Origin of the sequence: Streptomyces sp. NBC_01515, from assembly GCF_045040345.1 — a bacterium.
GTDB lineage: Bacteria > Actinomycetota > Actinomycetes > Streptomycetales > Streptomycetaceae > Streptomyces.
Genome location: NZ_CP109416.1, coordinates 10,162,539 through 10,218,939 on the forward strand (window position 1 = coordinate 10,162,539; position 56,401 = coordinate 10,218,939).

A 56,401-nucleotide genomic window follows, 5' to 3' on the forward strand; every position below is an offset into this window, starting at 1 on the left:
GCACGCCCAGTTCCAGCAGGTGGCCGACGTAGCGGCGGACCGTGCGTTCGTCGACGCCGAGGCGGGCGGCCAGGGCGGGGACGGTGCGGAGGCCGCCGCCCTGGAGGATCTCCAGCAGGGCGAGCACGCGGGCGGTCGATGTGGTCACTCCGGAAGTCTGCCTCGGATACCGGGCGGAAGCTGTCCGGTATCGGTCCTAGCGTGAGGGACGCCGGTTCATCCGGAACCGTCTCCGACCTCTGGCAGGAAGACCCTCATGAACTTCGTCTCGATCCGCGTCATCACCGACGACGTCACCCGTCTCGTCGGGTTCTACGAACAGGTCACCGGCGTCACGGCCACGTGGTCGACCCCCGACTTCGCCGAACTCGTCACGCCCGCCTGCACGTTGGCGATCGCGAGCACTCGCACCGTGGCCCTTTTCGGTACCGGCTCCGCTCGCCCCGCCGCCAACCGATCGGTGATCACCGAGTTCCGCGTGGCGGATGTCGACGCCGAGTTCGAGCGCCTGGCACCCCTCGACTGCGAGATCGTCCAGAAGCCGACGACGATGCCGTGGGGCAACCGCTCCCTCCTCTTCCGGGACCCCGACGGCAATCTGATCAACTTCTTCACGCCGGTCACCCCCGAGGCCGTGGCGCGGCAGGAGCGCTAGGCCAGGCTGTCCAGGGCGGCCAGCACGGGCGCGAAGCCGTCCTCGGCGCGCACCCGGGCGCCGAGGGCTCGCGCGCGCTCGGCGACGGCAGGTTCACCCGTGGCCCGTACGAGTGCGGCGGACAGGGAGTCGGCGGTCAGGCCGCGCAGCGGTACGGCGGCCGGAGCCACGCCCAGGGTGACCAGGCGCGCGGCCCAGAAGCCCTCGTCGAACTGGATCGGCACCGGTACCGCCGGTACCCCGGCGCGCAGGCCGGCCGCCGTCGTGCCCGCGCCGCAGTGGTGGACCACGGCCGCCATCCTCGGGAACAGCGCCGAGTGCGGGACCTCGCCGACGGTCAGGATGTCGTCACCGGCCGCTGCGAGACCGCCCCAGCCGCGCTGGATCACCCCGCGCAACCCCGCCCGGCGCAGCGCTCGCACGATCTCGGCGCTGAGCCGCTCCGGATCGGGCACGGTGGCACTGCCCAGTCCCACGAAGACCGGGGCCGGACCGGAGTCGAGGAAGTCCCTCAGCTGAGGCGGGAGTTGGGCTTCGGCGTCGTACGGCCACCAGTAGCCCGCCACTGTCAGTCCGGGGCGCCAGTCGGCCGGGCGGGGCACGATCAGAGGGCTGAAGCCGTGGTGGACGGGCCAGTTCTGGCGTTCCCGGGACCGGAGCGCGGCGCCGGGGCGGATGCGGGGCAGGCCCAGCCGGGAGCGGACCTCCGGTACGGCGGTGGTGAATACGTGCTCCACGGCCCGGTTCACCCCGCGCCCGGCGACCCGGTTGCCGACCGCGCCCCAGGAGCCGCCCCCGAGCACCGGCGGCGCGAACTCCCTTGTCGCTGCGAGGGGTTGGAGATACACGCCCATGCTCGGCAACGACAGCCCCTCGGCGACGGCATGCCCCAGCGGCCCCAACGAGCTGGACAGCAAAAGCACTTCACTCGTCCGGGCGGCCGTCAGCAGCTCGTCGGTCATCCGCCCGACCAGCGTCCGCGCCATCGTGACCACCCGCAGCAACTTGCCACCGCCCGAGGCGCTGCGGTGCAGCCCGCGCCCCCGTGAGGACTCCAACTCGGCCCGGGGGTCCACCGGAAGAGGATGGAAGCCGACGCCCGAGCCCGCCACCAGGGGCGCGAAACTCTCGTGGGTGACGAGGGTGACCTCGTGGCCCGCGCGGGCCAGGGCATGCCCGAGGCCGGTGTAGGGGGCCACGTCGCCCCGGGATCCCGCTGTCATGATCGCTACGCGCACGAGGGTCAGTATCGCGCCCGGTGGCCGACGAGTGGGGGATTCCCACGGGGATTCCAACTGCCCCTCGTGTCACAGCCGTTGACTTCACCCTCCGGTGGCTCTACTTTCAGCGCGCCGTTTCGTTCGGTTGCCCGATCCATGTTCGAAATATCGGCAAAGGAGCCGCATGTTCCGCACCCCCATCCTGCGCGCCCTCGCGATGGCCGCAGCGGTGTTCACCCTGCTTCTCGTCACGAGACCCGACCCCGCGGACCCCCTTCAAGCGGCCCCGGTCGCCTCGACGACCCGTCAGATTGCCGTGCCGACCGCCCCGATGGGCTGGGCCTCCTGGAACAGCTTCGCCTCGAAGATCGACTACAGCGTCATCAAGGCGCAGGTCGACGCGTTCGTCGCCGCGGGCCTCCCGGCCGCCGGCTACAACTACATCAACATCGACGAGGGCTGGTGGCAGGGCACCCGCGACAGCGCGGGCAACATCACCGTCGACACCAGCGAGTGGCCCGGCGGGATGAGCGCCATCGCCGACTACATCCACAGCAAGGGCCTCAAGGCCGGCATCTACACGGACGCCGGCGCGAACGGCTGCGGCTACTACTACCCGACGGGCCGCCCCGCCGCCGCGAACACCGGCAGCGAGGGCCACTACGACCAGGACATGCTCCAATTCTCCCAGTGGGGCTTCGACTTCGTGAAGGTCGACTGGTGCGGCGGCAACGCCGAGGGCCTCGACGCGGCGACGGCGTACAAGGCGATCAGCGCCTCGGTCACCAAGGCCACCGCCAGCACCGGCCGCGCGCTGACCCTCTCGATCTGCAACTGGGGCTACCAGAACACCTGGAACTGGGCCACGGGCCTCGCCCCCATGTGGCGGACCAGCACGGACATCTACTACTACGGCGGCACGGCGTCCCAGGCGAGCGTGCTCTCCAACTTCGACCAGACCCTGCACCCGGCCGCCCAGCACACCGGCTACTACAACGACCCCGACATGCTCACCGTCGGCATGTCCGGCCTCACGGCGGCCCAGAACCGCACCCACATGGCCCTGTGGGCGATCTCCGGCGCCCCGCTGCTGGCCGGCAACGACCTCACCACGATGACCAGTGAGACCGCCGCGATCCTCAAGAACTCGGACGTCGTCGCCGTCGACCAGGACGCGCGCGGACTCCAGGGCGTCAAGGTCGCCGAGGACACCACCGGCCTCCAGGTCTACGGCAGGGTCCTCTCCGGCACCGGCAACCGCGCGGTCGTACTGCTCAACCGCACCTCCTCCGCCCAGAACATCACCGTCCGCTGGTCCGACCTCGGCCTGACCGGCGCCTCCGCCACGGTCCGCGACCTCTGGGCGCAGACCAACCTCGGCTCGTACAACACGAGTTACACCGCCAGCGTCCCGGCGGGCGGCTCGGTGATGCTGAAGGTGAGCGGCGGCACCGAGGCGGCGAGCACCAACTACACCGCCACCTCGACCGGCAAGTACACCGCCGTCAGCGCGGCCAGTACCGGCCTGAACGTCGTCGACGTCACCTACACCAACACCGGCTCGACGGCCGTCACCGGCACTCTCCAGGTCAACAGCCAGACCGCGACGACGGTCTCCTTCCCGCCGACCGGCTCCACGGCGGGCACGATCTCGGTGCAGGCCAACCTGTCCAAGGGATCGGCCAACTCCCTTACCCTGACAGGCAGTTCACTCCCGACCCTGGGCACGGTCAACGTCCAGCCGATCCCGGGCGCGAACGGCAACCTGGTCGTCGGCACCGGGTCCGGCCGCTGCGTCGACGTCTACAACAACACCATCACCAACGGCACCCAGGCCGAGATCTGGGACTGCAACGGCGGCCAGAACCAGGCCTGGACGTACACCTCCCGCAAGGAACTAGTGGTCTACGGCAACAAGTGCCTGGACGCCTACAACAGCGGTACCACCAACGGCACGAAGGTCATCATCTGGGACTGCAACGGCCAGAACAACCAGAAGTGGACCGCCAACTCCGACGGCACCCTGACCAACGTCAACGCGGGCCTCTGCCTGGACGCGTCCGGCGCCGCCACGGCCAACGGCACTCTGCTGATCCTGTACACCTGCGGCACGGCGACCAACCAGAAGTGGACGCTGACCTAGCCCTACCGGCCCCGCCACAGCACATCGTCCCGCCGGTCGTCAGGACCGGCGGGACCCGCGTCCCTAGGCGAGCGCTACGGTCACCAGACCCGTCGCCGCGAGCAGGGCGCACGTCAACAGGCAGCAGGCGAGGGCGCGTTGGCGCAGTCGCCGGTACGTCTCCCCGTACTCGTCCCGCAGTTGACGGCCCCGCTCGGCCGTGCGCTGCCACGACAGCCGGGTGAGGGCGAGGTACTCCGCCTCGAACTGCCGCTCCACCTCGCTCCGTTGGCCGTCGGTGAGCCAGTCGAGCCGTGCCGTGAAACGGGCGGCGGCGGTACGGCCCTCCGCGTGGGCGGCGGCGATCAGCAGGTGGCCCTCGACGTCGTTGAGGAAGGCACCGGTGTCGACGGGGTGTTCGTCCATGGCGGTCACCGGGCCGTCAACTCCCGTTCCAGGGCGGGGATGTCGGCGTGGTGGAGGTCGAACGCCGGGGACTCGCTGCGGATGCGGGGGAGCGAGACGAAGTTGTGCCGCGGCGGCGGGCAGGACGTCGCCCACTCCAGTGAACGGCCGTAGCCCCACGGGTCGTCGACCTCGACCTTCTTGCCGTACTTGGCCGTCTTCCACACGTTGTAGAAGAACGGCAGCAGTGACAGGCCCAGCAGGAACGAGGAGATCGTCGACACCGTGTTGAGTGTCGTCAGGCCCTCCACCGCCAGGTAGTCGGGGATCCGGCGCTGCATCCCGTTCACGCCCAGCCAGTGCTGGACGAGGAAGGTGCCGTGGAAGCCGATGAACAGCGTCCAGAAGGTGATCTTGCCGAGGCGCTCGTCGAGCATCTTGCCGGTCATCTTCGGCCACCAGAAGTGGAAGCCGGAGAACATCGCGAACACGACCGTGCCGAAGACCACGTAGTGGAAGTGGGCGACGACGAAGTACGAGTCGGAGGTCGAGAAGTCGATGGGCGGGGCGGCGAGCATGACGCCGGTCAGGCCGCCGAAGACGAAGGTGATGAGGAAGCCGGTGGCCCAGAGCATCGGGGTCTCGAAGGACAGGGAGCCCTTCCACATCGTTCCGATCCAGTTGAAGAACTTCACGCCTGTTGGCACGGCGATGAGGAACGTCATGAAGGAGAAGAACGGGAGGAGGACTCCGCCGGTGACGTACATGTGGTGGGCCCACACGGTCACGGACAGGCCGGCGATGGAGATCGTGGCCGCGACCAGTCCCATGTAGCCGAACATCGGCTTGCGGGAGAAGACCGGGATGACCTCGGAGATGATGCCGAAGAACGGCAGCGCGATGATGTACACCTCTGGATGCCCGAAGAACCAGAAGAGGTGCTGCCACAGCAACGCCCCGCCGTTGGCGGCATCGAAGACGTGTGCCCCGAATTTCCGATCCGCCTCCAGCGCGAAGAGCGCGGCGGCGAGAACGGGGAAGGCCAGCAGAACGAGTACGGCGGTCAGCAGCACGTTCCACACGAAGATCGGCATGCGGAACATCGTCATGCCCGGTGCGCGCATGCAGATGATCGTGGTGATGAAGTTGACCGCGCCGAGGATCGTGCCGAAGCCGGAGAAGGCCAGACCCATGATCCACATGTCGGCCCCGATGCCCGGCGAACGGACCGCGTCCGACAGCGGGCTGTACGCGAACCAGCCGAAGTCGGCCGCGCCCTGCGGGGTGAGGAAGCCCCCGACCGCGATCGTCGAGCCGAAGAGATACAGCCAGTAGGCGAACATGTTCAGGCGAGGGAAGGCGACGTCCGGGGCGCCGATCTGGAGCGGCATGATCCAGTTGGCGAAGCCCGCGAACAGCGGCGTCGCGAACATCAGCAGCATGATCGTGCCGTGCATCGTGAACGCCTGGTTGAACTGCTCGTTGGACATGATCTGCAGGCCGGGTCTGGCGAGTTCGGCGCGCATGAGGAGCGCCATCACACCGCCGATGCAGAAGAACCCGAACGCCGTGACCAGATACAGCGTGCCGATCGTCTTGTGGTCCGTGGTCGTCAGCCACTTGATGCTCTTGAGGTCTCTCACGCCCCGCCTGTGTCCGCGCGCCGCCCGCACGTCACACTCGACGGACGCGAGGAGAATCACGAAATCGGGTGTGACGATCGCCCCGGTGCCGGACACGAACGGAACATGAGCAACGACGAGAACTTCGCCGCTGCCTATCGCGAGCACTACTGGGCGGTCAGCCGCTATGTTGCGCGGCGACTGGACGGGCGGAGCAGCGAGGTCGAGGAAGTGGTGGCGGAGGTCTTCACCGTCGCCTGGCGCCGCCGTGCGGATCTGCCGCCGGCCCCGTTGCCCTGGCTGTACGGCGTGGCCCGTAACTGCCTGGCCAATGCGGTGCGCGGGTACGGGCGGCGGCGTCGGCTCGTCGACCGGCTGGGCAACGACGAGAGCGCGCATGGGCGGCAGGTCGCTGTTGGTCCCGACGCGGAGGCGCCCGGTGCCTGGGTGCACGAGGCGCTCGCGCGGTTGTCGTCGGCCGATCAGGAGGTGTTGCGGCTCACGGCGTGGGAGGAGTTGGGGGTGGAGGAGGTTGCCGTGGTTCTTGGGTGTGGGGTGCGGGCTGCGGCTATGCGGTTGCATCGGGCGCGGCGGAGGTTGAGAGCGGAGGTCGATCGGCTCGCGGTGCTGGGAGGGGCGGGGTGTTGAGTCAGTATTCTGCGGCGCCGTCGTGGCTGGTCGCGCAGTTCCCCGCGCCCCTTGAGGGCGCCACAGTCCCCCTGAAGGAACATCGCGATGGCTGATGAACTTGAACTCCTGCGTAGCGCCAACCCGTTCACTGGCGACGGGTCCCTCTACGGTGACGGGCCGCTTGACCATCGCGCCGAGCGCGGGCTCAACCGGCTGCTGTACGAACGGCGTTCACGGCGTCGGCGAGTGCTCTGGAGCCTGGCGGCCGCAACTGCCGTCGGCGCGACCGTACTCACCCTCGTGCTGGGCGGGCCGAGCAGTACCCCGGCGGTGGCGGCTCCCCGTGCTCTGGTCGTGCAGGCGCACTCCACGCCCGTATCGCTGAAGCAGCTCGCCGCCCTCGCCGTGGCGGTCGCGGCCGACGGAACTCCCGTTCTGCGCAGGGGAACTCACGTGCAGTCATGGAGTCTCGGCATGTCCGACGACAAACCGCCGGTCACTATCCCCGAGGAACGCGTCGTGCGCTGGAACGCGGACGCCAGTCACACGGAACGTGTCGTCGAGGACGGCCATGTCCTCAAAGAGACGACGTTTCCGCCGAGTTGGAGCGATGTCCCGCCCGATGCCCGGCCCCCGCACGACGTGCCGGGACTCCGGGCGTACCTCCAGGAGACGGCGTACAGCAAGACGCCGTTGACCACCCCCGAACTCCTGTCGGCCGTGGGGGAGTTGCTGGACCACTGGACGCTCGGGGCGCGTGAGTCGGCCGCGTTGGCGCGGCTGCTCGCGGGGGCGGACGGGTTGCGACCGGTGGGGGAGGTGACCGACCGGCTCGGGCGGCACGGGCAGGCGTATGTGTATCAGCAGTCGGGCAGCCGCCTGATGCTGATCATGGACCCGGCCACCGGCGCCGTCCTCGGGATGGAGAGCACCTTCACGAAGGACCAGCCCGAGTACGGCGTCAAGGCCGGGGACGTCATGGACTACAGCGCGTGGACGCGCTGATCACACCCCGAGCTGCCGGGCCGCAGCGGTCACCGTCTGCTCCAGGAGCGTGGCGATCGTCATCGGGCCGACGCCGCCCGGCACCGGGGTGATCAACGAGGCGCGTTCGGCGGCGGATTCGAAGTCCACGTCACCGACGTTGCCCGCGTTGTAGCCGGCGTCGATGACGACCGCGCCGGGCTTGATGTCCTCGCCGCGGATCAGCCGGGGGCGGCCCACGGCGGCGACCACGATGTCCGCCTCGCGGACCACCGCGGACAGGTCCTGGGTGCGGGAGTGGCAGTAGGTGACCGTCGCGTCGCGGGCCAGGAGGAGCATGCCGGCCGGCTTGCCGAGGATCGCGCTGCGGCCGACCACGACGGCCCGCTTGCCGGACGGGTCGACGTCGTACTCGTCGAGCAGCCGGATGATGCCGCCGGGCGTGCAGGACACGAAGCCCGGCAGGCCGAAGCTCATCGTCGCGAACGATGCGAAGGTCACGCCGTCCACGTCCTTCTCCGCCGCGATCGCCTCGAACGCGGCCCGCTCGTCGATGTGTTCACCCATCGGGTGCTGGAGCAGGATGCCGTGCACGGCCGGGTCGGTGGAGAGCGCGTCGAGGGTGGCGACCAGTTCGGCGGTGGTCGTGGCGGCGGGCAGTTCCACGTGCCGGGACTCGATGCCGGCCTTGCGGCTGCGGTTCTGCTTCATCCGGACGTAGGTGACGGACGCCGGGTCCGCGCCGACCAGCACCGTCGCCAGACAGGGCGCCGTACCGGTGCGCTCCGTGAGGTCGGCGGCCTTCTTCGCGGTGTCCTCGACGATGCGCCGGGCGAGCGCGCTGCCGTCCATGAGCCGTGCCTGAGACATGATCCACTCCTGAGCTGGTTGACCAATCGCCCAGGCGCACGGCATCGACTCCGCGTGGGCCGCTCCACGGTGGTGCTCCACCTCAGCGCCAGTCACGACCCACGAACAGCGTAACCGACGGGTCTACGGCCGTCAGGGCCCGCTCACCGACGCCGGACGCGGTGGATGCGACCAGCAGGTGGTGGCGGAAGCGGGCGGGACCGTGCCGCCCGCAGCACCGACCCCAGCAGAGCGGCGGACGCGCGCAGGCCCGCCGCGGAAACCGGTGCTCGGCCTCGCGTCGCAGCGGAGCGGGCGGGTGCCGTGGTCGCCGAGAAGGTCCAGGTCAGGCGGGTGTTGATCCGGACTCTCGGCACCAGCCGCGCTAGCCGTCCCATGCCTGGATCATGGTCTGCCGGGTGATCTTGCCGTCCTGCAGCAGGAGCATCGACTCGGCGAGGACGCGGGCTCCGTCCGGGTACCGGCAGGACTCGGTATAGGCGACCCGGTCGCCCTGTACGACGCATTCCTCCAGCTTGTGGGTCATGTCGCGGCTGTAGACGTCGGCGAGCATCGCGCCGATCTCGTCCCGGCCGTGCAGGACCTTGGGGTGACTGGGCTGGGTCTGGTGGTCGACGACGTGGATCTCGGCGTCGTCCGCGTAGAGCGACAGCAGTGTCGCCGCCGTGTGGTCTTCGATGCCCCGGCGCAGGGCTTCGGTGTCGAAGCCGGGGCGTGCCGCGGTGCCCATGGTGACCTCCTCGGAGGGCCGCGGCCCACACAGGAGCGAGCCGCGACGGGCCTCTCCTACGAGACTCCTCCGCCTCGCCGTGGTCGGCAAACCGGGCGGCGCGCTCCGCCTCACGGGTGAGCGGTGCCCGGTACCCGTGACCGCGCGGGGACCGGCCGCGTTGCTGAGGGCATGATCTCAACACGACGTATTGCCGCCGCCGTTGGTCTCGCCGTCGGGGTCACCGGCCTCGTCGCGCCGATGGCGAACGCCGCCGACGCGCCCGCCTTCAAGGACGGCAAGGTCAGCCCGGTCGCCCTGCTGGACTCGCTCGCGGTGAGTGAGATCCCCGCCGAGCACCAGGCGGAGATCCCGCGGGTCGCCAGTCAGCTGCAGGGGATGAACCACCTGAACGACCTCCAGCAGCTGCACCAGGTCACCGACCTCGCCGCGCCGGTCACGGGTCTCCTCCCCAGCATCGAGCCGTGAGCCCGCGCTACTGATCCCGCAGCACGCAGACCTTGAGGGCCGTCCGGAAACGGGCGGCCCTCAGCCGTTCCGCGAGGTCAGCCCGCCGTCGCCAGGAACTGCGTGGCCGCCAGTTCCGCGTAGAGCGGGTCGGCGGTCACCAGCTCCCGGTGCGTGCCCACCGCGCGGACCCGGCCCGCGTCCATGACGACGATCCGGTCGGCCATCGTCACCGTGGACAGCCGGTGCGCCACGACCAGGACGGTCGTCGTACGGGCCACATCGGCGACGGTGTCGCGCAGGGCCGCCTCGTTCACCGCGTCGAGCTGCGAGGTCGCCTCGTCGAGGAGCAGCAGCCGGGGGTGGCGCAGGAGCGCGCGGGCGATGGCGACGCGCTGGCGTTCGCCGCCCGAGAGGCGGGTGCCTCGGTGACCGACCAGGGTGTCGGTGCCCTTCGGGAGGCGGGCGACCAGGCCGTCGAGGCGGGTCGTCTTCAGGACACGGGTGACGGCGTCGTCGTCCGCGTCCGGGTTGCCGAGCACCAGGTTGTCGCGCAGGGAACCCGACAGGACCGGGGCGTCCTGCTCCACATACCCGATGGCGGACCGGAGTTGGGACAGTTCCCACTCCGCGAGGTCCCGGCCGTCGAGGGTGATCGCGCCGGACTCGGGGTCGTAGAAACGCTCGATGAGGGAGAACACCGTGGTCTTGCCCGCGCCGGACGGGCCGACGAAGGCCGTCATGCCCTGGGCCGGTATCTCGAAGGTCACGCCGTGGTGGACGTAGGGGAGGTCGTCGGCGTAGCGGAAGCGGACGTCGTCGAAGGCGAGGGCCGCTGGTTCGGCGCCGGGGGAGGGCAACTGGGCGGGCAGGGACGGGGGTTCGGCGGGGAGGTGGAGCGCCTCCTGGATGCGGGAGAGAGCCGCGGTGCCCGTCTGGTACTGCGTGATCGCGCCGACGACCTGCTGGATCGGCTGCATGAGATAGAAGACGTAGAGGAGGAAGGCGACCAGCGTGCCGATGTCGATCGCACCCGTCGCCACCCGCGCTCCGCCCACCGCGAGGACGGTGATGAAGGCGACCTGCATCGACAGCGCGGCCGTATTGCCCGCGGCGGCGCTCCACTTGGCGGCCCGCACACTCTGCCGCCACGACTCCTCGGCCGCCGCGTGCAGGGTGCGTTCCTCGCGCTCCTCGGCGCCGGACGCCTTCACCGTGCGCAGCGCGCCCAGGATCCGCTCCAGCGAGGCACCCATCACGCCGACCGCGTCCTGCGCCTGCCGGCTGGCCCGGTTGATGCGCGGCAGGATCAGGGTGAGCACGGTGCCCGCGCCCGCGATCACGGCCAGGGTGACGCCCAGCAGCACCGGGTCAACGATGCCCATCATCACGACAGTTGCGACGAGCGTGAGCCCGCCGGTGCCGAGTCCGACCAGCGAGTCCGTGGTGACCTCGCGCAGCAGCGTCGTGTCCGAGGTGATGCGCGCCATCAGATCGCCGGGCTCGCTGCGGTCCACGGCCGCGATCCGCAACCGCAGCAGATACGACGACAGCGCGCGCCGCGCACCGAGCACCACCGACTCCGCGGTACGCCGCAGAACGTATGAACCCAGCGCGCCCAGCGCCGCGTTGGCGACCACCAGCGCCGACATCGCGAGCAGCGCCCCGGTGATCGTCCGGTCGTGCGAGAGGTCGTCGATGAGCCCCCGCGCCACCAGCGGCAACAGCAGCCCGGTGCCCCCGGTGACCAACGAGAGCAGCGCACCCGCCAACAGGGCCCAGCGGTGCGGCCGTACGTAGTCGAGGAGCAACCGCCAGGTCGGCGGACCGCTCTGAGTCCCTGCGATGCTCACGGCGCTCCTCGGGAGTCGGTCGGAGCATTCAGGCTACGTCGGTCGCCGCCCGCGGTGTCGGCCGGTCCTGGCCTGTCCAGAACGCGGCGACCTGCGACGCGATCTCTCGTCCGAGGTCGCGACCGGCAAGGGCGGACGGCCCGCGCACGCCCGGATCAAGCGGGTTGGTGCCGAACGCGGCGACCGCGGCGGCATCCGCGTACACCACGTGCACGCGCGACGGCGAGAGCGTCGCGAGTTCCGCGGGGTCGATCGAATATCCCGTTGCCGTGCGCTCTGGCTGCGGGAGGAGCACCAGAACAGGGTCGAAGCCGACTGCGAGGTCCGCGTTCGCCATCGTGCGCACCCCTCCGTCGATATAGCGGCGTCCTGTCAGCGGAACGACGGGCCAGATGCCCGGAACGGCCGAACTCGCCTCTACGGCATCGACGAGCGAGATCCCCGACGTCCGGTCGAACACGACCGGGACCCCGGTGTCGGCATCCACCGCGGTGATGCGGAGATCGCGGTCGCTCCACGTCATGCCGGAGAGCCGGGCCTCGATCGTGCCGCGGCGAACCGCACGGTCAACTGTCTTGGTGTCCTTGGCGATCGTGCCGATGCGGCGGCGTGCGTCGTCCGGCGACGTCGCCTCGCTGTGGGCCGCGGCCATGCTCGCCATGAAGGCGTCGAAGTCGGCTTCGACATAGATCTCGGTCGGCGTCTCATGGAGTTGCCGTTCGAAGAGAACGTCGAGTGGAGCACCCGTGGAGAGCTGAGCGGAGACGGTCGACCCGGCCGACGTGCCGATCAACGTCGTCGGCGCCCCGATGATGCGAGCCGCCGCCTCCGGCTCGACATCCTGGATGCCGAGCAGCACTCCCGTCTCCCACGCGATCCCCGCGAGACCTCCGCCGGCCAGAACCAGTGCGCCATGTGCCATGCCGCGAGCCTACGCCACCCCGCCAACACGCCTGCCGCCGCCGCGACTTGGACATCCTGCCCGTTCCCGCACCGGGATCCCGGTGCGAGCGGCCACTCCACAGGAGGACGTCGTCGCGCCCTTACCGATCAGTCACGCGTAGGGTCGGAGGCAGGGACAACGGCGACGAAAGGGTTCAGGACCATGGCGCAGGAAGTACGCGGCGTGATCGCACCGGGCAAGAACGAGCCGGTCCGGATCGAGACGATCGTCGTGCCCGATCCCGGACCCGGCGAGGCCGTGGTGAAGGTACAGGCCTGCGGGGTCTGTCACACCGACCTGCACTACAAACAGGGCGGCATCAGCGACGACTACCCCTTCCTGCTCGGCCACGAGGCCTCCGGCATCGTCGAGTCGGTCGGCGAAGGCGTCACCGACGTCGCCCCCGGCGACTTCGTGATCCTCAACTGGCGTGCCGTGTGCGGTAATTGCCGCGCCTGTCTGCGTGGCCGCCCCTGGTACTGCTTCAACACCCACAACGCCAAGCAGAAGATGACCCTCGCCTCGACCGGCCAGGAACTCTCCCCGGCCCTGGGTATCGGAGCCTTCGCCGACAAGACCCTGGTCGCCGCCGGACAGTGCACCAAGGTCGATCCGGCCGTCTCTCCCGCGGTCGCCGGCCTGTTGGGCTGTGGCGTGATGGCCGGCATCGGTGCCGCCATCAACACCGGCAACGTCGGACGCGGTGACACGGTCGCGGTCATCGGGTGCGGTGGTGTCGGTGACGCGGCGATCGCCGGGTCCCGGCTCGCGGGTGCGGCGCGGATCATCGCCGTGGACATCGACGACCGCAAGCTGGAGAAGGCCCGCTCCATGGGGGCCACGCACACCGTCAACTCCCGGGCCAATGACCCGGTCGAGGCCATCCGTGAACTGACCGGTGGCTTCGGTGCCGATGTCGTCATCGAGGCGGTCGGGCGCCCGGAGACCTACAAACAGGCCTTCTACGCCCGGGACTTGGCGGGCACGGTCGTCCTCGTCGGCGTGCCGACCCCGGAGATGAAGCTCGAACTCCCGCTGCTGGACGTCTTCGGGCGGGGTGGCTCGCTCAAGTCGTCCTGGTACGGCGACTGCCTGCCCTCCCGTGACTTCCCGATGCTCATCGACCTGCATCAGCAAGGGCGTCTGGACCTGGCCGCGTTCGTCACGGAGACGATCCAACTCGACGAGGTGGAGAAGGCGTTCGAGCGGATGCACGGCGGCGACGTGCTGCGTTCGGTGGTGGAGCTGTGATGGGCGCCCGCATCGAACACCTCGTCACCTCCGGGCAGTTCAGCCTCGACGGCGGTACCTGGGACGTCGACAACAACGTGTGGATCGTGGGCGACGACCACGAGGTCGTCGTCATCGACGCCGCCCATGACGCCGACGCCATCCTCGCCGCGATCGGCGACCGCAGGCTGACCGCCATCATCTGCACCCACGCCCACAACGACCACATCGACGCCGCGCCCGAACTCGCCGACCGCACCGGCGCCACGATCTGGCTGCACCCCGACGACCTGCCCCTGTGGAAGCAGACCCACCCCGACCGCGACCCCGACGCCCATCTCGCCGACGGCCAGGTGATCGAGGCCGCGGGCGCCGACCTGAAGGTGCTGCACACGCCGGGGCACGCGCCCGGAGCGGTGTGCCTGTACGACCCCGCGCTCGGCACGGTCTTCACCGGCGACACGCTCTTCCACGGAGGACCGGGCGCCACGGGACGGTCGTACTCCCACTTCCCGACGATCATCGACTCCATCCGTGACCGGCTGCTGACCCTCCCGCCCGAGACGAAGGTGCTCACGGGACACGGCGACTCGACGACCGTCGGGGCGGAGGCCGCGCACCTGGAGGAGTGGATCGCGCGGGGGCACTGAGAGACACCCGCTAAAACCCGACAGAAGGTGTCCGGCTTCTCCTGCACGATCGACAGGACAGCGAGTCGAGCGAGCACGGGAGGTCGGACATGCCGGGTCCACTGGAAGGCAAGGTCGCGCTGGTCGCGGGGGCGACGCGCGGAGCGGGACGCGGGATCGCCGTGGAACTGGGCGCGGCCGGCGCCACCGTCTACGTGAGCGGTCGCAGCACCCGCGCCCAGCGCTCCGAGTACGACCGGCCCGAGACCGTCGAGGACACCGCCGACCTCGTCACCGCGGCCGGCGGCCGGGGCATCGCCGTACCCACCGACCACCTGGAGCCCTCGGCCGTACGGGCCCTCGTCGACCGGATCGACGACGAACAGGGCCGCCTCGACCTCCTCGTCAACGACATCTGGGGCGGCGAGCACCTCTTCGCCTGGGACACCCCCGTCTGGGAACACGACCTCGACAAGGGCCTACGACTCCTCCGGCTGGCGGTCGAGACGCACGCGATCACCAGCCACCACGCGCTGCCCCTGCTGCTGCACCGGCCAGGCGGCCTGGTCGTCGAGATGACCGACGGGACCGCCGAGTACAACCGCGACACCTACCGCGTCTCCTTCTTCTACGACCTCGCCAAGTCGTCCGTCCTGCGCATGGCCTTCGCCCTCGGCCACGAACTCGGCCCGCGCGGCGCCACCGCCGTGGCACTCACCCCCGGCTGGCTGCGCTCGGAGATCATGCTCGGCCAGTTCGGCGTGGGCGAGGACAACTGGCGTGACGCCCTGGAACACGTCCCCCACTTCGCCATCTCGGAGACCCCGCGCTACGTCGGCCGCGCCGTCGCCGCCCTCGCCGCCGACCCCGAAGTGGCCCGCTGGAACGGGCAGTCGCTGTCCAGCGGCGGACTCGCCCCGGTGTACGGCTTCACGGACCTCGACGGCAGCCGCCCGGACGCGTGGCGGTACCTGGTGGAGGTGCAGGACGCGGGGAAACCGGCGGACGTGACCGGGTACCGGTGAGGAACGTAGGTCACTCCTGGGTCGTCAGCCAGCGGCCCGAGTGGCCGGGCGGGAGCGCCAGGTCTTCGCGTACGGCCGCGTAGTAGCCCTCGCGGCCGGCGCGCTGACGGTCCATCAACTGCCGCCAGGCGGCCGGGTCGTGGGTCTCCGTGCGCATGAACCGTTCCATCTCCATCACCGCGCTGACCCATGCCCGGGCCTTCTCCACCACCTCCGGACTTCCCAGCAGGATCAGCGCCTCGCCGGAGGGATCGCGGCCCACGGTCGCCTCGGCCAGCAGCGGTTCCGCCTCCGCCAGGCTCAGCGGGTGCGGGTGCGGGTCGTTGCCGAGGTGGGACGCGACCCGGTAGGCCAGGGTCACGGACCTCTTCAGCGTCCGGGCGTACTCGGCGTACACCTCCAGCCGCCGCTCCTCCCAACGGGCCGCCCGCTCACGGCGGAACCGTGCCTGATCGCCCCGCACGATCGCCACGTACGAGCCGAGGGCGCCGATCACGACACCGATGAGCGCGGGCAGTTGCTGTAGGAACGCGTGCATGTCCGCACGTTATCTGCCGAGTTGATCGTTCCGGCAGTACGTTCGAAGTCATGACTGACACAACGCGCTTCGAGGGGTACGGAGTTCTCGTCACCGGTGCTGCACGTGGCATCGGTGCGGCCATCTCCCGGCGGCTCGCGGAGGAGGGGGCGCGGGTTCTGGTGACCGACGTCGATCTGCCCGAGGCGGAGAGGACGGCGGCGGCGCTGCGTGAACTCGGCCTGGCTACCGAGGCGTTCGGGTGCGATGTGGGGGACCGGGAGGCGGTGGAGCGGGCCGTCGCCCGGGCCGTCGAGTCCTTCGGGACGCTCGACGTCCTGGTCAACAGCGCCGCGCACTGCACGCCCGACCTCCCGCTCTTCGAGGACGAACCGGACGACGAGTGGGCGAGCGACCTCGACATCACGCTGACGGGGACGTACCGCTGCTGCCGCGCCGCCCTCCCGCACCTGGTCGCCTCGGGACGCGGGGCGATCGTCAACATCGGTTCCGTGAACGGCAGTCAGGACTTCGGCAACCACGCCTACAGCGCGGCCAAGGCCGGACTCACCTCGCTGACCCGCACCCTCGCCGGACACGCCGGGCGGCGGGGCGTGCGGGTCAATCTGGTGATGCCGGGCACGGTGCGGACCTCGGCCTGGGAGGGCCGGGAGGACGCACTGGACGCGGTGAGCGGCCTGTATCCGCTCGGCCGGGTCGGCGAGCCCGAGGACATCGCCGCGGCCGTCGCGTTCCTCGCCTCGCGGGACGCCTCCTGGATCACCGGGACCACCCTCGCTGTCGACGGAGGGCTCACCGCGGTCAACTCCGGGTTCCGGCAGGCCCTTTCAGAGCGCGAGGCCAAGGCGCAGTGAGGCGAGCGCCGCCAGCACCCGGTCCGTATCGGCCTCGGACGTACGCCAGTTGCTGAACGCGGCACGCAGCGCGGGTGTCCCGTCGTAGACCGTCGGGGTCAGGAACGCCTCGCCGGTGGCGGCGACGGCCTCCGCGACGGCGGACACCCGCTCCTGGGTGGGGTTCTCGGCCAGGGTGAAGCACACGACGTTCAGCCGGACCGGCGCGGACAGCCGCAGGCCCGGGAGCGCGGCGATGCCCTCGCCGAGCCGGTGCGCGAGGGCGACGTTGCGCTCGACGATCTCGCGGTGCCCGGCACGGCCGTAGGCCATGAGGGAGAACCAGGCCGGGAGGGCGCGCAGCCTGCGGGAGTTCTCGGGGGTGAGGTGGAGGAAGTCGGGGTCGCCGGTCGGCGGGCCGAGGTACGGGGACGCGTTGTGGAACACCCTGGTCTGGAGGTCGCGGCGGCGGGTGAACTGGACGGCCGCGTCGTAGGGCACGTTGAGCCACTTGTGGAGGTCGACGCAGACCGAGTCGGCCGCGTCGAGGCCGTCGACGAGGTGGGCGTACGCGGGGGAGAGCGCGGCGAAGCCGCCGAACGCGGCGTCCACGTGCAGCCAGAAGTCGTGCCGTTCCTTGAGGGCGGCGATCGCCCGCAGGTCGTCGAAGTCGACGGTGTTCACCGTGCCGGCGTTCGCGACGACGATCGCCGGGCGGCCCTTCAACTCGGCCAGGGCGGCGTCCAGTTGGGCCACGTCGACGGCTTCGCGGTTTCCGGCGAGCACGGGCACGTAGCGCATGCGGTCGCGGCCGATGCCCAGCACGGAGAGTGCCTTGCTGACGCTGGAGTGCGGGCTGCCGGAGAGGACGTCCACCGGGCCGAGCGCGGCGGCGCCGTCCTGGGACACGTCCACGCCCAGGCGTTCACCGAGCCACTCGCGGGCGACGGCGAGCCCGACCGTGTTGGACATGGTCGCGCCGGTGACGAAGGCCCCCGAGTGCGCTTCTCCGAGCCCGAAGAGCTCGCGCAGCCAGCCGACCGTCTCCCGCTCAAGCGCCGCCGCCCAGGAACCGGCCGCCCCGGACACGTTCTGGTCGTACGCGCTGGTCAGCCAGTCCCCGGCGACCGACGCGGGTGTCGCACCGCCGGTCACGAAGCCGAGGTAGCGCGGGCCCGCCGAGCCCGACAGCCCGGGCGCCCACCGCTCCGCGAACCGCGCGATAGCCGCCTCGCCACCGGCTCCCTCGGCCGGCAGCGGCTCCCGGTCCGGAGCCTTGTCCTGCCGGACGACCGGCCGCTCGGCCATCCCGTCCAGCTCACGGGCGGCGATGTCGCGGGCGGACTGGAGGAGGGCGGGGAGCCGGGAGAGGTCGTCGGAGAGAGTGCGGTGCATGGGCGGCAGCGTAGGCGGAGGGGGTGGGCGGGGTATCGGTCCACTTCGGGGGAACTGGACTGCTGAAGGGCGACGGCCACCGGTGCGCACGTTGACCGGCAGGCGAGGAATGTCACCGTTTCGTCGCAGCGTGTCCTGTACTACAACCTCGACCGCCATACTCCGGTCTAGGTGGCAGAGATCGCAGTTCTTGCTGACGGGGAGGGTCCGACATGGGGGACATACGCAGACGAGGTGCCATAGCGCTCGGTATCACCGGGCTGGTGGCACCGCTCACGCTCGTGCTGGGCGGCGCTCCGGCGCAGGCGGCGACGAGCTGTACGACGCAGAAGGGGCCGTACCAGAAGCAGGTGGAGAAGTTCCTCGGGCGGCCGGTCGACGGGAAGCAGTCCGCCGCGGACTGCAAGGCGATCAAGGCCTTCCAGACCAAGCACGGCATCACGCCGAACATCGGCTATGCCGGGTCCGTCACCTGGGGCGTGATGGACCTCATGAACAAGCAGAAGGCCGTGGGCACCAAGCCCAACGCGGCCGGCAAGTGCCCGACCAACAAGGGCCGCATCGCCTGCGTCAACCTCACGCTCCAGATCAGCTGGATCCAGGACGGCAGCCGGCTCGTCTACGGCCCGGTCCCCGTGCGCACGGGCCGCAACGGCTTCGAGACCCGCACCGGTCTGAAGAAGATCTACTGGCGGGACATCGACCACGTCTCGACCATCTACAACGTGGCCATGCCGTACAGCCAGTTCTTCGACGGCGGCCAGGCCTTCCACTCCGTCGGCCTCAGCATGTGGAACCCGCCGGGCTCGCACGGCTGCGTCAACATGACCCCGGCCACCGCCAAGAAGTACTGGTCGCTGCTGAAGAACGGCGACGACGTCTTCGTCTACGGCCGCAAGCCGGGGACCTGACAGTCGGTCACCCGGCTTGCGTGACGGCCGAGTTACTCGGGCGCGTCCCCGAAGTCCGGGATCTCCAGCCGCGCTCCGCCCTGCCGCGCCGAGTCGTGCGCGATGATGCCCGGCAGGGTGTAGCGGGCCGCGACCCACGCGTTCACGCTGGGCAGGGTGCGGGAGTTGACCGCGGTCACGAAGTCGTCCGCCAGGAAGTGGTGGCTGCCCTCGTGGCCGTTGTGCAGGTTGTCGAACTCCCGCGGCAGCCGCGACCGGTCGTGCACCGGCGCCGAGCCCGAGGTGAAGGCGGCACGGAGGTCCGGCGCGATGTGCTGGAGTGACGGATCGTCAGGAGACATGGTGGGCTTGGGCTCCAGCAGCTCGCTGATGTCCTGCACCCCCTTCTTGTCCTGCCAGAAGGCCACCGTCGCCAGCTGCTCCATGCTCGCGTCCGTCCCGAAGAACCGGAAACGCGACTCCCGGATCTGCGAGGGATAGCCCACCCGCCGGAACTCGTTCGTACGGAACGAGCCGCCGCCCGCGACCTCGAACAGCGCGGTGGCGTTGGAGAAGTCGTTGCCGAACTGGCTGACCTCCTTGTCGAAGACCCCGTCCCCGCGCTCGTCGACCACGCCGATCGCGGACACGCTCACCGCGTGCGTCTGCCACGCGCCGAGCACCCCGCCCACCGAGTGCGTCGGGTACAGCAGCGGCGGATAGCTGGCGGTGGCCTTCCAACCCTCGCCGCCGCTGTACTGGTACGCCTCGTAGAACCCCAGGTCCATGTCGTGGACGTAGTCGCCCTCGGCGTAGAAGATCCGCCCGAAGGCGCCCTCCGCGATCTGGTTGCGGGCGTGCACGGTCGCCGGGTTGTACTGGCTGGTCTCGCCCATCATGTACGTCAGTCCGGTGGCCCGGACCGCGTCGATGATCGCCGCGATCTCCTCCGTGCTGATCGCCATCGGGACCGCGGAGTACACGTGCTTGCCGGCGCCGAGCCCCTGGAGGACCAGGGGGCCGTGCGTCCAGCGCTGGGTGAAGATCGCGACGGCGTCGACGGCCTGCGATTCCAGCATCGCCTCGTAGGAGGGGAAAGTGCCCGCCAGCCCTTGTTCGGCGGCCAGTTGCTCCGCCCGCTCCGGCAGGAGGTCGGTCACATAGACCTCGCTCACGCCCGGGTGGGCCTGGAACAGTCGGGCGAACTGGCCGGAGAACTGGCCTGCTCCGACGATGCCGAGGGAGAACGTCATGGGTGCGTGTCCTTCTCTGACGGGGATTTCCCTGAGCGGAAATCACTGAACGAACATCACTGAACGAACATCACTGTCCGAGGATGAAGTTGATCTGTTTGTTGGTCTTGCTGAGGCCGCTGACCGGTGCGTCGTTGGCGTAGACGTCCTGCATGGCGGGGCGCATCAACGCGTACACATCCGCCGAGTAGTTGGTGATCGGGAAGGAGAAGGTGGCGAAGTCCTTCTTGTCGGCGACCGGCCGAGTGAAGGCCGTGACGTCGATGCCCTTCTTCTTGTAGGCGGCGACGGCGGCCTTCGTGCCGTCCGGGGTCGCGGGGAAGACGATGCCGTAACTCCCCACTGTCTTCTGGCAGTTGTCCGATGACAGGTAGGTCACCCACTTCCGCGCGCCCGCCTTGTTGTGGGCGTTCTTGGTGATCGAGTCGGCCAGTCCGTTCATCATGGTCGCCCGTTTCCCGGTCGGACCGGTAGGGGTGTAGGCGGTGCTGATCTTGATTCCCTTGGCCGCGGCGTACGTGGAGATCATCCAGGCGCCGTCGAACGCGGTCGCCGCCTTGCCCGCCGCGATCTGCGCGTTGGGCGGGTTGGCGCCGTCGCTGTAGTCCGTGAACGGCGCGAGGTAGCCCTTCTTCGCCAGGCCGAAGTACCACTTGACCGTCGACTGGTAGGTCTTGCTGTCGTACTGGTACTTCGTGCCCCAGCGCTTCTTGTCCGTGTAGTTCCAGCCGGCCGAGGCGGTGAAGGGACTCCACGTCGTCTGACCGTCGGAGTCACCGGCGCCCCCGGTGGCCATGCCGTACACCTTGACGTGGTGCTTGTCGAAGCCCGGTTCGTCGCCGCGCTTGCCGTTCTTGTCGATGGTCAGATGGGCGATGGCCTTCTCGAAGGTGCCGCCGTCCGTCGGGTTCCAGGACAGGCTGTTCAGCTGATCCGCGCTGAGACCGGCCGACTTGGCCATCTTCTGGTTGTAGAAGAGGGCGACCGTGTCCCAGTCCTTGGGCGTGCCGTACTGATGTCCGTCCTGGCCCTGCCAGTTGGCGGCGAGTCCGGGCTGATAGGCGGACGCTTGGACGTCGAGGTCGTCCAGCGGCTGGAGCACCTTCAGGTCGGCGAACTGGCCGAACTTCTGGATGTGGTCGGTGAACACGTCCGGCTGGGTGCCCGCGATGAAGCTCGCGGTGAGCTTGGTCCAGTAGTCGCCCCAGCCCAACTGGGTGATTTTGACCTTGAGTCCGGGGTTCTGCCGCTCGAAGCCCTTCGCGCAGGCCTGGTAGGCGGGGAGTTGGTTGGAGTCCCACAGCCAGTACGTCACCGTGTCCGAGGCCGAGCCCACGGAGTCGCCCTTCGCGCAGCCCGCCGTCAGGGACAGCGCGAGCGCCCCGGTCAATGCCATGACCGTACGAAATCGCATGCCCTGCCCCTTACTTGATTCCGGTGAAGCTGATGGAACTCACGATGCGGCGTGCGAACACCCCGAAGAGGATGAGCATTGGGAGCGCGGCGATCAGGGTCGCCGCCATCAGGCCCGACCAGTCGTAGCCGGTCTGCGGGGTCTGCGAGCGGAAGATGGCCAGCGCCACCGACAGCACCCGGGAACTGTCGCTGTAGGACACCATCAGCGGCCAGAAGTAGTCGTTCCAGGACGTGATGTACGTCAGCACGCCCAGCGTCAGGACGGGCGTGGCCGCCATCGGCAGCAGGACCCGGAAGAAGACCTGGATCTTGCCCGCGCCGTCGAGCAGGGCGGCTTCCTCGACCTCGCGCGGGATGTTCATGAAGAACTGCTTGAGGAAGAACACCGCGAACGGCGTCATGAACATCGTCGGCAGCGAGATCCCCAACAGGGTGTCCACGAGCCCGAGTTGTTTGATGAGGACGAAGTTCGGCAGCAGGGTGAAGATCGCCGGCACCATCAGCCCGGCCAGGAACAGACCGAACATCCGGTCCCGGCCGCGCCAGCGGAGCCGGGCGAAGGCGTAGGCAGCCATCGCGGAGAAGAACACCTGGCAGACGGTGATCAGGGTCGAGACGATCACCGAGTTGAGCAGATAGCGCCAGAACTTGAGGCCGCCGCCCGAACCGCCCTGTGCGATCGCCTCCTTGGTCGACTGGAGGCCGAGCGCTCGCTCGAAGCCGCCGGTGGTGAAGTCGACCGGCAGCGGGTCCGAGGGGTGGGCGGCGAGGCCGGTGTTGGTGGAGAGCGCGGTGCGCAGGATCCAGTAGAAGGGCAGCAGGGTGATCAGCATGATCGCGGCCATCGCGATCCAGGCGGCGACCTTGCCGACGGAGGGCCGGGGCCGGGGCGGCCGTACGACCTCCTGCTTTGCCGTAGGCGTAGGGGTGTTGGGCACGTTGGGCGTGGTGGTCAGGGTGGCCATGTCGACTCCTTCCGGTCAGCCGAGGTCGGTCTGGCCGGCGCGGGTGAGCCGGTACTGGAGGAACGTGATGGCGCTCAGCACGATCAGCAGGGCCACGGACATCGCGGACGCGTAGCCGAACTGGAAGCGTCCGAAGGCGGAGCCGTAGATGTAGTACTGGAGGACGTTCGTCGCGTTCGCCGGGCCGCCCGCGGTGGTCACCGCGACCGTGTCGAACACCTGGAACGAACCGATCACCGTCATGATCAGCACGACCGCCAGCACCGGCCGCAGCAGCGGCATCGTGATCCGCCAGAACATGCGCCACTCGCTCGCGCCGTCCACCTTCGCGGCCTCGTACATGTCGCCCGGGATGGCCTGCAGCCCGGCGAACAGCAGCAGCGCGGTGTAGCCGACGTGCCGCCACACGTTGATCAGGGCGATCGTCGGGATCGCCCAGGTCTTGTCGGCGAGGAAGGGGATGTGGTCGAAGCCGAGCCCGCCGATGATCTCGTTGCCGATGCCGAGCTGGGTGTCGAGGATCCACAGCCAGACGATGCCGGCGACGACGTTCGACATCAGGTACGGCGTCAGCACGATCCCGCGCAACAGAGCGGACTGGGTGAGCCGTTGGAGCAGGACCGCGATGGCGAGGGCCGCCACCGTCTGGATGCCGATGTTGATGAGCACGTACTCGACGGTGACCTTCAACGACGACCAGAAGATGGGGTCGTGGACCATCCGGTCGTAGTTGTCGAGGCCCACCCACTTCGCCGGGGTCAGCAGGTTGAAGCGGGTGAAGCTCAGGTAGATGCCGCGCAGGGTCGGCCAGAGCAGGAAGACCAGGAAGCCCAGCAGGGCCGGGGCGATGAAGACCGCCGCCAGCCGACCGTCGCCGCTGTCTTCACGCGCCCGCGGCCTGCGGGTCGGGGGACTGCTTGAGGCGATGGTCATCTGGAGACTCCCTTGTCTACGACGGCTCGTCCTCGGGCCACTTACTTTCGTCACGAAAGAATCCAGGCGTCAATAGCCGTGCGCAGATCTTTTCTGTGCGGGATTATGGCCGTAGACTGGTCCTGTTACTTCCAGAGGAAAAGAAACCTCGGGGAGGGAATCCTTGTGGGAGTGTGACCCTCATGACCACACGTGCCGCCAGCTGGCAGCCGCTGAGCCCCGGTGAACGCTCCGTCGCGATCGAGGTGCTCGTCCACGGCCCGCTGTCGCGCACCGACCTCGCGCGCCGGCTCGACCTCTCGGCGGGCAGCCTCACCCGCCTCACCAAGCCGCTGACCGAGTCCGGCCTGCTGGTCGAGGTCCCCGACGGCGGCGGCCCGGCCGAGGTCCGCCAGGGCCGCCCCTCCCAGCCCCTCGACGTGGTCGCCGAGTCGCGCACGTTCGTCGGGTTCAAGGTCACCGAGGACATGGTCTACGGCGTCGTCACCACCCTCAGGAGCGAGATCGTCGCCCGCCTCGACCGGCCGCTCACCACCCACGATCCCGCCCAAGTGGCCGATCTGCTGGGGGGGATGACCGGCGAACTCACCGCCCGCTTCCCCACGCTCACCGGCATCGGTATCGGCGTCGGCGGACTCGTCCAGGACCGTGCCGTGGTGGGGGAGTCGCCCTTCCTGCAGTGGAGCGACGTCCCGCTGGCCCAACTCGTCGAGGAGCGCACCGGGTTGCCGGTCGTCGTCGAGAACGACGTGGCCGCCCTCGTCGAGGCCGAGACCTGGTTCGGTGCCGGGCGCGGCCTCGACCGCTTCGTCGTCCTCACCATCGGCGCGGGCATCGGCTACGGCCTCGTCCTCGGCGGCAAGCGCGTGCCGTACGCCGAGGAGGACCGCGGGTTCGGCCGTCACTGGATCCTGAACCCCAACGGCCCGATCACCCCCGCAGGTCAACGCGGCAGCGCCGTCTCGCTGTTGACCATCCCGAGCATCCGCTACCAGGTCCGGGCCGCCACCGGACTCGACCTGAGCTACGAGGAGATCCTCGCCCGCGCCGCCGCCGGTGAGCCCATGGCCGCCCGTGTCATCGACGAAGCGGCCCGCGCGCTGGGCACGTTGGTCGCTCAGATCGCCAACTTCGTGCTCCCGCAGAAGATTCTGCTCGCCGGTGAGGGCGTCGGCCTGATCGACGTGGCGGGCAAGACGGTGGACGACACGCTCCGCGCCCACCGGCATCCGCTGGCCGCCCCGCTCGACGTGGAGACGAAGGTGTCCGACTTCCACGACTGGGCGCGTGGCGCAGCGGTGTTGGCGATCCAGGTGCTGGTGCTCGGTGTGGCCGAGGTGTGAATTGCGTTACGGGGCTTGACAGATGACGTGATCAGCAACACGGTCCGATATGTCCGGTTCACTCGTGATTACTCACATCGCCTTCACCTTGGGCGACGTATGCTTCACACCATGTCCACCAGCGTTGAATCAGCCACCGAGCGATCGGCAGCCGAGGTCAACGAGGAGATCAGGGCCTTGTGGCACCGATCGGGCGGGACACTGAGCGTCGAACAGCGCGAGGAGTACCGACGGCTTGTGATGGAGTGGGCCGCCGCGGCTCCGCCGTCGGCCGAGGCGGCCTGAGCGCCACCGCTGTCGACCGACGCAGGTGTCGTTGTCGGTATTCGGTATCCCGCGGCCCGGCCTTCCTCGTGACCCCGGTCCAGCCGGCCGAGCCCCTGTCGACCCGACCGACCCGATCCCCCCCGTCGAAACTCCCTCGTCGAACACCCTTGAGTGATCAGCCCCACATCGCCGAGTAGTGCCGCTGGAAGGCCTTGCGGTCCTGCTCGGCGCGGATCCAGCGCGTCGCCACCAGCGCGATCAGACTTCCCGCGATCACCAGCAGACCCGGGCCCACGTTCTTCGGGTCCGTGAGCCGCGACGCCAGAGTCGTCGACCCCGATGTGGTGTTCGTCGCGGGCGCCGAGATCCCGGGCGTGGCCGCACCGGCGGCTGCCCCACTGCCGGCGGCCGAGGCGGACGGAGCGGGCGAGGCGGCCGTCTTCGGCGCCACCAGCAACTTCACGTTCAGCGCGGCCAGCGCCTTCGTCAGCGGCTGGAAGAACGTCGTACCGCCCGCCGTGCAGTCACCGCTGCCGCCCGACGTCACGCCCAGCGCGATGCCGTTGGCGAACAACGGGCCGCCGCTGTCGCCCGGTTCGGCACACACCGTGGTCTGGATGAGACCGGTGACCGTGCCCTCGGGGTAGTTCACCGTCGCGTTGAGCGCGGTCACCTCGCCGTCGTGCAGCCCGCTGGTGCTGCCGCTGCGGAACACCTTCTCGCCCACGGCCGCGTCGGCCAGGCCCGTGATGGTCACCCCGCTGCCGTTGCCGATCGCGACGACGTCCGCGCCGTCGCCCGCCGAACCGCTCGCGTACTGCACCAGGGAGAAGTCACTGCCGGGGAAGTTGTCGGAGACCGTCTTGCCCAACTGCTGGTCGCCCTGGTTGTTGGCGAACCAGATGGACCCGACCGGCCCGCAGTGCCCGGCCGTGAGGATGAAGTCGTTCGTCCCGTCGGTCACGTTGAAGCCCGCCGAACAGCGCCCGCCGGTCGACAGGATCGGCTGCGCGCCGTTGATCCGGGTCGTGAACTTGCCCTGCGTGCGCTGCATTTGGACCGAGGCACCGATGCCGGTCGCGACCTTCTTCATCGCGGCCCAGGCGGTGGCGGAGACGCTGCTGTCGGCCTCGACCAGCACCCTGTTGTTGCGGTAGTCCATCGCCCAGGCGGTGCCCGGCACCTTCGGCGCCGAACTCAGCGTCGTGGCGGCCGAGTTCAGCACGTTCATGCTGTACTGCACGACCTTCGCCTCGGCGCCCGCCTTCGTCACCTCGGCCGCCGTCTTCGGATCGGTCACCGCGACGACCGTACGGCCGCCCGAATCGACCCAACTGCCCGCCGTACGGGCCGAACCGAGCTTCGCCACCAGGGCGGAACCCTTGTCCGCAGGGGTCTGCGGCGCGCTGAGCGTGGCGGCGGACGTGCCGGAAGAGTCACTGGCCATGGCCGCCTGGGTGACCATGGCACCTCCCAGCAGGAGTCCGCCGACGGCCGCCAACCGTGTAACTCGCCGGATGACCCGTCGTCGTGCGTGCCTCATGCTTGGCTCCCGAACCCCGAACGTGCGGTACGACACCGCGGGGCTCTCCGGTCGTTGAGTGCCCTTCCTCCATACGTGGCCCGGCGCTCCCGTGTTCACCTCACGGAGGATCGGCTTCAGCCCATGCGGCCAACGAGCGGTCTACACGGCCGAGTTGGCCTCGGCGGTGCCCAGCCTGAGCCCGCTGCCCTCGTCGCCCCAGACGGAATCCGTGCCGACGTACGGGCGCAGCAGCGCGGTGAGCGCGGGTTCGCCGCGGCCGTTCAGCTCGTCGGAGGCCAGCTTGCGGGCGATACCGGCCAGGAAGTCGGCCAGCTGCACCCGGGCGTCGGACCGGGCGGCGACGAGTTGTACGTCGCTCAGCGGGGCCGACTCCATGATCCAGGCGATCCGTTCCGGGGTGAGCATGTTCTGCCGGTCGTGCACCAGGCGGACGGACCGGCCACCGGCGAGCCAGTACCGGGTGGTACTGACGATCGAGGGGAGCAGCGGATTGAGGACGGGGAACAGCACCGGGGAGTCCCGCATCCGCTCCCGGTACGACTCCGCGCGCGACCGGGCCGCCGCGAGCCGCCCCACGATCACGCCCGCGGTCGTACCGGAGTACTCGTCGCGCAGGGCGTCGACCGTGCGGAAGAAGACGTCGGCGGGGACGGTCGCCGCGGCGTCGTTCCTGACCCGGAGGAGTTGGTTGGAGGCGGCGAGGAAGTCCCGCCAGCCACGCTCGCCGAAGGTCCTGGGCCCTTCCCGGAAGAGGGTGACCGCCTCGCTGTCGTCGCCCTCCTCATCGAGGAGCAGGTCGACGGCGCGGTCCACGACGAAGAAGGTCTTCTCGATCAGATGCACATGGGCGTTCCCGTCGCGCAACGGTCCGGCCGGGCCGAGGAACGACTCCAGCACCGCCCGGTGTTTGTCCCGCAGCAGATGGTTCGCCTTGTACTCCGTCGCCGGCGAGCGGATCCGGCGCCGTATCTCCTGCACGTACTCGGCGGCCGTCTCCGCGGGGAGCCGCACACTCGCATGGGCGAAGACGTCCGTGTTCCCGCCGGTGAGGTTCTCGCCGTCCGAGCCGGACTCGTCGCAGGCGATCTCCATCAGGGCGCCGTTCTCAGGATTCCCGGTCATCGCGCATCCCCCTGTCTTGTGCCTCATGACCAGCATCCCGCAGGAGACGTCCGGTGAACCGAATCCCCTGGCGGTGGGGGCGTTGCGGTGAGCGGGGCGTCGGTGCCGAAGCGAGCCGAGCCGCCGTGCTGTCATGGACACTCACCCCGGCTGTCATGATGACCCCATGCGCGTGCTGATGCCGGTCCCCGACCGGGACTTCGATGTCACTGAGGTCGCCGTGCCGTGGCGGTTGCTCACCGATGCCGGGCATGAGGTCGTGTTCGCCACCGAGCGGGCCGGGACCTTGCCCGCCGCCGACCCTCGGTTGCTGACCGGGGTGCTCTTCGGGCAGCTCGGTGCCGAGGACGAACCCAAGCGGTTCTACGAACAGCTGACCGCCGCACCGGAGTTCAGTGCCACCGTCGCGTGGGCGGACCTGGACGTGAGCCGCTTCGACGGGCTGTTGCTGCCCGGCGGACACGCGCCTGGCATGCGTCAGTACCTGGGGTCGCCCGAACTGCAGGCCCTAGTCGGGGAGTTCTGGAAGCTCGGCCGTCCGGTCGGCGCGATCTGTCACGGCGTTCTCGTGCTGGCGCGTACCCGCGACCCGGGCACCGGTCGCAGTGTCATCGCCGGACGCCGTACGACCTGTCTGCCCAAGTACATGGAACGTACCGCCTACTTGACCACCGGCTGGCGGCTCGGCCGCTACTACCGGACCTACCCGGCCTACGTGGAGGACGAGGTGCGGGCGGCGCTCGACGAACCGGGGACGCAGTTCGAGCGCGGTCCCAGGGAGCTCACCCGGCGTGGTACCGCGAGTGACGACGCGCATGCGTTCGTCGTGCGGGACGGGACCTATCTCTCGGCGCGCTGGCCCGGCGACGCCTACCTTTTCGCTCGGCGGTATCTCGATCTCCTGCGGGCACCGGCGGGTGCTTAGACTGCCGACCATGGACGAGACCCCGCTGGACCGGCTCGGCACAGGCCAGTACCTGCTGATCACCAGTTACCGCAAGAACGGCTCCCCGGTCGCCACCCCGGTGTGGGTGGTGCGCGACGGCGAGGCCCTCGGTGTCTGGACGCCCGCCGACTCCTGGAAGGTCAAGCGCATCCGGGCCCGCGCCGACGTCCTCGTGGGCCCCTGCGATCTGCGCGGCAACCCGACCGGCAACCAGGTCCCCGGCACCGCCGAGATCTGCGACCCCGAGACCACCGCCCAATACCGCAAGCTCATCGCGCGCAAGTACGGTCTCGTCGGGCGCATCACGATCCTCGGCAGCCGGCTGCGCCGCGGGGTCGAGGGTGCCGTCGGCATCCGCGTGACGCTCGCACCCTGAGGACGATCCCTTGCACACCGAACCCAGGGAGAGCCCGTGGACCCCGCGCTGAACCCGGACGACCTGCCGCTGCGGCAGGAGCGCGTCGTCTTCGCCCGGATGCGCGGTACCCAGGACCGGGTCGCCGACGCGATCACCGCGTTCGCCGGCACCATGCTCTTCGTCTACATCCACGCGCTGTGGTTCGCCGTCTGGATCGCCCTCAACGAAGGGCTCCTCGGGCAGGCCGGGATATTCGACCCGTACCCGTACGGGCTGCTCACGATGATCGTCAGCCTGGAGGCCATCTTCCTGTCGACCTTCGTCATGGTGAGCCAGAACCGCCAGGCCACCCGCGAGAACGTCCGCGCCGACCTCGACTTCGAGACCAACCTCCGCTCCGAGGTCTGGTCCGCCCACATCGGCGCCGCCCTCGGCCTCGACCCCCGCGAGGTCGAACAACGCGTACAGGAACTCCTCACCGAGAACCGCGCCAAGATGAACGGCGGGACACAGAAGCCGAGTTGAGCACCCGCACGAGCGCACGATGTCGTCAGTCGCACGATGAAGGGGCCGCAGCTTTCGCGCTGCGGCCCCTTCGTTTCGTGTGATGTTCCGTGACGACGTTCTTTTACGGCGTTCCGTTACGACGCGTCGAGCACCGTGCCGGTCAACTCCGGTCCGCCGCTCTGCGGGTCGCCGTTCTCGTCCACGGCCAGGAACCGTACGGACTCGGGTTGTTCGGTCACCTGGTCGGTGATCGTGGGGACGCTGATCTCCCCGCTGAGCCGGCCCGCCGGGACGGACGTCCAGAGGAACAGGCTCAGCACCTTGGACAGCGGGCGCTCCGGCGCGGCTTCCTCACCGGAGTTCTCACTGAGCCACTGCGGGTCGACGTCCAGGGTGGACAACTCCGGGCCCGAGGCGATCGGTTGGACGAGGAACGCGGGGTTGAGTTCCACGTCGGCGGGTGCGGACAGTGTCACCTTCCACTTGAGGGGCTGCCCCTCGGTGACCCGGTCCGCGATCGGCGTGACGGTGAACGTGGGCATCGGGTCGTCGTTCTCGGTGGTCACCCCGCCCCGGTGGGCGCCGACCACCGCGCCGTGCACCGCCTTCACGAAGATGTCGTGCTGGACGCCGTAGTCGAAGCGGGTGTTGCCCTCTACCTTGACCGGTACGTCGATGGCGTTGCTGCCGGGCCGTACCGTCACCAGGCGTGAAGTGTCCTGGCCGGTGGCCGGGTTGTCGACGTAGAGCCGGACCTGGCCGCTGCCGTGGCCGGAGACCTGGACGGGTACGCGATACGTCTTGACGCCCGAGTCCCCTTCCTTGACGGTGAGTCGGCCGATGTCGACGCGGGGGAGCGGGGACGGGGTGACCGCCGGAGTGCCGGGGCGCCAGGCCCAGGCGTCCATCAGCCAGGCCTGGCCGGAGCGTGAACGCGGGGTCAGGTCAAGGGACTTGACGTGGCGCAGGTCGAGCCCGGCGTGCGAGGCGGCGGCCAGCGGTACGCGGACCTCGCGGGCCCAGTAGGACGCGGTGCGCTGGGTGCCGGGGAGGCCGTCGACGCGGACCCGGCCGAGGGTCGCGCGGTGGCCGGAGGTGTCGGTCACGGACACGTCGAGCTGGGTGCCGGTGGTGTTGGGCGGCACGATCACGCGCAGGGCGAGGCCCTTGGCGCCGCCGAGGGAGACGGGCTTGCTCGGACGGACCGTCACCGGTGAACCGGCGGCGGACCAGCGCAGTGCGACGGCACGGCGGCCGACCTCCTTCGAGGCCTCCCACTGCGCGAAGTGCGGCGAGCTGCCCTTGGAGTCTTCGCTCAGGCAGGCGACGGCCGGGTCGGGGTCCACCGCGGAGCACAACTTGCCGCCCGAGACGGTGACTTGACCGTCGGGCAGGAACCCGGCACCACGGTTCGCGCCCACCGCGTGGGTGAGGACCCGCGCGGGGTCGGCAGAGGGCGCCCGGCGGCCGGAGCCGTCGAGCAGCTGGCGCGCCCGGTCGTCGCCGCCGATGAACAGCCGTGCGGCCGTGGCGATGTAGGTGGAGCCGGCCTTGTGCTGCTGGTCGGCGGTCAGCCGGGTCGCGGCGCCCGGCGAGCACACCGCGTCCCGCTGGTCGGGGTCGTCGTAGAAGTCGTCGGACGCGGGCGCCTCGGCCTGGCCCGGCGTCCACTCGGTGTTGAAGAAGTTGTGGTCGGCGCCCTCGACGTAGACCGCGCTGTGCAGGGCGGTACCTCGGCTGACCCCGCGGGTGCCGTCGACGTAGACCTCGCCCTGGAGGTCGGAGACGTCGCCGTCGCAGCCGGGCAGGATCGTCACCGACGGGACGTCGGCCACCGGGTTCTGGCCGAAGATGGTCGGGCCGATGAGGACGGTGCCGCGGATCTTCCAGCGGACCGGGCCGTGATAGCCGTCCTGGGTGGCCGGCGGCGGGTAGAGGCTGTCCATCGCCGCGCGGTTGACGCCCTCGCCACCGCGCGAGTGGCCGATCAGCAGGACGCGGGAGAGGTCGGCCTGCGGTGCGTTGCGGACGACCGGCGGAGCGGTGTCCGGGTGGGCGGACCAGTCGGCCCAGTGGGCCAGGTGCTGCCGGATCAGCGACGAACGGGCTTGCGCGCCGGCGTCCTCGGCATCGGCGTCCTGCGCGTTGATGCCGTTCGCGGAGATCGACACCGTGACGTAGCCCTGGGAGGCGAGGAGTTGCTGGTCGCGCAGGTAACCCCGGTAGCTCGGGACCGACTTGAGGCCGGTGGGGCAGGGCCAGTCGCCGGTGATGTCCTCGGTGCCGGGCTTGTAGCAGGTGTAGTGGCGGCCGTGCAGGAACAGTGCGAGCGGCCGCTTGCCGGTGGCGCCCTTCGGCGCGACCACGACGGCCCGCATCTCGATCGGCTGCGGATACCCGGGCAGCCGGACCGAGTTGAGCGAGTACTCGCCGGTCGTCGTACGGTACGTGCCCGGTTTGCCGGGATCGATCGCGCCGGCCGGGAGCGGGGCCGCGGGCTGCGCGGCGACCTCAGAACGGCCCTTGCCGGAGCCGCTGTTGTCACCGGCGGCGTCCAACCGCCGTCCTGCGGCCAGTACTTGAAGGTCCGTCAGCTGCTTGGGGGCTACGGCGCCGAGGCCGAGCCGGAACGTCCGTCCGTCCTTGGCCGGGCTCGGCACACCGAGGAGCCGGCCCCCGGCGTGGAACTCGACGCGGGCGTCCCCCATGGGCACCCGCTGGCCGGAGCGCCAGACCAGCTGCTGCGCGGAGCCCTTCCCCGTGATCCGCCAACCCGGCGGGAGAGTACCGTCGTTGGCCGTCGCCGCCGCCGTGAACGGTCCGGCGTCCGACGGTGGCACCGCCTGCGCCGACCCGGACATCCCTCCCGCCACCGCGAGCACCGCCGCGGCCGTGACCCATATTCGCCGGGCACGGAACAATGTGTTCTCCTCCTCGAACCCCAGGCTCAGGCGCCCCGTCGATCACGGGAGCCTCTCGCGCCCCGGAGGACGGGAAGCAGAGCCTGTGGGTTGCCTGTGGAGGAGGATTCGGCTGATCTTCGTCGGGTGGGCCCGAACTCGGGCTCGCGCCACGGCCGTTCAGTAACCGCCCGCCGATCGGGGCGGGTCGGTGCCGAACTGCTCGGCCGATCCAGCCGGTTCGGCCGTCAGTGCCAGGCGCGGTACGGCTCGTCGAGAAGTTGGAAGACCGGCTCGCCGCGCACCGGGTCCTTGGCCGTGGACAGCCGGACGCGGTCGCCGCTGTGGATGCCGATGGGCGGGCCTATGACCCGGCCGCGCACCACGAAGCCCTCGGCCATCTCGATCAGCGACACATTGCGAGCGGCGGGGGTGTTGCGGTGCACGACCGTGGAGTGGCGGACCGTACCGGTGCCCTCGCTGCGCTCCGTGCGGAGGTCCCCGCCCTGGCAGACCGGGCACAACAGCCGGTGGTACATGGCCGTAGCGCACCAGGTACAGCGTTGGAAGAGGATGGTGTCCCCGTCCGCGGTGGGCGGATCGAGGAGGCCCGCCGGGGAGCCGACTGCCGGACGGGTCGCGAATCCTGAGTGGTGGTACACGCTGTCAACTCCCTGCGCTCGGCCGGAATCCCGCGCGCACGGGCGAGCCGGGCACGCAGGTGCGCGGCTTGCCGTGCCACCGTGCACGACCACAGCGTATGGCACTCAGTGCCAAGCGTAAAGACACTGCGTACCCTTGGCTTTTCCGGTTCAGTCGCGGCCGAACGCGGACTCGATCTCCTGGACGACGCGCCACATGGGGGCATCACGCCGGGAGACGACCACCACGACGTCCTCGGGGCGATGCTCCTGCTGTACGCCGACGGCCCGCACCGGAGGGTGTCCGAAGGCGGACTGCACATACCCCAGGGCGTGGTCCACCTCGGCACCCGCGTCGCGCTGCCCGTCCGAACGCAGCCAGGAACGCAGGGCGTTGTTGTGCGCCGCGACCACGGCCGCCGCGATCACGTCCGCCTGCAGGGTGCCGTCGCGGCGCCCGGCGAAGCGCCCGCGCAGATAGTCGGCGAGGGCGCGCTCGTAGCGCCACACCACCGACAGCTCGTAGGCGCGCAGCCCCGGCACCTTCTTGGTGAGGCGGTAACGCTGCACGGAGAAGGTCGGGTTCTCGTTGTACATGCGCAGGACGAGCCGGGCCGCGTCGCAGACCCGCCGTACGGGTTCGTGCTCGTCGCCGCCGGCGGAGAGGAAGGCCGTCATGTCGGCCAGGCAACGCTCGTGGTCGGGGAAGACCACGTCCTCCTTGGACGGGAAGTAGCGGAAGAACGACCGCCGGCCGACCCCGGCCAGCGCCACGATGTCGTCGATGGTGGTCTGTTCGTAGCCCCGCTCCAGGAACAGCTGGAACGCGGCCGCCACCAGGGCGTCCCGCATGGGCGGCTTGGAGCTCATGGACGGGAACGTAGCACCAGGCCGACCTGGATGGCACTCAGTGCGCTGCGGATGGGGACTGAGTCCCCTCGAAGATCTGGAGCGACCGATGTGATCGAAACGATCGATACGGTCCGCCGCATAGAGTGACCGCGACCAGTTTGACCTTCAGGGGGACCCATGCGACCGCACGTCGACCAGCGCCATGAGCGGGTGCTCGAACTCGTCCGTGAGCGCGGCAGCCTGCGGGTCGCCGAACTCGCGGCCGAACTCGGCGTCTCCGCCGTCACCTTGAGGCGTGACGTGGAGGCGCTGGCCGGCCAGGGCCGGGTGCGCCGGCTGCACGGCGCGGTGGTGTGGCCGGGCGGCGGGAGCACCGTCGAGGCGCGGTCGGCGCGACAGAAGTCCGCCGGGTCCGCTGAGACTGCCGTGTCCACCGCGTCCACCGCGTCCGCCGAGGGCGTCGTGATCGGAATGATCGTGCCGACCACCGCCTCGATCTTCGCCGGCACAGTGCGCGGTGCCCGCGAGGCCGTGACGGCACAGGGCGGCCGACTGGTGCTCGGAGTCTCCGGATACGTCGACACGGAGGACGCCGTCCAGGCCGGGCACCTCCTCGCGGGTGGCGCGCAAGGGCTGCTCGTCGCGCCCAGTTGGCCGGGCGGTGTGCCCGTCGGCGGCCAGGAACAGTGGCTGCTGGACCGGGGAGTGCCCACCGTCCTGGTCGAACGCTCCGCCCCGCCCGGCAACCCCGCCGCCGCCCTCGACCGGGTGCGCACCGACCGCGCCCACGGTGCCGCGGTCGCCGTCGGCCACTTCGCCGCCCTCGGCCATCACCGGATCACCGCGGTACTCCAGGACGGCCCGCACGCCGCGCAGATCAGCGCGGGCTACGAGGCGGCCGTACGCTCCCTCGGTCTCGACGACGCCCGGGGTGCCCCGTCCGTCCGCGAACACGGCGACTACGAATCGAGCGTGGACTACCTGGCCGACGCGGTCCGCGAGCGCGGAGTCACCGCCGCCCTCGTGCACAGCGACGAGGACGCGATCGTGCTCGTGCCCCGACTCCAGGCCCGAGGCATCCGCGTCCCGGACGACCTGGCGCTCATCGCCTACGACGACGAGGTCGCCCCGCTCGCCGACGTACCGCTCACCGCCGTGGCCCCGCCCAAGCGAGCGGTGGGGGAGTCGGCCGCGAAACTCCTCCTGCAACGGCTCGCCGAGCGCGGCAGCGGACGACGGCTGGCCCCGCGTCAACACGTCGAACTCCTCCCCGAGTTGAGGATCCGCTCGTCCTGCGGGGCCAAAACGCTCGCCCGCTGATCACGGGCCGACCGTTTTGATCATTCCGCGCGAACGCTCTCGGTGAACGCTCTCGACCAAGGAGAACCGGCATGCCCTCCACACCCCTCGCCCGCCCCCGCATCCTGTACGTGACCGACCTTGCCTACCCCGCGCGCGGGCGCCGCTACTGCGACGAGGACATCGACCTGACCTCCCGGCTGCGCGAGGACTTCGACCTGGCGCTGTGTCATCCGCTGGACGCCGCCGCGCTGATGGACGGCTTCGACGCGGTCGTCGTCCGCAACAGCGGTCCCGTCCTCGGCTACCAGGCGGAGTACGACGCGTTCCGTGAGCGCGCGCTCCGCACCGGGGCCCGGGTCTACAACCAGCTGTCGGGCCGGGCGGACATGGCGGGCAAGCAGTACCTCCTCGACCTGAGCGCCGCCGGGTTCCCCGTCATCCCGACCGTCGACCGCGTCGAGGACCTGGACCGGCTGCCCCGCACGGACCGCTACGTGGTCAAGCCCAAACGCGGCGCCGACTCCATAGGCCTGGAGATCGTCGAGGCCGACCGCCTGCCCGCGCTGGCCGACGGGAGTGTCCTCGTCCAGCCGTGCGTCGACTTCTCGTACGAGGTGTCCTTCTACTTCGTCGACCACGACTTCCAGTACGCCCTCTACGCGCCGGACACCGAGAAGCGCTGGCAGCTGGAACCGTACGAACCCGCCCTGGCGGACCTGGAGTTCGCGCAGCGGTTCATCGACTGGAACGGCATCGACCACGGCATCCAGCGCGTCGACGCCTGTCGCGCCCCGGACGGCCGGCTGCTCCTGGTCGAGCTGGAGGACCTGAACCCGTACCTCTCCCTGGAGGCGCTCGACGACACCCGGCGGGACGCGTTCGTCGCCGCCCTGACGGCCTCCCTGCACCGGTTCGTGCGAGCGTGCGGCTGAGCTGAACTCCGGCGGCCGTGCGCGCGTATCTCTCCAGGGGGGATGGCGGACATCCGTGCGCGCGGAACGGAAGGAGAGCAGTGTGTCTACACCGCCCGAACCGGGATCGTCGCCCGGCGGCCCGGTCCTGGAACCCGCCCGGGTCCTGCGCCGCCGCCGCTCCGACAACCTCGCGGAGCTGCTGCGGGAGCCCCGCCGTGACTCCTCCGTCTTCGAGTCCGTGCCGGTGCCCCGGCCGATCTTCGGCTCCGAGGCCGAGACACAGGAACTGCCGCCCGTACCCGGCGAGTCGCACCCGCTGCCGACCACCACGAGTCCCTTCGGCCCCGGACTGCGCAGGGCCGCGATCGTGGTCGGCGTGAGCGCCGCGGCGCTGGTCGGCTTCGCCTGCGCCCTCCTGCTCCCCGGCAAGGGGGAAGCCAGCACGGCCCAGCCGGTCGGCACACCGACCCCGGTGGCGTCCGCAACGGCGACCACCGCCGCGACCGCCGACCCGGACGGCGCCGGCACCCTCCGCGAGGGCGACAGCGGACCCGAGGTGAAGGAGCTGGAGCAGCGGCTCCTGCGCATCCCCAACGTCTACGAGAACGGCTCCACCAGCGGCCAGTACGACGCGACCCTCACGGCCGCGGTCGCCCGCTTCCAGCTCTGGTACGGCATCCGGGGCGACGAGAACGGTGTGTACGGCGACGACACCCGCAAGGACCTGGAGTCCCGCACGACACTCGACAACGGGCAGTAGGCGCACGGGTTTCGAGCGTCCGGGGTGTCGAACGCGGGGCAAGGCCTGGGAAAAGTCGGTGGTGACGGAGCCGTAGAGCCTCATCATGGACAGCGCGGCGCCGCAGGTCGGCGGTGTCGTGCCCGTTCCGAACCGAAGGCCACGCCGATGAGCGGCTCCCGCGTTCCCGGTCTGATCCTGCCCGGAGTCCTGCTGCTGGCCCTCGTCGTGGGCGCGTTCTGGTACTGGCGGCACCGCGACGACGACTGACCCGGACCGGCGCAGAGGTCAGCGTCCCGTGCTGTGTCCGACCAGCGCCTCGGTCACGGCCCGCACGCTGCGCGCGATGTGCTGGAGCTGGAGGACCTCGGCGGCGTACAGCTTGATGGTGTGCTCGATGACCGCCTCGGGCAGGCCGATGCCGGGCAGGTCGGCGCGCGCGGTCTGCAGGGCGGTGCGGGCCACCCGGATCTCGTGCTGGACCTGGATCTGCGCGTGGCGGGCGAGCAGTACGGGGTGGCGGATGAACGCGGGGTAGCTGGCGTAGCGGGCCGGCACCAGCTCGCGCAGCCACTTGGCCGCCGAGCGCTCCCAGTCGTAGCTGCCGGGCGTCTTGACCTGGCAGGGCCAGTCCTGGCTGATGCGCGTGGTGGTCAGTTGCATGTCATCGCTTCCCGGTGTGCGGCGTCGCGGGGGTGGGTCGACGGTGTGAGGCGGCCCCGGCCCAGGGGATGGCCGAGGCCGCCTTGGGCGCTCGCGGAGGCGATGCCCTACCGAACACGTCCGGCGCCGACGCGGGTAGGAGACGGCGGCTGGGCGTGTTCGTGAGAGGGCCCCGGGAAGCGGGTGTCGCCGGCGCGGCGGGTCGAGCGGAGGTGCGCATGGGCGGACCGGGCTTTCTCGGGGCGGGTGCGATCCGTGAGCAGTATTTATATATGCCGTCCGCTTTGCAAGGCGTATGAAAACATTCATGCGCGAAATGGGCGCAATCGTCCCGTTTCACGTTCGTATGAGGGGGGAGCGGCGGGTCAGTCCCGCATGAAGAACTGGTGCTGCTCGGCGATCTGCTCGTAGTCCTCCAGGCGGGCCTGGGTCCGCTCCGGATCGGCGTCCGTCATGGCCTGGAGCAGCGCGGAGGCCATCACGCCGGGCGCCGCGTACGAGTCGAAGACCAGGCGGGAACCGGTGCCGGTGGCGAAGGTGACGTCGGCCTCGTCGGCCAGCGCGCCGAGCGCCAGATCGGTCACGAGGGCCACCTTGAGCCCGGCGCTGCGCGCCACCCGGAGCGTGGTGAGCGTCTCGTGCGCGTGCCGGGGCATGTCGAACGCGAGCAGCCAGGTGCCGCCCGCCTCGCGGGACTGCAGGATCGCGTCGTAGGCGACGCTGCCGCCGCGGGTCACCAGCCGTACGTCGGGGTGGATGCGGCGCGCGGCGTACGCGAAGTACTCGGCCAGCGAGACGGAGATGCGCAGGCCGAGGACGGTCAGCGGGGTGGACGCCGACAGTTCGCGGCCGACCTCGATCAGCCGGTCGGGGTCGGCGAAGTCCCGGCGCAGGTTCTCCAGGTTCGCGATCTCGGCGTCGACCGCGGCCTGCAGTTCGTTGCTCCGGTTCTCCTCGGCCGCCGGGCCGCCCGCGAGGGTGCGCAGGGCGATCGCCTGCAACCGCTCCCGTAGCGCCGGGTAACCGCTGAAGCCGACCGCCGCGGCGAACCGGGTCACCGAGGGCTGGCTCACGCCGACGCGTTCCGCGAGGTCGGTGATGGAGAGGAACGCCGCCTCGGTGATGTGCTCGATCAGGTACTGGGCGATGCGCCGTTGGCCCGGTGACAGCCGTGGCCCGTCGAAGAGTTCCCTGAGTTGGGACGTCGGTGCCGCGCCGACTTCCGGGTCGGTTTTTCCCGAGGTGATCACGGATGCCTGGGCGCGTGCCTGCTGCGGCGATGGCACCGGTGCGCCTCCTTTGTCTCCCACAGCCACTCAACATAGCTCACAGAGCGTTGTGACCAGAGAGTGATCAGCGCCGGTAGATCGTGATCGAATGACCGACTTGATCGATCGGACGACTGCTGTCGATCAACTCGGCCAGTTTCCCTTGCGCTTTGTCGATCGCGGTGTCCGAAACGACCAACAGCCCGTGCACATCGCGCACTCCTGCCTTGCGCGGATCGGACGACGCGATGCCGTAGTACGACGGCACACCACTGCCCTTGTAGACGAGCCAGATCCGCTCGCCCGCGTACCGCTCGCGCAGCCGGTCGGCGAGGCGGCCGAGGTCCTGGCCCCAGTCCACGTTGGAGTCGTGCAGCCGCAGATAGGTCTTCGAGGGACCGCCGAACGCCTCGTTGGAGTACGGCAGATAGTAGGGGAACGTCCGCAGCGAACTGACCGCGACGAACGCCACCAGCACCCCCGTGGACAGCGGAGCCCACCGCCACCACGACCGCAGCGCCGGCACGCAGGCCGCCGCGACCGCCAGGAACATCGGCACGAAGATCGCGTACCGCGTGCCGAAGTCCCGCGAGCCGTCCATCGCCGTGGCCAGCAACACGGCGGTGGGCACGAGGAGATACGGCGCCGCGGGCCGCAATCGCCGTACCGCCACGACCGCTACGGCACCCGCCGCCCACAGCGCGATCATGCCGAGCGGGGTCTTCACCATCAGGGCCACCGGCAGGTAGTACCAGTGCGACCCGGTGTAGAGGTGCCCGAACAGGAAGCCCTGCCACGGGTAGTCCTCCAGGCCGAACTGGATGAGCATCCCGTCCCGGAACGCGCGCGGGAACGGCAGCAGCGGTACCAACTGCCCGCGCAGCCCGTGGATGACGGGCACCGGTTCCGTGGACGTGAACCGCAGGTGGGGATCGACGGCGAGATACGACGCCCATACGACGGCGAGCGCCACCACCGCCACCACGGCCGCGCCCGCCGCCCCGAGGGCCAGTACCCGCAGCCGGGCGGCGCGGTCGGCCGGTCGGCGGGCGGACCACACCGACACGACGGCCAGGAGCATCAGCACCGGTACGGCGGGCAGGGCGCTCATCTTCGTCGCGACGGCGGCTCCGAGCGCCGCCCCAGCGAGCGGCAGGTACAGGCGCGGCCGTCGCCTGGCCCGCCACAGCAGCCACGCCGACGTCAGCAGAAAGCCGGCCTGCGGCACGTCCAGCGTGGCCAGCGAGCCGTGCGCGATGACATCCGGTGAGAACGCGTAGAGCGCGAGGGCCACCAACGCCCGCGCCGGGCCCACGAGTTCACGGGCGAACGCGAACACGACCAGGCCGAACAGCAGAGTCAGCACGATCACCGGCAACCGGGCCCAGAACATCAGCCGCCAGGGGTCGTTGCCCGACTCGTACAGCAGATGGCGGCCCAACTCGCCTTGGTCGCCCTTGTAGTCGGTGTCGAAGTGCGGGTCGGCGATGGCGATTCCGGCGGCGATCAGCAGCTTCCCGAGGGGCGGGTGCTCGGGGTTGTAGTCGAGGCTGTGCTCGCGCAGATAGACGGTGGCCGTGGCCACGTACACCGGTTCGTCGATGGTCGGCGTCTGCTGTACGGCGGTCGTGACCATCACGGCGGCCATCTGCGCGAGGAGCACCACCACGAGGAGCGGCAACAGCCATCGCTTACGGCGCCGCAGTCCGGCGTAGAGGCGGGTCGACCGCGAGCCGTCGGCGCGCTGCGGCGAGTCCCCGCCACCGCCGTCGTCGAGCGTGCCGGGGTCGAGGACCGAGTGCTGTTCGCGCGCCATCATCCGCCCTGCGGTGAGGCCGGCCGCGTGGTGGCGGGAGCGAGCCGGGGCCGGGTCATGGCCCTACTGTCGCATCGCTCCCGCCACCAGGGGCGTCACCGCTTCAGGAGTCGTACCGACAGACCTTCCGCCGTATACACGGGTACGGCCCGCAGCTTGTCCGAGTTCACCGTGATGCTGTCGAACTGGCCGCGCAGCGAGGAGGCACTCAGGACCCGCACCGTGGAGCCCGCGACCGGCGGGTGTGCGGCGTCGAACCGCAGGGACAGCGTGCTGCCCCTGCCGAGCGTCGCGCGCCGGGTGACCTCGACGGCGGGCTGGTGGCCCGAGCGGAGCGTGACCTCCAGCGTGGCGGACTGCTGGGTGTAGGCCCCGTGGATCTGCACGGACTCCGAGACCCGCAGCGCACCGCCGAGCACACTCACGTCGCCGTGGCCCAGCGCGTGCGCCGAACCGGCCACCAGCGCACCGGACTTGAGCACGGTCCCGCCGGTGTACGCGTTGTGCCCGGTCAGGGTGAGCGTGCCGGTGCCCTGCTTGGTCAGGCCGCCGCAGCCGTCGATGTCGTTGCGCCAGGCGTCGGCCGCACCGAAGCCACCGGCCGCCGCGTCGAGGGAGACGACGACGTCGGACTCGAAGGAGCCGTAACCGTCCGCCGCCGCGAAGAGGTTGAGCCGCCCCCACTGCTCGAAGCCGTCGAGCAGGACGTACCCGGACGGCAGCGCGGTGGTGCGCAGCACCGCGCGTCGCTGCGCCGCGTCGAGGTACGGCAGCCGGGTCTCCAGCAGGACCTCCGCGCCCTTGGGCACGGTCAGCGCCTTGTCGCGGCCGTTGCGGGTGAGCACGTAGGTGAACTTGGGCTTCACCAGACGGGAGTTGGCGGTCCGGTCCGCGTACGGGTCGGCCGCGGTGGTCGCCGCGTGGGCGTAGGCGTACAGGGTGTCCGCCGTCGTGCCGGTCTTCGCCTCGAAGTAGGCGAGGGCCTGCGCGCGCGCCGCTGCCTTGAGCGCCGCGTTGGCCGGGTCGGCGAGCGTGGCGGCGGCCAGCGCGGTGGCCATGATGCGGCCGCCCATCACGTCGACCGTCGAGTGCATGCCGGCCATGATCCGGGTGTGGCTCAACTCGAAGGTGCGGGTGACCAGTTCCTGGAAACGCTCCGGCACGGCGTACGCGTAGGCGAGGCCCGCCAGGTGGAAGGCGTTGGTGTGGCCGCTGGGGAAACCGCCGTCGTCCACCGGTGACGTGCTGCGCTGGCGCAGGAGTTGGGGCGCGACGATCACCTTCGAGTCGTAGACCGGGAAGCCGAGCGCGTCGACCTTGCCCGTGTCGACGACCTCGCTCTTCTCGTTCATGCGCCACGGACGCGGGTACTGGTAGGCGTACTTGCCCGGGTTGCCCGACGCGTAGTTGCCGCGCACGGTGTCGACCAGTTCGGCCACCTTGCCGAGCGCGGAGTCGTGCGAGCCCGCGCCGAGCGCGGCACCGGCGGGCGCGTCGGCGGGGACGGCGTCGTTGATCGTGGTGGCGGGCGTGCCGTCGGGAGCGCTGGTGATCGAAGTGACCGCCAGGGCACCGGACTTGTACAGGCCGGCCAGCGGACCCAGGCCCGCGATCATGGCGTAGCTCTGGTGCTGGCGGTCGTAGAGGAACGCCTCCTTCGCCTGGGCCTCGGTGCGGTGCGTGGTGAGGTCGACGCAGTACCGCATGTTGGCGCGCAGGATCTCGGGGCGGAGCGGGGTGCCGGTGTTCCAGGCGGCGCCGGTCTTCCATATCTGGGCCATGCCGCCGAGGACCCGGACCACGGCGTTGGTCTCGGGCGTCAGGTTCGCGATGACGTTCGTCTTGTAGTCGTCCACGAACGCGAGCGGAGCCGTGGCGGCCTTGGCGTCCGCGGTGGCCAGCCAGCTGACCAGCGTGGGCGCGGCGACCACGGCGGCCGAGGCGCCGAGCGAGGTCTTGAGGAAACCACGTCTGTTCACAGCGGGTCGAACGGCGTTCGTGCGCTGCTCGGCGGGTGACGGCATGGGTGAGCCTCTCTTGAGTTCTACGGCCGATGAGGCCGGCGAGGTCGTGTGACCAGGGAGGGGATCGTGCGATCGGCTGTGGTGCGGGGTGCACCGTACGACGCGAGAAAGCGCATACGTCAACTGGTGCGTACGTGCGAAGATTCGCGGCGAGCCGTGTCCCGTCGGAGGGGGTTCGGCGTCCACGACATGACCCCCGGGTGAACGGGGGCCGTGCGGTTCACAGGATCGATCGGGCCAGTGCCACGGCGCCCTCGACGGGCGGCACCTGGATGGGCCACGGCCGCGCCCCCGGGACCCGCTCGGCGAGCGCGGCGGTGAGGGCGTCGTACAGGCGGGGCTGGGCGAGGACGGTGCCGCCCGAGACCACCACGTCGTCGACGGGGACGCCGCGTTCGGCGAGCCGTACGACGAGTGCGGCGAGGGACCGGCCGGCCTCCGCTATCACCCCGCGCGCGAGGAGCGAGCCTTCGTCGGCCGCGGTGAAGACGACACGGGCGTGCCGCCCCCAGTCGGCGGAGACGTCGGAAGCGCTTTCCAGAGCGGCCCCCAGCGCGGGCACTTCGGCCACCCCGAACGCCTCGACGAGTCCCAGGGCGAGTTCGTCCGGGGCCTCGCCGCGGTCGTGCGCGGCCCAGGCGGCGCGGGCCGCCTCGCGGACGAGACCGGCGGCGCCGCCCTCGTCGCCGAGTACCGCACCCCAGCCGCCCACTTGGAGCCGTCCGCCGTCGGCGAGCAGGCCCACGGCGACGGAACCTGTGCCGGCGACCAGGCCGACGCCCTTGTCCAACCCGGCGGCGGGGACGAGCAGTTCGGCGTCTCCCACGACCAGTGCGGGCACCTTGAGACGTTCCTCCAGCGCGGCACGGATCTCGGCGCACTGGCGGGGTGTCTCACAGGCGTGCCCGCCCACGGCGACCGCGGACGGGCGCGTGCGGGCGGGCAGGGCGTCATGAACGAGCGCGGTCAGCCAGTCGGCGGCGGCCACGGTGTCGTGCGGCCGCCAGCCGCTGCTCGCACGGATGTGGTCGGCGACGACATCCGGGCCCGCGCACGCGCGCAGATGTGTCTTGGTGCCACCCACGTCGATGCCGACCACGAGGGGCGTGAAGTCCTGCACGGAACCTCTTTCGTCGTTGCGCAGTGCTGCGACGGTTGGGCGAACCGTGTCCGGGGGAACGGCAGTTCAAGCACTAGGGAAGCCCCGGGACGGGCTTCTGACGGACCACGGCAGGCGAGTACCGTGACGTTCGTTAGGAAGTTAACTAACGAAGTACAGTGCGTCAAGAGTCATCGCGAACTCGGTCACAGGGACCGTTGTCCGGGCCCGCGTGACGTCAGGACATCCCATCGCCGCATCCCACGGACACCCGCCGGGAACGCGGCCTGTGAACTGGGGGAAGTGTGGAACACGTCGTGGCGCGGGCGGCCCGGCTGACCGAGAGCGCGAGCGCGGTGTTCGAGGTGCTGGCGAGAGCCGGCAGCGCGACCCGGCCGCAGCTCGCCGGCCTGGCCCGCCTGTCCAAGCCGACGGTGTCCTCCGCCGTCGTGGAGCTGGAGAACGTCGGGCTCGCCGCCCACTCCGGCACCGCCTCCGGCGGCACGGGACGCAACGCCGCCGTCTACCGCCTCGGCCCGGCCGCCGGCGCCGTACTCGCCGTCGACCTCGGCCCCGCCCTCACCCGGGTGCGTGGCTGCGCCCTCGACGGCACCCTGCTGGCCGAGGCCACCGGCTCCCGGGAGGACGCCGCCGCCGCCGTGCGCGAGGCCCTCGGCGCGCTGCCCGCGGACACTCCGCTGCGCACCGTCGTCGTCGCCGTCGGTGATGTCGCCGCGCGGGACCGGGCGGGCGCCGGGATGCGCCCCGCGACCGCCAAGGCGGGCCCGGTGTTCGACGCCATGACGGTCGCCCTGCCGCTGGGCGTGCCGGTCCATCTGGAGAACAACGTCAACTGCGCCGCCCTCGCCGAACTGCACGAGGGTGCCGCCCGGGGCCGCACCACCTTCGGCTATCTGCGGATCGGCGTCGGTATCGGCCTCGGCATCGTCGTCGGCGGCCATGTGCTGCGCGGCGCGAACGGCGCGGCCGGTGAGCTCGCCCGGCTGCCCTACCCGTGGGACGACGCCGTGGAGCCGCGCCGTGAGGCCCTGGAGGAGTACGTGGGCGCCCGCTCGCTGCTGCGCCGGGCGGCGGCCGCCTGGCCGGACACCGGCGAGCCGTGCCCCGGCAGCGCGGACCGGCTCTTCGCCCTCGCCCGGCAGGGACACGACACGGCGAGCGCACTGGTCGGCCGGCACGCCGCCGACGTGGGCAGACTGGCCGCCGCCGTGGCCGCCGTACTGGACCCGGGACTGATCGTCCTCGGGGGCAGCACGGGCACGGACCCGCAGCTCCTGCCCGGTGTGCGGACCGAGCTGGGGCGGCTGAGCTGGCCCACCGAGGTGGTCAGCAGCACGGTCGGTGATCTCGGCACCGTGGTGGGCGCGGCCCGGCTCGCGGTCGCCAGAGGAGTCCAAACCGTGACCGATGGTGCGGGGGCGAAGGATTGACGGCCTCCGACTTGGTCTGCCAATGTCCGGACAAGCGCTTTCTAAGTCGGCCGGGACGCCGACTTGGGGTGAGCCTTCTCAGCCCGTACGTGACGTACGGCAACCGCACGAGGGTGTGCTTGTGCGGTGACGGCCATGACGGCCGGGGATCTCGCCCCGCGTGGACGACGCGGCCGGGCGAGGCCGCGCCCCCGGAAAGCGACCTTTCCTGCAAAATGCACCCGTGCCGCATCGGTCGGCGCCGTGCTCCGTCTCCTACGACGAAAAAAGGGATCGAAGATGACCACTGTGGGTGTGCGGCGCTCCAGCCGACTCGGCCGCGGCGGCATGCGCCGCCTGGTTCCCCTCGCTGCCGCGACCGCGGCAGGAGCCCTGTTGCTCTCCGCCTGTGGGTCGGGGTCCGGCTCCGGCGGTAACGCCAAGTCACTGACGTTCTGGATCTCCACGGTTCCGGGACAGGACGCGGGCTGGAAGAAGCTGGTCGCGCAGTACAAGAAGGAAACCGGCGTCAAGGTCAAGCTCGTCAACATCCCCTACGACGGGTACACGACGAAGCTGCACAACGCCGCGCAGGCGAACTCCCTGCCCGACGTGGCGGACGTGCCCGCGCTGGACCCGATCTGGTCGAGCAAGCTGATCGACCTCAAGTCCATCGCGAACAACAAGAGCTACAACATCAACTCGAACTTCCTCGCGAAGGACTCGTCCGGGAAGGTGCTGGCGATCCCCTCGGACGTCACCGCGTCCGGCCTGTTCATCAACAAGTCGCTGTTCGAGAAGGCCGGCGTAGCCGTCCCGGCCTCGCCGTCGAAGACCTGGACCTGGACCGAGTTCATCGCGGCGGCCAACAAGGTCCGCGAGAAGACCGGCGCCAAGTACTCCCTGACCTTCGACCAGTCGCCGTCCCGGCTGCGCGCCATGGTGTACGAGATGGGCGGGAAGTACGTCCACGCGGACTCCTCCGGCAAGTTCTCGGCCGACGCCGCGACCAAGAAGGCCGTGGAGTACTTCGTCGGACTGAACGACGACAAGGTCATGCCGAAGTCGGTGTGGACCAGCGGCGCCGACCCGTCCGCCATGTTCCAGAGCGGTGACGTGGTCGCCTACTGGTCCGGCGTGTGGCAGGTTCCCGCCTTCGCGACGAGCATCAAGAAGTTCGACTGGGCGAGCGTCCCGACCCCCGCCCAGCCGGTACAGGCCAGTGACGTCAACAGCGGCGGCATGATGGTCGGCTTCAACAACAACGGCGCCGCGGCCACCGCCGCGCAGAAGTTCATGTCCTGGGTGTACGAGCCGAAGAACTACACCGAGCTGGTCGAGACCTCCGGGTTCCTCCCGGTCGAGAGCGGTCTGACCCCGAAGTACCCCTTCAAGTCCGCGGCGGCGCAGGCGGCGTTCAAGCTCTACAACGAGGAGATCCCGCTCTACGCCCCGATCTCGGGCTACTTCAACAACGCGCAGACGAACTGGGTGCTGAAGGGCAAGAGCCTCACCGAGGACCCGACCAAGACGGAACTCGGCAAGGCGATCAACGGCCAGCAGTCGGCCGACAAGGCCCTGCAGAACATCGTGGACGGCTACAACACGGCGGTCGGCGGCTGATCGTGGGCCGACGGGCCGGGCGGCGGGGTCCCCGCCGCCCCGCCCCGGTCGCCCACGTGATGCCGGGCTCATGACGTGAGCCCACAGCGATCCATTCCACCAGCACGGAAGTCAGGAAGATGACAAAAAGCGCCGCGGACGTGTCCGTGAGGCCGCCCAGGAAACGACGTAGCACCTACACACTCGCGCCGCTCGTCCTCATCGCGGCCAATGTCGTGCTCTTCGCGCTGTTCTTCGTGTGGCCGGCGGTGATCGGGCTCGTCTACTCGTTCACGAACTACACCGGTGTGGGGGCGTTCCAGTTCATCGGGCTGGACAACTACCAGAACCTGTTCGGGGACTCCACCTTCTACGACGCGCTGTTCCGGACGCTGCTGTACGCCGTGCTCGTCGTCCCGCTGAACTTCGTGCTCGCGCTGTTCATCGCCAACCTGGTGGTGAGCAAGCAGGCCAAGGGCGCGTCGGTCGCCCGTGTCGTCTTCTTCATCCCGTGGCTCATCTCGCCCATCGTCGTGGGTGTCCTGTGGCGGTGGCTGTTCGGTGAGAACTTCGGACTGATCAACTACGTCATCGAGAAGCTCGGCGGAAGCGCCGTTCCGTGGCAGTCGAACGCCGACCTGTCGCTGGGCGTCGTAGTGATGGCGGGCGCCTGGTGGGGAACGGCCTTCTCGATGCTGCTGTTCATCGCGGCGATCAAGAACGTGCCGGTGTCCTACTACGAGGCGGCCTCGCTCGACGGCGCGGGACCCTGGCGCCAGTTCGTCAGCATCACCCTGCCGAGCATCGCGCCCACCTCCTTCATCGTCATCCTGCTCAACACGATCAACGCGATGAAGGAATACCCGCTCTTCGTCTCCCTCAACAACGGCGGACCGGGCACCTCGAACAACCTGCTTGTCCAGTACATCTATCAGACCGGCTTCAACCGGGGCCAGATCGGCTACGCGAGCGCCGCGTCGTTCGTGCTGATGCTCATCCTGATGGCCGTCGCGATCATCCAGCTGATCGTCAACCGGCGGGTGGAGAACCGATGACAACCACAGACACGCCGCGTCCGGCCGGCGCCGACTCCGTGCGGGCCCGTTCCAAGAGGCAGCGACGCAACGAGCGCGACGGTGGGCTTCGGCGCGCGGTACCCGCGACGACACTGCTGTGGATCCTGGCGGCCCTCTACGGGCTGCCGGTCGCGTGGTTCGTCCTCAGCTCCTTCAAGCCGGCGGGAGACCTGTTCTCCCTTCCGCTGACGGTGCTTCCGCACAACCCCACCGTGTCGGGCTACAAGGCGGCGTGGGACAGCGCCAACTTCTCCCAGTACTTCATCAACACGGCCATCGTGTGCGTGATCACGACGATCCTCACGGTGGGCGTCAGCTGCTGCACCGGGTACGCGCTGGCCAAGTACAACAACAGGTGGCTGAAGTTCTTCTTCCTCTGCATCCTGGCCACCACGATGCTGCCGTCGGAGGTCATGCTCGCCCCGGAGTTCCTGGTCGTCCGCAACCTGGGCCTCTACAACTCGTTCGCCGGCATCATCCTCCCGGCCGTGCTCACCGCGACCGGCTGCTTCATGTTCCGCCAGTTCTTCCTGACGGTCCCCGACGAACTCGTCGAGGCCGCGCGCATCGACGGCGCCCGTGAACTGTCGATCTTCCTGCGGATCATGGTGCCGATCTCCCGGCCCATCATGCTGACCCTCGCGATCCTGTCCTTCCAGTGGCGCTGGAACGACTACATCTGGCCGCTGCTGATGCTGAACGACCCCAACAAGTTCACCGTGCAGATCGGCATCCAGAGCCTCGTCGGCGCGCAGAACATCAACTGGTCGGTGCTGCTCGGCGGTTCGGTCATCTCCATGATCCCGCTGATCATCATCTTCCTGGTGTTCCAGCGTTACGTCATGAGCGCCGACATCAACGCCGGACTGAAGGACTGACCTTGCGCACCCCGCTCGACCACGAGTTCGTCCGCGCGGCGGCCCGCGCCGCCGACCGGTCGGCCGCCCCGCTGGCGGCCGGCCCCGACGCGGAACCCGCCGGTGTGGCGCACCGTGGTCTGGCGCGCCGGGTCAAGACCCTGATCGCGGCCTACCGTTCCCCGGACTCGGCACTGCACGGCAGCGGGCAGGCCGTCGCCGCCGCCATGACCCACCTCCGCGCCCTGCGGGCCACGCAGACCGCCACCGGCCTCTTCGCCGGCGGCGACAACGTGCAGTCACCGCCGGACTCCGCGTTCACCATGAACGACGTGTGCGACGCGCACGTCCTGGCCGCGGGCGCGGGGCCGGAACTGAGCGAGGTCACGGCCGCGCTCGCCGACATCGCCGGCGCCGCCACCGCCGGCCTCCTGACCGGCGGGGTCCACACCCCGAACCACCGCTGGGAACTGTCCGCTGCGCTGGCCCGGCTGCACCGCTCGTTCCCCGACGGCCGGCTGCTCGACCGCGTCGAGCAGTGGCTCGCCGAGGGAGTCGACATCGACGCGGAGGGCCTGTACTCGGAGCGCAGCGCCAACTACGCGGCCCACGTGTCCAACCCGTCGCTCCTGCTCCTGGCCGACGTCCTGGACCGCCCCGACCTGCGGGACGCCGTCGAACGCAACCTCACCGCGACCCTGGACCTCATCCGACCGGACGGCACGGTGGAAACCGTCCTCTCGCGCCGGCAGGACCAGAACGGCCCGTTCCCGCTGGCGCCCTACCTGCCGCACTACCGGCTCCTCGCGATCCGCACCGGCCGCGGCGACTTCAGCCGAGCGGCACACCGGGCAGCGGCCGACGGCATCGACGACCCCGACCTCCTCGCCGAGACCATCCTCACCCCCGACCTCTGCCGCGAACTCCCGACCCCGACACCGGAACCCCTGCCCCGCGCCCGCTACATCCCCACGGCCCGCCTCGCCTCCCGCGCCTCCACCACCGCACACAGCGTCGTCTACGGCGGCTCGGACGTGCCCGCGTTCCGGCGCATCCGCTCGGGCCTCGCCTGCAACCCCACCTTCCTGCGCCTGTTCGCCGGTGACGCCGTCCTCGACGCGGTCCGCCTCGCGCAGGGCTTCTTCGACCTGGGCCCGTTCCGCGCCGCCGCCATGGAGCAGCTCGCCGACAACCGGTACCGGCTCACCGAGACCCTCTCGGCCGCCTACTACCAACCGCTCCCATCGGACCTACGACGGGACGACGCCGCCTACTACATGGCGGACGAGGGACGCTTCTCCGCCGCGATGGCCTTCCCGGACCGGCCCCAGGACGAGGTCTCCCGGACGACCCGCGTCGACGTGGAGCTGCGCGAGGACGGCGCCGACCTGCGGATCGACATCAGCGGACCACGAGTGCCCTGGGCCCTCGAACTGACCTTCCGCCCAGGGGGTGTTACCGAGGGCGCCGTACCGCTCGACGACGGACGCTGGTGCCTGACGACAGGGCCGCTGACCTACCGCGTCGGCGACGACGAGATCCGCGTAGAGGTGGACGTCGAGGCGGGCGAACCCCTCGCCGGCCCGGACCGCAGCGACGTACTACGGTACGACCCGGGCCAGGACTACACCGTGGTCGGCGGCACCGACGCGACGACCGGGAACCGCGTCTACCTCGGTGGAAACGGCCCCCAGACCCTGAGCGTCACCCTGCGCGCCGGCCGCCCCGCACCCGCCCGCTGACCCCGACGACCCACGCCATGGCCACCTCAGGCATGAAGGGCTGATCCACCGCGATGCAACTCCCTCACCAGCGCGGCCCGTTGCACGACCTCCCCGACACCCCGGAGGCCTACGACGCGGTCCTCGCCGACGTCGTCGAGCAGGCCCTGCGACGCATCACACCGGACGGCAACCTCGAACACCCCGACTGCTACGACGACATCGGGGACACGTCGCTCGGGATGACGTCCCTGCTGGCCCTCGCATGGCAGCGCGGCAAGGACCCGCGACTGCCGGAGGCGGTACGGCACAGCCTCGCCTTCCACCTCCGGGAACGCGTCTACACCGAGGACAACCCCGGCTACCCGAACCTGAAGGTCCGCAACTCCGGCTTCCCGTACGCCCGTTACGTCCTGGAAGCGGGCGCGCACCCCATCGGCGACTGGCCGAGCACGGCGTGGGCGCTGCTCCAGGCGGTCAACATCCTCGACGCGACGGACGGCCTCGTCGACGACGAACAGCGCACCGCACTGGTCGAGTTGGCCCACGGGTACTGGCGCCGGCTCACCGAGGCGACCTTCTTCAACCCGCAGGAAGCCGGCAACCAGGCCATCGGCTGCGTCGTCGGCGGCCTGATGCTGGCCCGCCATCTCCCGCCGGAAGAAGGGGAGTCGGTCCGCACGCGCGCACTCCGTGTGTACGGCGACGAGATCCGCGCCCACCGCGTGAGCGACCGCGGCGCCCTCCTCCCGCCCGAGCACGGCGGCGCGTACGACAACAACTACGGCCCGATCTCCCTGTCGTTCCTCGCGCAGGCCCACATCGTCAGCGGCGAGGAAGTCTTCGCCGAGGACGGGGAGGCGCTGGCCCGCTACATCGACGCCCGCCTCACCAACGGCGGCTTCGACAACGGCGGCCCGCGCTACAGCGAGCAGCACTCCGGCTTCGAATCGGTCCTCGGCCTGCGCTACTTCGGCAGCCGTATCGGCTCCGACATCGGCCGCTACCGGGGCGACAGCCGCTGGGGCCGGCACGCGGCCAAGCCGGACGGGGGAGTGGACGGGCACTTCGCGTGGATGCTGGTCTGGCAGATCCAGGACAGCACTCGCTGGCACCGCACACCATCCACGACGCCCGCCCGGCACCAACTCCGGTCGGGAACCGTCTCGGTGGCCTTCGACAGCAGGATGACCCCGTCACTCGTCGAGGCGGACGGCACGTACTACCTGCCCGCGGCCGTGAACCGGCAGCACGGTTTCGGCCCGGTGCTCGACGGCTTCCTGCTGTGCCGCCCGATGGGCGAGGTACGGGTCCGCGACCTCCAAGTCGACGGACTCACAGCCAAGTTGGTCACCAAGCCGGTCGTCGGCCGCGACCACGTTCTGCGGCACATCCGCTCCCTGTACGTCACCGACGGCACGCGTCTCTGGATGACGGTGGCCCTCGAACGCCTCGACGGAGCACCGTACTTGCTGGCCGGGCTGCCCTACGCGGCGGACGACGGGGACCGGGTGCGCAGGACGGCGGAGGGTGACGTCACCTCGGCGGGCACCCTGCACCTCACCCACCCGACCGGCCAGGGCGCCGACCACTTCGACGCCCGCTCCGAACTCACCCAGGAACAGGCGGCGTTCGCCCTCGCCGCCGACCCGCGCGGCTACGGCAACCCCGACGAGGGCTGGCGCCACCTGATCAGCTCCACGGCACTGGAGGCCGACCCGGCACCGGGCGCGCCGGAGAACCTGCACGTGTTCGCCGTACGGTACGGCCCGGGAGCAGGGGAATTCGCTCCCGCCTTCGAGACCGGCGAGGACGGTCTGACTCTGACCGTCCGCACGGAGGCGTTCACCGCGGTGATCGGTGACCCGGCGGGCGATGCCGACGCCGAGCCGGAGCTGACCCTGCTGGTCTGAGGGTCCTCAACTGCCTGCCCGCGCCGCCGAGTTCCGCTCCGGCGCGGGCAGTGCACCGACCGGCACGACCAGGTCCGCCAGGTCCCGGGTCGCCGCCACCAGGTCCGCGTTGCGCTGATCGGTGCCCGACACCCAGGCCACTGCCGTCTCGTGGTCCTTGCCGAATTCCTCGTGCCGGCCGACGAGTCGGCGGACGCGCTCGTCCTCGTCGACCTCACAGAACCACACCTCGTCCAGGCACGGTCGTACCCGCGCCCATGAACCCGCCTGCAACAGAAGGTAGTTGCCCTCCGTCACCACCAGCCGGGCGGTGGGCAGTACCGGGATCGCACCGGCGATGGGCTGCTCCAGCACCCGCTCGAAGCCCGGTGCGTACACGATCTCGTCGGTCTCCTCGCGCAACCGCCGAAGCAGCGCCGCGTAACCGGCCGCGTCGAAGGTGTCGGGCGCGCCCTTGCGGGCGCGGCGGCCGAGGCGGTCCAGTTCGACGTCGGCGAGGTGGAAGCCGTCCATGGGGACGTGCGCGACCCACGGTTCCGCGCCGCTCCCGTTCAGCGTGTGCACCAGGTGCTCGGCGAGGGTCGTCTTGCCCGCGCCGGGGCTGCCGGCGATACCGAGGACGGCACGTCGGCCGGGGACGGCGAGGGCGGCGGCACGGGTGAGGAGGTCGTCGAAAGTCAGCGGCACACGGAGAGTGTGCCATCCGTCTCGGTTGTCCGGCCGGGGCGATGATGTGCGGAAGATCGGGGAGTCGAGCCAACAGAGAGACCATGGAGTGGGGGACAGGAACAGGAGCCGTCCATGACCGACGACACGACACAGATCCGCACCCTCATCACCGGCTGGGCGGAGGCCGTCCACCGCGGTGACCTCGACCGTGTCATGGCGGACCACACCGAGGACCTCGTCATGTACGACGTCCCGCCGCCCCACGCGGGCATCCACGGCCTCGCCGCGTACCGCGCCACCTGGCCGCCGTTCTTCGAGTGGCAGGCCCAGGGCGCCTGCTTCGACATCGACTCCCTCGACATCACGGCCGGCACGGACGTCGCCTACGCCCATGCCCTGCTCCGGTGCGGCACCCCCGAGGAGTTCGCCGAACACCCCACCCTGCGGCTGCGGCTCACCTTCGGCCTGCGCAAGGAGCGGGGCCGGTGGCTGGTCGCGCACGAACACCACTCGTTCCCGCACGACTGACGGGGGAAGGGCGCTCAGGAGGCCTTGCCGATCACCTCGTCGGCGACCCAGTGCGCGACGTCGGCGGGGTAGGGCGCGGACAGTCCGAGGACGATGTGCTGGAAGCCCGCGTCGAGCGCCTCGCGGATCGCGGCACGGGTGGCCTCGGGACGGTCGTAGGAGACGGAGAGGTGGATGGAGCGGGTGATCGTGGCGGGGTCGCGGTCGATGTCGGCGCAGTAGCGGTCGAGGAGTGCGCCGCGGTTGATGACGTCCTCGATGTCTCCGCCGGGGATGTTCCACAGGTCGGCGTGCTCGGCGACCACGCGCAGGGTCGCGGCCGAGCGGCCGCCGATGAGGATCGGCGGGTGCGGGCGCTGGACGGGCTTGGGGCTGCCGAACGCTCCGGTGAGGTGGTGGTGGGTGCCGTGGAAGTCGAACGGTTTCTCCTCGGTCCACAGCCGCCGGATCACCGTGCAGGCCTCGCCGAGGCTGGCCACGGCGTGCGCGGAGTCGTGGAAGGGGAGGCCGTGCGCCTCGTACTCCCGCCGGGCCAGGGGATGGCTGGGCCGTGAGCCGACGCCGATGCCGAAGTCCAGCCGACCGCCGGAGACGATGTCGACGGTCGTGGCGATCTTCGCCAGCATCGCGGGCGGCCGGAAGCGGTTGCTCGTCACCATCACGCCGAGCCGCAGGCGCCGGGTCTGCGCGGCGAGGGCGGAGAGCAGGGTCCAGCCCTCGAAGGCCGGGCCGTCCGGGTCGCCGCCGATCGGCATGAGGTGGTCGAACAGCCAGGCGTGCTCGATCTCCGGGACGGTGTCCGCCTCGCGCCAGACGCGGAGGAGGTCGGGGTAGCCGACCTGCATGGGGGCGGTCATGATTCCGAAGCTGGGGCGGGATGTGTGGGGCATGGTGCCGTCCGTTCTTCTGCACCGCGTGGTGGCAGGCGTGGCTCGGGCGTCGCTTGGTCGTCCGGCCTCGGCTCTGGCATCATGGGCAAGCGGAACCTTGTTCCGGAAACGATACGGAACGCGGTTCCGGTTTGGCAAGTCGTGAAGGTGGAGGAGTTGCGCGGTGAGTGAGAACGGTGCGGATGCGGGGCACGCGGCCAAGCTGGACGGGCAGGCCGAGAAGGCGGGCGGCCAGTCCAAGCGGGCCGACGCCCGGCGCAACAAGGAGACCCTCCTCGACGCCGCCGCCAAGGTCTTCGTCGCGTCCGGTGTCGACGCTCCCGTGCGGGACATCGCGCGCGAAGCCGGCGTCGGACTCGGCACGATCTACCGGCACTTCCCGACGCGCGCGGATCTCGTCATCGCCGTCTACCGCCACCAGGTCGAGGCCTGCGCCGAAGCGGGTCCCGCATTGCTGGCGAGTGGTGTCACGCCGTATGCCGCGCTGCGGGAGTGGATCAATCTCTTCGTCGACTTTCTGGTCACCAAGCACGGACTCGCCGCCGTACTGCGGTCCGACACCGCTGGTTTCGAGGCCTTGCACGGCTACTTCCTGGAGCGCCTGCTGCCCGTGTGTGCCGAGCTGTTCGACGCGGCGGCGGCTGCCGGTGAGATCCGTTCCGACCTGACCGCCTACGAGATCATGCGCGGCGTCGGCAACCTCTGCGTCGGGGCGGAGGGCGACGACCGCTACGACGCGCTCCGCCTGGTCGACGTCTTCGTCTCGGGCATGCGACTGCCCCGCTGACCGGGTTGCCGCCGTCTCGTTCATGCGCGGGTAGCCGGCACGTCATCTGTTGCTCATCCCGTACTGAGACGTTCCCTCTGTTGGAAAAGTTGGCTATACAACTTTGAGAGGGAGTGATGGTCATGTCACCGTCCGTAGAAGGCCTCATAGGAGACCTGCCGCTCACCTGGCTGCGGGACAACTGTCCCTGCCCCCGGTGCCGCGACCCGCGCAACGGGCAGAAGCTGTTCCAGATCACCGAACTGCCCACCGGCCTGGCGCTGGACGTCGTGCGGCGGACCGCCGACGGTGTCGAGGTCGACTGGGCGCCCGACGGGCACCGGTCCGCGTACTCCGCGCAGTGGCTGACCGCCAACCGGCCCGACGACGGGGGCGGTTCAGGGGACCGGCGAGGTGAGAACGGCAAGACCCTGTGGGTCGCCGCCGATCTGAACGGCCGTCTCCCCGAGGCGAGTTGGGCGGAGTACCTGGGCGATCCCGCGGTCAAGGCGCGGGTGCTGGAATCGGTTCTCGGGCTCGGGTTCGCGTTGCTGCGCGATGTGCCGTGCCGCGAGGGGCAGGTGCTGGAGGTCGCGGAGACCTTCGGGTACGTCCGTGAGACCAACTACGGGCGGCTCTTCGACGTACGGGTCGAACCGGACCCCAACAACCTCGCCTTCACCGGCGCCCGGATCACCCCGCACACCGACAACCCGTACCGCGACCCGGTACCCACCCTCCAACTCCTGCACTGCCTGTCCAACGCGGCGGTCGGCGGTGACTCCGGACTGGTGGACGGGTTCCAGGCCGCCGCGCTGCTGCGTGCCGAGAACCCGGAGGCGTTCGCCGTACTGACGCGCACCCCCGTGCCGTTCCAATTCAGCGATGCGCAGACCGAGTTGGCCGCCGACCGGCCGCTGATCGACGTGGACGGCCGGGGCCGGATCCGCGAGGTGCGCTTCAACAACCGTTCCATCGGCACCCTGTTGCTGCCCGCCGCCGAACTGGAGGCCTTCTACCGGGCCTACCGCACCTTCGCCGAGATCACCCTGCG

The 56,401-nt window shown here is 70.2% G+C and carries 53 protein-coding genes and 1 riboswitch (2 of these 54 only partly in view); of the genes, 27 read left to right on the forward strand and 26 right to left on the reverse strand.

Going from position 1 to position 56,401, the window contains the following annotated elements:
- Positions 1-148, reverse strand: the 5' portion of a protein-coding gene (locus OG407_RS44930; protein WP_405866559.1) for a helix-turn-helix transcriptional regulator. 848 nt of this gene lie to the left of the window's left edge; the window shows 148 of its 996 coding nt (coding positions 1-148); the start codon lies at positions 146-148; the stop codon falls past the left edge of the window.
- A 108-nt stretch (positions 149-256) separates the two neighbouring features.
- Between OG407_RS44930 and OG407_RS44935 the strand changes: the two genes are divergently transcribed.
- A complete protein-coding gene (locus OG407_RS44935) occupies positions 257-655 on the forward strand; it encodes a VOC family protein (RefSeq protein WP_405866561.1) in 399 nt (132 codons plus the stop codon).
- Here the strand turns inward: OG407_RS44935 and OG407_RS44940 are convergent.
- Complete coding sequence (locus OG407_RS44940; RefSeq protein WP_405868924.1) at positions 652-1,878, reverse strand: glycosyltransferase; 1,227 nt, start codon at positions 1,876-1,878, stop codon at positions 652-654. The two genes, OG407_RS44935 and OG407_RS44940, sit on opposite strands and share 4 nt — an antisense overlap.
- A 181-nt stretch (positions 1,879-2,059) precedes the next feature.
- Here OG407_RS44940 and OG407_RS44945 point away from each other — a divergent pair, with 181 nt between their 5' ends.
- Complete coding sequence (locus OG407_RS44945) at positions 2,060-4,018, forward strand: ricin-type beta-trefoil lectin domain protein (RefSeq protein WP_405866563.1); 1,959 nt, start codon at positions 2,060-2,062, stop codon at positions 4,016-4,018.
- Positions 4,019-4,081: 63 nt separating this feature from the next.
- Here OG407_RS44945 and OG407_RS44950 read toward each other — a convergent pair whose 3' ends face one another.
- Entirely contained in the window at positions 4,082-4,423 is a 342-nt protein-coding gene (locus OG407_RS44950) for a hypothetical protein (protein WP_405868926.1), read from the reverse strand.
- Positions 4,424-4,428: 5 nt separating this feature from the next.
- On the reverse strand, positions 4,429-6,045 hold the full coding sequence (ctaD, locus tag OG407_RS44955; protein WP_405866565.1) for a cytochrome c oxidase subunit I: 1,617 nt from the start codon (positions 6,043-6,045) through the stop codon (positions 4,429-4,431).
- Between the two features lie 105 nt (positions 6,046-6,150).
- Between ctaD and OG407_RS44960 the strand changes: the two genes are divergently transcribed.
- Both OG407_RS44960 and OG407_RS44965 read left to right on the forward strand, forming a co-directional pair.
- Positions 6,151-6,672, forward strand: coding sequence for an RNA polymerase sigma factor (locus OG407_RS44960; RefSeq protein ID WP_405866567.1), 522 nt, complete (start codon positions 6,151-6,153; stop codon positions 6,670-6,672).
- Between the two features lie 87 nt (positions 6,673-6,759).
- Complete coding sequence (locus OG407_RS44965; protein WP_405866569.1) at positions 6,760-7,659, forward strand: CU044_5270 family protein; 900 nt, start codon at positions 6,760-6,762, stop codon at positions 7,657-7,659.
- On the opposite strand, the gene OG407_RS44970 is transcribed toward OG407_RS44965, so the two are convergent.
- A complete protein-coding gene (locus tag OG407_RS44970; protein WP_405866571.1) occupies positions 7,660-8,508 on the reverse strand; it encodes a bifunctional 5,10-methylenetetrahydrofolate dehydrogenase/5,10-methenyltetrahydrofolate cyclohydrolase in 849 nt (282 codons plus the stop codon). It abuts the gene before it with no gap.
- A gap of 21 nt (positions 8,509-8,529) precedes the next feature.
- Positions 8,530-8,614: riboswitch (ZMP/ZTP riboswitch) on the reverse strand.
- A 258-nt stretch (positions 8,615-8,872) separates the two neighbouring features.
- Positions 8,873-9,238: a nuclear transport factor 2 family protein gene (locus OG407_RS44975; protein WP_405866573.1), complete on the reverse strand. Its 366-nt coding sequence runs from the start codon at positions 9,236-9,238 to the stop codon at positions 8,873-8,875.
- A gap of 171 nt (positions 9,239-9,409) precedes the next feature.
- Between OG407_RS44975 and OG407_RS44980 the strand changes: the two genes are divergently transcribed.
- Positions 9,410-9,706: a hypothetical protein gene (locus OG407_RS44980; RefSeq protein WP_405866575.1), complete on the forward strand. Its 297-nt coding sequence runs from the start codon at positions 9,410-9,412 to the stop codon at positions 9,704-9,706.
- A gap of 77 nt (positions 9,707-9,783) precedes the next feature.
- Here OG407_RS44980 and OG407_RS44985 read toward each other — a convergent pair whose 3' ends face one another.
- On the reverse strand, positions 9,784-11,538 hold the full coding sequence (locus tag OG407_RS44985) for an ABC transporter ATP-binding protein (RefSeq protein WP_405866577.1): 1,755 nt from the start codon (positions 11,536-11,538) through the stop codon (positions 9,784-9,786).
- 28 nt (positions 11,539-11,566) lie between these two features.
- Positions 11,567-12,460, reverse strand: coding sequence for a patatin-like phospholipase family protein (locus tag OG407_RS44990; RefSeq protein ID WP_405866579.1), 894 nt, complete (start codon positions 12,458-12,460; stop codon positions 11,567-11,569).
- 183 nt (positions 12,461-12,643) lie between these two features.
- On the opposite strand from OG407_RS44990, the gene OG407_RS44995 reads away from it, so the two are divergent.
- The 3 genes from OG407_RS44995 to OG407_RS45005 all read left to right on the forward strand — a co-directional run bounded on the left by OG407_RS44995 (position 12,644) and on the right by OG407_RS45005 (position 15,365).
- Complete coding sequence (locus OG407_RS44995; RefSeq protein WP_405866581.1) at positions 12,644-13,732, forward strand: S-(hydroxymethyl)mycothiol dehydrogenase; 1,089 nt, start codon at positions 12,644-12,646, stop codon at positions 13,730-13,732.
- Positions 13,732-14,361: an MBL fold metallo-hydrolase gene (locus tag OG407_RS45000; RefSeq protein WP_405866583.1), complete on the forward strand. Its 630-nt coding sequence runs from the start codon at positions 13,732-13,734 to the stop codon at positions 14,359-14,361. The genes OG407_RS44995 and OG407_RS45000 overlap by 1 nt, the downstream gene beginning before the upstream one ends.
- Before the next feature lie 89 nt (positions 14,362-14,450).
- Complete coding sequence (locus OG407_RS45005) at positions 14,451-15,365, forward strand: SDR family oxidoreductase (RefSeq protein WP_405866585.1); 915 nt, start codon at positions 14,451-14,453, stop codon at positions 15,363-15,365.
- A 10-nt stretch (positions 15,366-15,375) separates the two neighbouring features.
- Here OG407_RS45005 and OG407_RS45010 read toward each other — a convergent pair whose 3' ends face one another.
- A complete protein-coding gene (locus OG407_RS45010; protein WP_405866587.1) occupies positions 15,376-15,903 on the reverse strand; it encodes a hypothetical protein in 528 nt (175 codons plus the stop codon).
- A gap of 50 nt (positions 15,904-15,953) precedes the next feature.
- On the opposite strand from OG407_RS45010, the gene OG407_RS45015 reads away from it, so the two are divergent.
- Complete coding sequence (locus OG407_RS45015) at positions 15,954-16,757, forward strand: SDR family NAD(P)-dependent oxidoreductase (RefSeq protein ID WP_405866589.1); 804 nt, start codon at positions 15,954-15,956, stop codon at positions 16,755-16,757.
- Here the strand turns inward: OG407_RS45015 and OG407_RS45020 are convergent.
- Complete coding sequence (locus OG407_RS45020) at positions 16,731-18,131, reverse strand: pyridoxal phosphate-dependent decarboxylase family protein (protein ID WP_405866591.1); 1,401 nt, start codon at positions 18,129-18,131, stop codon at positions 16,731-16,733. The genes OG407_RS45015 and OG407_RS45020 overlap by 27 nt on opposite strands.
- Positions 18,132-18,343: 212 nt before the next feature.
- Here OG407_RS45020 and OG407_RS45025 point away from each other — a divergent pair, with 212 nt between their 5' ends.
- Complete coding sequence (locus tag OG407_RS45025) at positions 18,344-19,042, forward strand: L,D-transpeptidase family protein (RefSeq protein ID WP_405866593.1); 699 nt, start codon at positions 18,344-18,346, stop codon at positions 19,040-19,042.
- A gap of 32 nt (positions 19,043-19,074) precedes the next feature.
- Here the strand turns inward: OG407_RS45025 and OG407_RS45030 are convergent, their stop codons facing one another.
- From OG407_RS45030 to OG407_RS45045, 4 genes are all read right to left on the reverse strand, one after another.
- Positions 19,075-20,274, reverse strand: coding sequence for a Gfo/Idh/MocA family protein (locus OG407_RS45030; RefSeq protein ID WP_405866595.1), 1,200 nt, complete (start codon positions 20,272-20,274; stop codon positions 19,075-19,077).
- A gap of 70 nt (positions 20,275-20,344) precedes the next feature.
- Positions 20,345-21,688, reverse strand: coding sequence for an ABC transporter substrate-binding protein (locus tag OG407_RS45035; RefSeq protein ID WP_405866597.1), 1,344 nt, complete (start codon positions 21,686-21,688; stop codon positions 20,345-20,347).
- Between the two features lie 10 nt (positions 21,689-21,698).
- Positions 21,699-22,655: a carbohydrate ABC transporter permease gene (locus tag OG407_RS45040; protein WP_405866599.1), complete on the reverse strand. Its 957-nt coding sequence runs from the start codon at positions 22,653-22,655 to the stop codon at positions 21,699-21,701.
- A gap of 15 nt (positions 22,656-22,670) precedes the next feature.
- Positions 22,671-23,588 (reverse strand): sugar ABC transporter permease, encoded by a 918-nt coding sequence (locus tag OG407_RS45045; protein WP_318020689.1) that lies wholly within the window; start codon positions 23,586-23,588, stop codon positions 22,671-22,673.
- 182 nt (positions 23,589-23,770) lie between these two features.
- Between OG407_RS45045 and OG407_RS45050 the strand changes: the two genes are divergently transcribed.
- On the forward strand, positions 23,771-24,931 hold the full coding sequence (locus OG407_RS45050) for an ROK family protein (RefSeq protein WP_405866601.1): 1,161 nt from the start codon (positions 23,771-23,773) through the stop codon (positions 24,929-24,931).
- A 99-nt stretch (positions 24,932-25,030) separates the two neighbouring features.
- Positions 25,031-25,216 (forward strand): hypothetical protein, encoded by a 186-nt coding sequence (locus OG407_RS45055; RefSeq protein WP_328675720.1) that lies wholly within the window; start codon positions 25,031-25,033, stop codon positions 25,214-25,216.
- A gap of 157 nt (positions 25,217-25,373) precedes the next feature.
- Here OG407_RS45055 and OG407_RS45060 read toward each other — a convergent pair whose 3' ends face one another.
- Positions 25,374-26,741 carry a S1 family peptidase gene (locus OG407_RS45060; RefSeq protein WP_405866603.1) on the reverse strand — a complete coding sequence of 456 codons (1,368 nt, stop codon included), beginning with the start codon at positions 26,739-26,741 and terminating at the stop codon, positions 25,374-25,376.
- A 141-nt stretch (positions 26,742-26,882) separates the two neighbouring features.
- Entirely contained in the window at positions 26,883-27,866 is a 984-nt protein-coding gene (locus OG407_RS45065; RefSeq protein ID WP_405866605.1) for a hypothetical protein, read from the reverse strand.
- A 166-nt stretch (positions 27,867-28,032) separates the two neighbouring features.
- On the opposite strand from OG407_RS45065, the gene OG407_RS45070 reads away from it, so the two are divergent.
- Genes OG407_RS45070 through OG407_RS45080 form a run of 3 tightly spaced genes read left to right on the forward strand, consistent with a single transcriptional unit; the run spans position 28,033 to position 29,695 of the window.
- Positions 28,033-28,791 (forward strand): type 1 glutamine amidotransferase domain-containing protein, encoded by a 759-nt coding sequence (locus OG407_RS45070; RefSeq protein ID WP_405866607.1) that lies wholly within the window; start codon positions 28,033-28,035, stop codon positions 28,789-28,791.
- A gap of 10 nt (positions 28,792-28,801) precedes the next feature.
- On the forward strand, positions 28,802-29,188 hold the full coding sequence (locus tag OG407_RS45075) for a PPOX class F420-dependent oxidoreductase (RefSeq protein WP_405866609.1): 387 nt from the start codon (positions 28,802-28,804) through the stop codon (positions 29,186-29,188).
- A 36-nt stretch (positions 29,189-29,224) separates the two neighbouring features.
- Positions 29,225-29,695, forward strand: a complete 471-nt coding sequence (locus OG407_RS45080) for a DUF1003 domain-containing protein (protein WP_405866611.1) — start codon at positions 29,225-29,227, stop codon at positions 29,693-29,695.
- Positions 29,696-29,811: 116 nt separating this feature from the next.
- Here the strand turns inward: OG407_RS45080 and OG407_RS45085 are convergent, their stop codons facing one another.
- From OG407_RS45085 to OG407_RS45095, 3 genes are all read right to left on the reverse strand, one after another.
- Positions 29,812-32,598, reverse strand: coding sequence for an alpha/beta hydrolase family protein (locus OG407_RS45085; protein ID WP_405866613.1), 2,787 nt, complete (start codon positions 32,596-32,598; stop codon positions 29,812-29,814).
- A 227-nt stretch (positions 32,599-32,825) separates the two neighbouring features.
- Positions 32,826-33,239, reverse strand: coding sequence for an OB-fold domain-containing protein (locus OG407_RS45090; protein ID WP_328675713.1), 414 nt, complete (start codon positions 33,237-33,239; stop codon positions 32,826-32,828).
- Positions 33,240-33,389: 150 nt separating this feature from the next.
- A complete protein-coding gene (locus OG407_RS45095) occupies positions 33,390-34,070 on the reverse strand; it encodes a TetR family transcriptional regulator (protein WP_405868928.1) in 681 nt (226 codons plus the stop codon).
- 177 nt (positions 34,071-34,247) lie between these two features.
- Here OG407_RS45095 and OG407_RS45100 point away from each other — a divergent pair, with 177 nt between their 5' ends.
- From OG407_RS45100 to OG407_RS45110, 3 genes are all read left to right on the forward strand, one after another.
- Positions 34,248-35,390 (forward strand): substrate-binding domain-containing protein, encoded by a 1,143-nt coding sequence (locus tag OG407_RS45100; protein ID WP_405866615.1) that lies wholly within the window; start codon positions 34,248-34,250, stop codon positions 35,388-35,390.
- A 71-nt stretch (positions 35,391-35,461) separates the two neighbouring features.
- Positions 35,462-36,304 carry a hypothetical protein gene (locus OG407_RS45105; protein ID WP_405866617.1) on the forward strand — a complete coding sequence of 281 codons (843 nt, stop codon included), beginning with the start codon at positions 35,462-35,464 and terminating at the stop codon, positions 36,302-36,304.
- Positions 36,305-36,386: 82 nt separating this feature from the next.
- Entirely contained in the window at positions 36,387-37,046 is a 660-nt protein-coding gene (locus tag OG407_RS45110; protein WP_405866619.1) for a peptidoglycan-binding protein, read from the forward strand.
- A gap of 267 nt (positions 37,047-37,313) precedes the next feature.
- On the opposite strand, the gene OG407_RS45115 is transcribed toward OG407_RS45110, so the two are convergent.
- From OG407_RS45115 to OG407_RS45135, 5 genes are all read right to left on the reverse strand, one after another.
- On the reverse strand, positions 37,314-37,688 hold the full coding sequence (locus OG407_RS45115) for a hypothetical protein (RefSeq protein WP_405866621.1): 375 nt from the start codon (positions 37,686-37,688) through the stop codon (positions 37,314-37,316).
- A gap of 365 nt (positions 37,689-38,053) precedes the next feature.
- Positions 38,054-38,974: a MurR/RpiR family transcriptional regulator gene (locus tag OG407_RS45120; RefSeq protein WP_019064418.1), complete on the reverse strand. Its 921-nt coding sequence runs from the start codon at positions 38,972-38,974 to the stop codon at positions 38,054-38,056.
- 67 nt (positions 38,975-39,041) lie between these two features.
- Positions 39,042-40,775, reverse strand: a complete 1,734-nt coding sequence (locus tag OG407_RS45125; protein WP_405866623.1) for an ArnT family glycosyltransferase — start codon at positions 40,773-40,775, stop codon at positions 39,042-39,044.
- A gap of 92 nt (positions 40,776-40,867) precedes the next feature.
- The gene (locus OG407_RS45130) at positions 40,868-42,796 is read right to left on the reverse strand and encodes a phosphatase PAP2 family protein (RefSeq protein WP_405866625.1); all 1,929 of its coding nucleotides are present in this window, start codon (positions 42,794-42,796) and stop codon (positions 40,868-40,870) included.
- 220 nt (positions 42,797-43,016) lie between these two features.
- Positions 43,017-43,916 (reverse strand): N-acetylglucosamine kinase, encoded by a 900-nt coding sequence (locus tag OG407_RS45135; RefSeq protein WP_405866627.1) that lies wholly within the window; start codon positions 43,914-43,916, stop codon positions 43,017-43,019.
- A 284-nt stretch (positions 43,917-44,200) separates the two neighbouring features.
- Between OG407_RS45135 and OG407_RS45140 the strand changes: the two genes are divergently transcribed.
- The 6 genes from OG407_RS45140 to OG407_RS45165 all read left to right on the forward strand — a co-directional run bounded on the left by OG407_RS45140 (position 44,201) and on the right by OG407_RS45165 (position 52,494).
- Complete coding sequence (locus tag OG407_RS45140) at positions 44,201-45,346, forward strand: ROK family protein (protein ID WP_405866629.1); 1,146 nt, start codon at positions 44,201-44,203, stop codon at positions 45,344-45,346.
- Positions 45,347-45,625: 279 nt separating this feature from the next.
- Positions 45,626-46,948 carry an extracellular solute-binding protein gene (locus OG407_RS45145; RefSeq protein ID WP_403600073.1) on the forward strand — a complete coding sequence of 441 codons (1,323 nt, stop codon included), beginning with the start codon at positions 45,626-45,628 and terminating at the stop codon, positions 46,946-46,948.
- A gap of 119 nt (positions 46,949-47,067) precedes the next feature.
- On the forward strand, positions 47,068-47,982 hold the full coding sequence (locus OG407_RS45150) for a carbohydrate ABC transporter permease (protein ID WP_403600070.1): 915 nt from the start codon (positions 47,068-47,070) through the stop codon (positions 47,980-47,982).
- Positions 47,979-48,881: a carbohydrate ABC transporter permease gene (locus tag OG407_RS45155; protein WP_403600067.1), complete on the forward strand. Its 903-nt coding sequence runs from the start codon at positions 47,979-47,981 to the stop codon at positions 48,879-48,881. Before OG407_RS45150 ends, OG407_RS45155 begins: the two co-directional genes overlap by 4 nt.
- A gap of 2 nt (positions 48,882-48,883) precedes the next feature.
- Complete coding sequence (locus OG407_RS45160; protein ID WP_405866632.1) at positions 48,884-50,602, forward strand: hypothetical protein; 1,719 nt, start codon at positions 48,884-48,886, stop codon at positions 50,600-50,602.
- 53 nt (positions 50,603-50,655) lie between these two features.
- On the forward strand, positions 50,656-52,494 hold the full coding sequence (locus OG407_RS45165) for a hypothetical protein (protein WP_405866634.1): 1,839 nt from the start codon (positions 50,656-50,658) through the stop codon (positions 52,492-52,494).
- Between the two features lie 6 nt (positions 52,495-52,500).
- On the opposite strand, the gene OG407_RS45170 is transcribed toward OG407_RS45165, so the two are convergent.
- A complete protein-coding gene (locus OG407_RS45170) occupies positions 52,501-53,181 on the reverse strand; it encodes a nucleoside/nucleotide kinase family protein (protein ID WP_405866636.1) in 681 nt (226 codons plus the stop codon).
- A gap of 114 nt (positions 53,182-53,295) precedes the next feature.
- On the opposite strand from OG407_RS45170, the gene OG407_RS45175 reads away from it, so the two are divergent.
- Positions 53,296-53,691, forward strand: a complete 396-nt coding sequence (locus OG407_RS45175) for an SgcJ/EcaC family oxidoreductase (protein ID WP_328675699.1) — start codon at positions 53,296-53,298, stop codon at positions 53,689-53,691.
- Between the two features lie 14 nt (positions 53,692-53,705).
- Here OG407_RS45175 and OG407_RS45180 read toward each other — a convergent pair whose 3' ends face one another.
- On the reverse strand, positions 53,706-54,581 hold the full coding sequence (locus tag OG407_RS45180) for an LLM class flavin-dependent oxidoreductase (protein WP_405866638.1): 876 nt from the start codon (positions 54,579-54,581) through the stop codon (positions 53,706-53,708).
- A 202-nt stretch (positions 54,582-54,783) separates the two neighbouring features.
- Between OG407_RS45180 and OG407_RS45185 the strand changes: the two genes are divergently transcribed.
- Both OG407_RS45185 and OG407_RS45190 read left to right on the forward strand, forming a co-directional pair.
- A complete protein-coding gene (locus OG407_RS45185; protein WP_405868930.1) occupies positions 54,784-55,368 on the forward strand; it encodes a TetR/AcrR family transcriptional regulator in 585 nt (194 codons plus the stop codon).
- A 122-nt stretch (positions 55,369-55,490) separates the two neighbouring features.
- Positions 55,491-56,401: the 5' portion of a TauD/TfdA family dioxygenase gene (locus tag OG407_RS45190; protein WP_405866640.1), read on the forward strand. 736 nt of this gene lie beyond the right edge of the window; 911 of the gene's 1,647 nt are visible here — the first part of the coding sequence; its start codon is at positions 55,491-55,493; its stop codon lies off the right edge, out of view.

Coding starts and splice junctions, on each gene's coding strand:
- OG407_RS45065 (WP_405866605.1), bottom strand. CDS start 27,866: ATGACCGGGAATCCTGAGAACGGCGCCCTGATGGAGATCGCCTGCGAC.
- OG407_RS45165 (WP_405866634.1), top strand. CDS start 50,656: ATGCAACTCCCTCACCAGCGCGGCCCGTTGCACGACCTCCCCGACACC.
- OG407_RS45105 (WP_405866617.1), top strand. CDS start 35,462: ATGCCCTCCACACCCCTCGCCCGCCCCCGCATCCTGTACGTGACCGAC.
- OG407_RS44945 (WP_405866563.1), top strand. CDS start 2,060: ATGTTCCGCACCCCCATCCTGCGCGCCCTCGCGATGGCCGCAGCGGTG.
- OG407_RS45020 (WP_405866591.1), bottom strand. CDS start 18,131: ATGCACCGCACTCTCTCCGACGACCTCTCCCGGCTCCCCGCCCTCCTC.
- OG407_RS45060 (WP_405866603.1), bottom strand. CDS start 26,741: ATGAGGCACGCACGACGACGGGTCATCCGGCGAGTTACACGGTTGGCG.
- OG407_RS44965 (WP_405866569.1), top strand. CDS start 6,760: ATGGCTGATGAACTTGAACTCCTGCGTAGCGCCAACCCGTTCACTGGC.
- OG407_RS44970 (WP_405866571.1), bottom strand. CDS start 8,508: ATGTCTCAGGCACGGCTCATGGACGGCAGCGCGCTCGCCCGGCGCATC.
- OG407_RS45035 (WP_405866597.1), bottom strand. CDS start 21,688: ATGCGATTTCGTACGGTCATGGCATTGACCGGGGCGCTCGCGCTGTCC.
- OG407_RS44980 (WP_405866575.1), top strand. CDS start 9,410: ATGATCTCAACACGACGTATTGCCGCCGCCGTTGGTCTCGCCGTCGGG.
- OG407_RS45150 (WP_403600070.1), top strand. CDS start 47,068: ATGACAAAAAGCGCCGCGGACGTGTCCGTGAGGCCGCCCAGGAAACGA.
- OG407_RS44950 (WP_405868926.1), bottom strand. CDS start 4,423: ATGGACGAACACCCCGTCGACACCGGTGCCTTCCTCAACGACGTCGAG.
- OG407_RS44960 (WP_405866567.1), top strand. CDS start 6,151: ATGAGCAACGACGAGAACTTCGCCGCTGCCTATCGCGAGCACTACTGG.
- OG407_RS44975 (WP_405866573.1), bottom strand. CDS start 9,238: ATGGGCACCGCGGCACGCCCCGGCTTCGACACCGAAGCCCTGCGCCGG.
- OG407_RS45125 (WP_405866623.1), bottom strand. CDS start 40,775: ATGATGGCGCGCGAACAGCACTCGGTCCTCGACCCCGGCACGCTCGAC.
- OG407_RS45115 (WP_405866621.1), bottom strand. CDS start 37,688: ATGCAACTGACCACCACGCGCATCAGCCAGGACTGGCCCTGCCAGGTC.
- OG407_RS44940 (WP_405868924.1), bottom strand. CDS start 1,878: ATGACAGCGGGATCCCGGGGCGACGTGGCCCCCTACACCGGCCTCGGG.
- OG407_RS44935 (WP_405866561.1), top strand. CDS start 257: ATGAACTTCGTCTCGATCCGCGTCATCACCGACGACGTCACCCGTCTC.
- OG407_RS45050 (WP_405866601.1), top strand. CDS start 23,771: ATGACCACACGTGCCGCCAGCTGGCAGCCGCTGAGCCCCGGTGAACGC.
- OG407_RS44990 (WP_405866579.1), bottom strand. CDS start 12,460: ATGGCACATGGCGCACTGGTTCTGGCCGGCGGAGGTCTCGCGGGGATC.
- OG407_RS45030 (WP_405866595.1), bottom strand. CDS start 20,274: ATGACGTTCTCCCTCGGCATCGTCGGAGCAGGCCAGTTCTCCGGCCAG.
- OG407_RS45000 (WP_405866583.1), top strand. CDS start 13,732: ATGGGCGCCCGCATCGAACACCTCGTCACCTCCGGGCAGTTCAGCCTC.
- OG407_RS45015 (WP_405866589.1), top strand. CDS start 15,954: ATGACTGACACAACGCGCTTCGAGGGGTACGGAGTTCTCGTCACCGGT.
- OG407_RS45055 (WP_328675720.1), top strand. CDS start 25,031: ATGCTTCACACCATGTCCACCAGCGTTGAATCAGCCACCGAGCGATCG.
- OG407_RS45005 (WP_405866585.1), top strand. CDS start 14,451: ATGCCGGGTCCACTGGAAGGCAAGGTCGCGCTGGTCGCGGGGGCGACG.
- OG407_RS45095 (WP_405868928.1), bottom strand. CDS start 34,070: ATGCGGGACGCCCTGGTGGCGGCCGCGTTCCAGCTGTTCCTGGAGCGG.
- OG407_RS45010 (WP_405866587.1), bottom strand. CDS start 15,903: ATGCACGCGTTCCTACAGCAACTGCCCGCGCTCATCGGTGTCGTGATC.
- OG407_RS45180 (WP_405866638.1), bottom strand. CDS start 54,581: ATGCCCCACACATCCCGCCCCAGCTTCGGAATCATGACCGCCCCCATG.
- OG407_RS45040 (WP_405866599.1), bottom strand. CDS start 22,655: ATGGCCACCCTGACCACCACGCCCAACGTGCCCAACACCCCTACGCCT.
- OG407_RS45025 (WP_405866593.1), top strand. CDS start 18,344: ATGGGGGACATACGCAGACGAGGTGCCATAGCGCTCGGTATCACCGGG.
- OG407_RS45130 (WP_405866625.1), bottom strand. CDS start 42,796: ATGCCGTCACCCGCCGAGCAGCGCACGAACGCCGTTCGACCCGCTGTG.
- OG407_RS45155 (WP_403600067.1), top strand. CDS start 47,979: ATGACAACCACAGACACGCCGCGTCCGGCCGGCGCCGACTCCGTGCGG.
- OG407_RS45045 (WP_318020689.1), bottom strand. CDS start 23,588: ATGACCATCGCCTCAAGCAGTCCCCCGACCCGCAGGCCGCGGGCGCGT.
- OG407_RS45175 (WP_328675699.1), top strand. CDS start 53,296: ATGACCGACGACACGACACAGATCCGCACCCTCATCACCGGCTGGGCG.
- OG407_RS44995 (WP_405866581.1), top strand. CDS start 12,644: ATGGCGCAGGAAGTACGCGGCGTGATCGCACCGGGCAAGAACGAGCCG.
- OG407_RS45145 (WP_403600073.1), top strand. CDS start 45,626: ATGACCACTGTGGGTGTGCGGCGCTCCAGCCGACTCGGCCGCGGCGGC.
- OG407_RS45070 (WP_405866607.1), top strand. CDS start 28,033: ATGCGCGTGCTGATGCCGGTCCCCGACCGGGACTTCGATGTCACTGAG.
- OG407_RS45075 (WP_405866609.1), top strand. CDS start 28,802: ATGGACGAGACCCCGCTGGACCGGCTCGGCACAGGCCAGTACCTGCTG.
- OG407_RS45100 (WP_405866615.1), top strand. CDS start 34,248: ATGCGACCGCACGTCGACCAGCGCCATGAGCGGGTGCTCGAACTCGTC.